This is a genomic window from Streptomyces filamentosus (genome assembly GCF_014654895.1).
In the GTDB taxonomy this organism is placed as follows: domain Bacteria; phylum Actinomycetota; class Actinomycetes; order Streptomycetales; family Streptomycetaceae; genus Streptomyces; species Streptomyces filamentosus.
In genome coordinates, this window is sequence record NZ_BNBE01000001.1 from 1,598,340 (window position 1) to 1,654,256 (window position 55,917).

The window sequence follows — 55,917 nt, forward strand, 5'->3', positions numbered from 1 at the left end:
CGCCGAGGTGCTGCGGGTGCCCGCGGGCGCCCCGATCGGCGTGGGCGGCGTGGACTTCGAGGCGGTCGAGCTGGACGCCCCGGCCGGTGCGACGCTGCTGCTGTACACGGACGGTCTGGTGGAGTCCCGGCTGCGGGACGTGTGGACCGGGATCGAGCAGCTGCGGGAGCGGCTCGCGGCGGCGGCCCAGCTGACCGGGCCGGACCACGCGCCGCCGCTGGAGGCGCTCTGCGACGACGTGCTCGACATGCTCGGCCCCGGCGACCGGGACGACGACATCGCGCTGCTCGCGGCCCGCTTCGACGGGATCGCGCCGAGCGACGTGGCGTACTGGTTCCTGGAACCGGAGGACGCGGCCCCGGGCCGGGCCCGCCGGCTGGCCCGGCGGGCGCTCGCCCGCTGGGACCTGGAGGAGCTGACCGACTCGGTGGAGCTGCTGATCAGCGAGGTCGTGACGAACGCGGTGCGGTACGCGGAGCGGCCGGTGACCCTGCGGCTGCTGCGGACGGACGTGCTGCGCTGCGAGGTCGGCGACGACTCGCCGCAGCTGCCCCGGCAGCGCCGGGCGCGCGAGACGGACGAGGGCGGGCGCGGCCTGTTCCTGGTGAACCGGCTGGCGCGGCGGTGGGGCGCGACCCGGCTGTCGGGCGGCAAGGTCGTCTGGTTCGAGCTGGCGACGCGTACCTGAGCGCGTCCTGGCCCCGGGCCGGTGCCGGAAGTGCGGCGAAGGCCGGTCCCCTCCGCGGGGGCCGGCCTTCGTCGTGTTTCCGTGCGCCCGGGGTCAGCGGGGCTGCTGGGTGCCGCGGGTCGCGGGCAGGCCGTTCTGGCTGCCGCCGGTGTTCTCGGGGTCGGGGACCTCGGTGTCGGGCGGCTGGACCGTCGCCGTGGTGGTCGGCTCCTGCGTCGGCTCCTCGGTGACCGGCGGCGGGGTGGTGGCGGTCTCGGTGGGCGGCGGGGGCGTGGTCGCCGTGGTGGGCGGGGTGGTGGGCGGCGCCGTGGTGGTGGCGGGCGGGGTGGTCGGCTCCCGCGTCGGCTCCTCGCTGGGCTCCTCGGAGGCGGTCGGGCTGCGGGTGCCGGTCGGCTCGGCGCCGCCGCCTCCGCCGCTGCCGCCCTCGGTCTCCAGGTCGAACTCGGCGTCCGAGCCGCCGTCCAGGGCGCGCTCGGTGTACGCGCCCCAGATCTTGGCGGGGACGCCGCCGCCGTTGGCGCGGCGGCCGGGGTCGACGGTGTCGGTGAGGGTGACCTGTTCGGCGATCTTGCCGGAGGTGTCCTCGCCGAAGAGGGCGACGGCGGTGACCAGTTCGGGGGTGTAGCCGACGAACCAGGCGGAGCGGTTGTTCTCGGAGGTGCCGGTCTTGCCGGCGGCCTGGTAGTCGCCGGCGGCCCGGAAGCCGGAGCCGTCCTGGACGACGCCCCGCATCGCCTGGGTGACGGTGTCGGCGGCCTTGCGGCTGACGGCCTGCTCGCCGGACTGCCGGACCGTGTCGACCTGGCGGTCGCGGTGCTCGGCGGCCTTGACGAGGGTCGGGGTGACCTTCTTGCCGTGGTTGTCGAGGGTGGCGTAGGCGCCGGCCATGTCGAGGGTGGAGGCGCCCATGGTGCCGAGCGACATGGCGGGGGTGGCGCCGAAGTCCTGGCCGTCCTTCATGCCGAGGGCGAGGGCGGTCTTCTTGGCCTTGGCGGGGCCGACGTCGACGATCATCTGGGCGTAGACCGAGTTGATCGAGCTGTTGGTGGCCCGCTGGACGGTGACGGGGCCGTAGGACCGGTCGTCCTCGTTCTCCGGGGCGAAGGGGATCTCGCTGCCGACGACGGGCCGCTTGCTGGTGCCGTCGTAGACGGTGTCCAGGCCGATCTCGCGGCCGTCCTGGGTCATCGCCATGTTGTCGACGGCGGAGGCGAGGACGATCGGCTTGAAGGTGGAGGCGGGCTGGTAGTCGCGGCGGGTGGCGTTGGACATCCAGTGCTCGGTGGCGCCGACGCCGCCGTACATCGCGACGACGCCGCCGGTCTTCGGGTCGACGGAGGTGGCGCCGGCCTGGACGGTGGCGTCCTTCTTGTCGCCCTTGCGGTCGAGCTTCTCCTCCATCTGCTCGTCGACGGCGGCGACGAGGTCCTTCTGCTTCTGCTCGTCTATGTTGAGCGTGATGGTCCAGCCGCCGGCCTTGATGTCCTCCTCGCTGACGCCCTGGCGCATCAGCTCCTGGTTGGCGGCCTCGACGATGTAGCCGGTCTGGCCCTCCATGCCGGGGAGCGGCTTGGGCGCCTTCGGGGCGGGGAACTTGAGGCCCGCGCGCTCGGCGGCGGGGAGCCAGCCCATCTCGACCATGTTGTCGAGGACGTAGTTCCAGCGCTCCTCGACGAGCCCCCGGCCGGTGGCGCTGGCGGAGGTCCAGTCGTACTGGTTGGGGGCCTGGAGCAGCGAGGCGAGGTAGGCGCCCTGGGCGGTGGTGAGCCGGGAGGCGTCGGTGCCGTAGTACGAGCGGGCGGCGGCCTGGATGCCGTAGGCGCTGCGGCCGTAGTAGCTGGTGTTGATGTAGCCGGCCAGGATCTCGGGCTTCGACATCTCCTGGTCGACCTTGACGGCGATGACCATTTCCTTGAGCTTGCGGGTCGCCGTCTGGTCCTGGCTCAGGAAGTAGTTCTTGACGTACTGCTGGGTGATCGTGGAACCGCCCTGCTTGGCCTTGCCGGTGAGGGTGTTCCAGGCGGCCCGGGTGGTGCCCTTGATGTCGACGCCGTGGTCCGTGTAGAAGGTCTTGTTCTCGGCGGCGACGAAGGCCTGCTGGACGGGGAGCGGGATCTTGTCGAGGCCCACGATCTCGCGGTTGATCTCGCCGGTGCGGGCGAGGATCTTGCCGTTGGAGTACTTGTAGATGTTGCTCTGCATGGTGGCCTCGGCGTTGGCCGTCGGCACGGGGACCATGAAGTAGACGGCGCAGAGGCCGCCGACGGCGAGCAGGCAGACCGTGAAGAAGGTGCCCAGGAGCTTCTTCCAGGTGAAGAGGCGGCGTATGCCCCGTTTCTTCGCCTGGGGCTTGTCCGTTCGGCCCATGGGTCGTGTCGCTCCGCTCGTCGTGTGTCCCGTCGTCCCCGGCCCGGCGAGGCGCCGGATCAGCTCAGCAAGCTAACACCGACAGTGCGGACAAAGGACAACCGATCACGTCTTTTCAGGACGTGAGAATCAGCACCCACGCCCAGGGGAACCGACGCTCACGGGGGCGTGATGGTTGCGTGAAGGACTGGTTCCGCTTTCGTGCGGGCCGGACGCCCCCCTGCCTCCCGGGCGGTCGCGGATGCCTTCCGGACAGCTATACAAGGTGCGTATACACGCCGTGTACAGTGACGCCATGTCCATCGGTCACACCCTTCTCGGCCTCCTCGAATCAGGCCCCCGCCACGGTTACGACCTCAAGCGGGCCTTCGACGAGCGGTTCGGCCACGACCGGCCCCTGCACTACGGCCAGGTCTACTCCACGATGTCCCGCCTCCTGAAGAACGGGCTGGTCGTCGTCGACGGCATCGAGCCCGGCGGCGGCCCCGAACGCAAGCGGTACGCCATCACCGACGCCGGCATCACCGACGTCGCCCAGTGGCTCGCGACCCCCGAGAAGCCGGAGCCGTACCTCCAGTCCACCCTCTACACCAAGGTCGTCCTGGCCCTGCTGACCGGCCGCGCCGCCGCCGAGCTCCTCGACACCCAGCGCGCCGAGCACCTGCGCCTGATGCGCGAGCTCACCCGCCGCAAGCGGGACGGCGACCTCGCCGACCAGCTCATCTGCGACCACGCCCTCTTCCACCTGGAGGCCGACCTGCGGTGGCTGGAACTCACCGCCGCCCGCCTCGACGCGCTCGCCGCGGAGGTGCGCCGATGACCCTCCTCCAGGCCCGGGGACTGACCAAGGCGTACGGCCCCACCCCCGCGCTCTCCGGCGCGGACTTCGCGCTGCGCGCGGGAGAGGTCGTCGCCGTCATGGGTCCCTCCGGCTCCGGCAAGTCCACCCTGCTGCACTGCCTCGCGGGCATCGTCCGCCCCGACGCCGGCACCCTCACCTACGACGGGCGCGACCTCACCGCCCTCTCCGACACGGCCCGCAGCGCCCTGCGCCGCACCGACTTCGGCTTCGTCTTCCAGTTCGGCCAGCTCGTACCCGAGCTGACCTGCGCGGAGAACGTGGCCCTGCCGCTCCGGCTGAACGGCGAGAAGCGGAAGGCCGCCGAGGCCCGCGCCGTCGAGTGGCTCGCCCGCCTGGAGGTCGACGGCACCGCGGGCAAGCGCCCCGGGGAGATATCGGGCGGCCAGGGCCAGCGCGTCGCCGTGGCCCGCGCCCTCGTCACCGCCCCGCGCGTGATCTTCGCCGACGAACCGACCGGCGCCCTCGACTCCCTCAACGGCGAACGGGTCATGCGCCTGCTCACCGAGGCGTCCCGGGACACCGGCGCCGCCGTCGTCCTCGTCACCCACGAGGCCCGTGTCGCCGCCTGGTCCGACCGCGAGGTCGTCGTCCGCGACGGCGCGGTCCGGGACCCGGAGCGGATCGCGTGACCCCCCGCACCTGGGGCCGCGACCTGGCCCTCGGCGCCCGCTTCGCCGCCACCGGCGGCCGCTCCGGGATCCTGCGCACCCTGCTCACCGCGGCCGGCGTCGGCTTCGGCGTGGCCCTGCTCCTCCTCGCCTCCTCGCTGCCGAGCATGCTCTTCCAGCGGGAGGTCCGGGAGGCGGCCCGCGCCGCCGACGCCTCCCACGAGGTCGCCGACCCCCGCCCCGACACCTTCCTCCACTACACGCAGTACAGCTCCTACCGGGGCACCGGCCTCAGCGGCCTGCTGCTCAAGCCGGAGGGCCCGAAGGCCCCGGTGCCGCCCGGGACGACGAGGATGCCCGCCGAGGGCGAGATGTTCGTCTCCCCCGCCCTCGCCGACCTGCTCGCCTCCCCCGACGGCGCCCTCCTGAGGGAACGGCTGCCCTACAAGGCCGTCGGGACGATCGGCGAGGCCGGACTCATCGGCCCGAACGAGCTGCGGTACGTGGCCCACGCCGGCTTCCTCACCCCCGACAGCTACGACGGGCGCGCCGAACGCTACGGCTGGTCGGTGCCCGAGGAGCCGACCAACTCCTTCCTGCTGCTGCTCGTCGTCATCGCGTACGTGGTGCTGCTGCTGCCGGTCCTCGTCTTCATCGCCACCGCCGCCCGCTTCGGCGGCGAACAGCGCGACCGCAGGCTCGCCGCGCTCCGCCTGGTCGGCGCGGACAACGCCACCACCCGGCGGATCGCGGCCGGCGAATCGCTCGCCGGGGCGCTGCTCGGCCTGGTCTTCGGCGCCGGACTCTTCCTGGTCGCCCGGCAGTTCGCCGGGACGGTGGAGATCTGGGACGTCAACGCCTTCCCGTCCGACGTCGTCCCGGAGACCGTCCTCGCGCTGCTCGTCCTCGCCGTGGTGCCGGTCGCCTCCGTCGCCGTCACCCTGCTCGCCCTGCGCGGGGTCGCGATCGAACCGCTGGGCGTGGTGCGCGCCGCGACCCCGCGCCGCCGCCGGCTGTGGTGGCGGCTGCTGATCCTCGCCGCCGGGGCCGCGCTCCTCGTGTCGGCCGTCGGCGGCGTCCGGATCGACGAGACCGAGATCGACGCCCTCCCCATCGGCGCCGGCACCGTCCTCGTCCTGATCGGCCTGACGGGGCTGCTGCCCTGGCTGGTGGAGGCGGCCGTGAAGCGGCTGCGCGGCGGCCCGGTCTCCTGGCAGCTCGCCGTGCGCCGGCTCCAGCTCTCCAGCGGCACCGCGGCCCGCGCGGTCAGCGGGATCGTGGTCGCCGCGGCCGGGGCCGTCGCGCTCCAGATGCTCTTCCAGGCGATGGAGCAGGACTTCACCTCCAGCACGGGCCACGACACCACCCGCGCCCAGCTCCAGACCTCGCTGGACGCCCGGGACGGCGGCGAGGCCCGGCGGGCCATCGCGCGGCTCTCCGCCGTCCTGGGGGTCACCGGCGCGATCGGCACCGTCGACGCGTACGTCCACCGGGCCGGCCCGCTGAAGCCGGGCGAGGAGTTCGCGCCGATCGCCCAGCTCTCCGTCGGCGACTGCGCCTCGCTGCGCGAGTACGCCGAGCTGCCCTCCTGCGCGGACGGCGACGTCTTCGTGGTGCTGCCGCCGAAGGGCGCCACCGACGCCCCCGACGCGGGCCGGGTCGGCGAGACCGCCCGCCCCGGTGCCCGGGTCGCCCTCCGCGACCCGCAGAAGCACGAGGCGGCCGTCCCGCTGTGGCGGATCCCGGAGGACGCGCGGACCGTGACGTCCCGCCGCGACCCGGCGGGCCTGCTCCGCTACGGCGTCTTCGCCACCCCGAAGAGCATCGACGCGAGCCGCCTGGACGACCCGAACGCCGTGGTGCTGGTGCGGCTCGACCCGGCCGTCGCGGACGCGCCCGAGCTGGTGCGGAACGCGGCCCTGGCGATCGACCCGACCGCCACCGTCAACGGCCTGAGCGACACCGAGCAGAGCTCCCGCTTCCTCAGCGTGCGCACCGGCATCCTCGTCGGCTCGACCCTGACGATGCTGCTGGTCGCGGCCTCGCTGCTGGTCGCGACCCTGGAGCAGCTGCGGGACCGCAAGCGGCTGCTGTCCTCGCTGGTCGCCTTCGGCACCCGCCGCACCACCCTCTGCTGTTCGGTGCTGTGGCAGACGGCGGTGCCGATCGCGGTCGGCCTCGCCCTCGCGGTCGCCGGCGGCCTCGGCCTCGGCTCGGTGCTGCTGGCGATGACCGGCCAGCAGGTGCGGGACTGGTGGGTCTTCCTGCCGGTCGTCGGCGTCGGCGCCGGGCTGATCGCGGCGGTGACCCTGCTGAGCCTGCCGCTGCTGTGGCGGCTGATGCGCGCGGACGGGCTGCGCACCGAGTAACCCTCCGACCGTACGTACGAGACGGGGTGCGCGGAGCGGGCGCGGGTTCCTGATGCCGGGGGGTTTCGGGAGCCCGCGCCCCGGCGCGTCAGGAAGCCGCGTCCAGCACCCGTACGGGAAGGGCGGTCAGTTCCTCGCGCAGGGCCCCGGCCAGCTCCTCGAACTCGGCCTGGCGGGCCGCACCCGCGCGCATGGCGAGGGCGACCCGGCGGGTGGGCGCGGGGTGGGCGAAGGCCCCGGTCCACAGGGCGGTGTTGCGGGCCGTCTCGACGGTGACGGCGGTGCGCGGCAGCAGCGTCACGCCGAGGCCGCCGGCCACCAGCTGCACGAGGGTGGCGAGTCCGGCGGCGGTGGTGGTGACCTCGGGCCCGTCGGCGCGGCCCGCCTCCCGGCAGATGTCGAGGGCCTGGTCGCGCAGGCAGTGCCCCTCGTCGAGGAGGAGCAGCCGCTGCTCCTTCAGCGCCTCGCGCGGGATGCCGTCCCGGCCCGCCAGCGGATGCCCCTGCGGGGCGACGAGCACGAAGTCCTCGTCGAAGAGCGGGAGTTCGGTGACACCGGGGACGCCCAGGGGGACGGCGAGGAGCAGCAGGTCGAGGCGGCCCGCGGCGAGTCCCTCCAGGAGGGAGGAGGTCTGCTCCTCGTGCACCTGGAGGTCGAGGTCGGGGTAGCGGCGGTGGACGAGCCGCAGCACGTCGGGGAGGAGGTAGGGGGCGACGGTGGGGATGACCCCGAGCCGCAGCACCCCGGTGAAGGGCGCCTGCGCCCCCTCGGCCTCGTCCATCAGCTCGGCGACGGCGTCGAGGACGGCCCGCGCCCGGACGGCGAGCCGCTCCCCCGCGGGCGAGAGCAGCACCTTGCGGGTGGTCCGCTCCAGGAGCTGGACACCGAGTGCCTCTTCGAGTGCCGAAACCGCGCCCGAGAGCGCGGGCTGGCTCATCCCGATGGCCGCCGCCGCGTCCCGGAAGTGGAGGTGCTCGGCGACCGCAGCGAAGGCCCTGAGCTGGGAGAGGCTGGGCTGTTTGGCGCGATGGGGAGCGTGCGGGGGGCCGTACGGGGATGCCACTGATAACCACCTTCGATCAACACGACCCACTCTAGCTATTTCCCCGATCAATGCACTGCGTGCCATGCTGTGATCCGTCCAACCCCTCATGGAAGCCCCCAAAAGGGACCCTTCCGTCTTGCAAGGAGAGCGCGTGCTCACTGTCGGTGACCAGTTCCCCACCTACGACCTGACCGCCTGCGTGTCGCTGGAGAGCGGCAAGGAGTTCGAGCAGATCGACCACAAGTCCTACGAGGGCAAGTGGCGCGTGGTGTTCTTCTGGCCGAAGGACTTCACCTTCGTCTGCCCGACCGAGATCGCCGCGTTCGGCAAGCTGAACGACGAGTTCGCCGACCGCGACGCCCAGATCCTCGGCGTCTCCGGCGACTCCGAGTTCGTCCACCACGCCTGGCGCAAGGACCACGCCGACCTGCGTGACCTGCCCTTCCCGATGCTCGCCGACTCGAAGCACGAGCTCATGCGCGACTGCGGCGTCGAGGGCGAGGACGGCTTCGCCCAGCGCGCCGTCTTCATCGTGGACCCGAACAACGAGATCCAGTTCACCATGGTGACCGCCGGCTCCGTGGGCCGTAACCCCAAGGAGGTCCTGCGGGTCCTCGACGCCCTGCAGACCGACGAGCTCTGCCCCTGCAACTGGAACAAGGGCGAGTCCACCCTGGACGCCGGCGCGCTCCTGGCCGGTGAGTGAGCATGGCCCTCGATGAGCTGAAGGCCGCCATACCGGACTTCGCCAAGGACCTGAAGCTGAACCTCGGTTCGGTCATCGGCAACAGCGAGCTGCCGCAGCAGCAGCTGTGGGGCACGGTCCTCGCCTGCGCGATCGCCTCGCGCTCGCCGAAGGTGCTGAAGGAGCTGGAGCCGGAGGCCCGGGCGAACCTGAAGCCCGAGGCGTACCAGGCCGCCAAGTCCGCCGCCGCCATCATGGCGATGAACAACGTCTTCTACCGGACCCGGCACCTGCTGTCGGACCCCGAGTACGGGACGATGCGCGCCGGCCTGCGGATGAACGTCATCGGCAACCCGGGCGTCGAGAAGGTCGACTTCGAGCTCTGGTCGCTGGCCGTGTCCGCGATCAACGGCTGCGGCCAGTGCCTGGACTCGCACGAGCAGGTCCTGCGCAAGGCCGGGGTCGACCGCGAGACGGTCCAGGAGGCGTTCAAGATCGCCGCGGTGATCCAGGCGGTCGCCGTCACCCTGGACGCGGAGGCCGTCCTCGCCGAGTAGGCAGGACTCGGTACGTACGGGAAGGGCCCCGGAGCATCGCGCTCCGGGGCCCTTCCCGTACCCCTGCCGCTTCCCCTGCCCCCGCTACTTCCTGAGCTCCGCGAGCAGCGCGAGGGCGTCCTGCGTCAGGGGGACGTCGATGCCGGAGAGGTCGGGCGCGCCGCGCTCGACGACCTCGCCGTTCATCCCGCCGAGGTAGGTGCGGTAGACCTGGAGCTCCAGGACCACCGGCCCGTCGAGGACCCGCAGGCTTCCGCCCTCCTCGCCCAGGTCGCCGAAGAAGGCCTGCTCGCCGACGCCGCCGACCGGCTCCATCATGTCCTGGTGCTTCGCGAGGGCCTCGAACTCGGGCTGCGGGTCGGTCTGCCGGTGCAGGGTGTAGCTGATGTTGACGCTCTGCTCGCGCTCGCCCGGGCCGAAGTTGACCGTGCAGGAGCTCTGGGCCAGCGCCGGCTCGTCCAGGCTCGGTCCCGAACCCTCCGAGGAACGCTCGCCCAGGACCCCTTCGAGGCCCTTCAGCGAGGCCCGCCCGCACAGCTCCCCGACCGCCTCGTACCCCCGCAGGTCCACCCCCTCCGGCTGCCGCTGCCCGCCGCCGTACGCGTACAGTCCGGCGCCCCAGAGCACCGAGGCGGCCAGGGCGCCGCCGAGCGCCCAGAGCCAGGGGCGGCGGTCCCGGGGCGGCCGGGGCGGCCGCTCCCCGGTCAGCGTCTCGGAGGTCTCGAAGGGGAGGCCGCCCTCCAGTTCGGGTTCGGATATCACGCCCGGTCCTTCCCTTCCGGGGAGCCCGGGGCCGGGGTCGGCGCCACCTGGTAGGCGGTCGCGCCGCGCGGCTCCGGCGTGCTCAGGAGCGCCGGTTCCTGGCTGTACGCCTTCAGGTAGCCGACGACGGTGTTGGTGACCGCGACCAGCGGGACGGCGACGACGGCACCGCCGATGCCGGCGGTCAGACCGCCCGCGGCGACCGCGAGGACCACGGCGAGCGGATGGACCCGCACGGCCCGGCCGAGGATGAACGGCTGGAGGACGTGGCCCTCGATCTGCTGCACGGCGAGCACCACCACGAGCACCATCAGCGCGGTGAACACGCCGTTGGTGACGAGGGCGACCAGGCAGGCGAGGGCGCCGGAGATGACGGCGCCGACGAGCGGGATGAAGGCGAAGAGGAAGATGAAGACGGCGAGCGGGACCGCCATCGGCACGTCGAGGAAGTAGAGGCCGAGGCCGATGAAGACGGCGTCGATGAGGGCGACGAGGACGGTGCCGCGGACATAGGCGGTGAGGGTCCGCCAGGCGCGCGGTCCGGCGCCCGCGACGCCGGGCCGGGCCTGGGCCGGGACCAGCTTGAGCGTCCACTCCCAGACCTTCCTGCCGTCGTGGAGCAGGAAGAGGGTGGAGAACATCGCGAGCAGTATGCCCGTCATGGTCTCGACGATGACGGTGACGCCCTGGAGGCCGGCGGAGGTGATCTGCTCGGCGTTGGAGCCGATGGTGTCGCTGAGGTTCTTGGCGATGTCGTTGATCTGCCGCTCGGTCACGTGGAAGGGGCTGTCGAGGAGCCAGCGCTTCAGCTCCTCGATGCCGTCCCTGACCCGGTCGGTGAGGTTGTCGATGTTGTCCATCACCTGCCACACCACGAACCAGCCGACCAGGCCCATGACGACGAAGCCGGAGATGGCGGTGAGGGCGGTGGCGAGTCCGCGCGGCACGCCCTTGGCCCGCAGCCAGGCGACCGTGGGCTGGAGCAGGGCGGTGACCAGGAGCGCGGCGACGAAGGCGAGGACGACGAGCTCGACGGAGCTGATGACCCGCATCAGCACCCAGACCGTGCCGGCCAGGACGAGCAGCCGCCAGCCGGCCTCGGCGGCGACCCGCATGCCCCAGGGGATGGCGGAGACCGGGTCGGGCCGGGCGGGGACGTCGGGGGCGTAGGCCGGCGGGGCGGGGACGGTGGTGGGGCCTTCGGCGGCCTCGGCCCCGGCCGGGGGCGCGGTCTCGGGCGGCCCGTACGGCGGTCCGGCCGCTTCGTCCCGCTCGGCCTCGGCCCGCCGGGCCTCCAGCTCCGTCCCGATCCGGCTGAGGCCCTGGCCCAGCCGGCTCACCCACCCTGGCACTCTCGACATCTCGCCCTTCTTCCCCCGCTCGGTCCCTGGCAACCTACACGCAGGAAGCCCCGCACCGTAGGACGGTGCGGGGCTTCCCGGGGTTGAGCGGGCGCCGGTCTAGTACCAGCGGTTGGCCTGCCAGAACGACCAGGCGCCGCAGGGGCTGCCGTAGCGGCCGTTCATGTAGCTGAGGCCCCACTTGATCTGGGTGGCCGGGTTGGTCTGCCAGTCGGCGCCGGCCGAGGCCATCTTGGAGCCGGGCAGCGCCTGGACGAGGCCGTAGGCGCCGGAGGAAGGGTTCTGCGCCCGATAGTTCCAGGTGGACTCGTGGTCCACGATGTTGCTGAAGCACTGGAACTGCGAGGCCGGGATCATCTGCCGGGCCATCGCCTTGACCTCGGAGACCGTGTAGGAGCCCTGGGCGGAGAAGCTCGACGCGTCGCGCACGGCGTCGCGGCTGGCGCGCTCGGCCTCCGCCTTCTCGCGGGCCTCCCGCTCCGCGCGCTCCTTCTCCTTCTTCTCCTGCTCGGCCTTCTCGTCAGCGGCCTTCTTCTTGGCCTCCGCGTCCTCGGCGGCCTTGAAGCGGGCCTGCTCCTCGGCGGCCTTGCGCACGGTGGCGTCCGCGGCGGCGGCCTGGACGTCGGCCTGCTCCGCGAGGGAGGCGACCTGTACCTGGGCCTGCGCGCCCGCGGGGATGTCCGCGAGCAGCGTGCTGTCGGCCGCGGCGGCCTCGAAATTGTCGTCAGAGGTGGCCTGTGCGGCGTTGCCCGTGGCAACTCCGACGACGGCGCCGACGGTGGTGACCGCAGTGGCAGACGCCACCGCGAATCCCCGGACCGAGATCCGGCTCACACGGTTTCCTTCCAGCATCGCCCGCAGCGGTGACCACGCGGGCGAAATCGTGCCCCTGGCGCTGGTCTTCGTCGTACCGGGTCACAGAAGACACGGGCCCGTGGTGCAGTGGGCGGCATACGGCGTCGATTGTGGAGTTGTGCGGTGCTGCGGTGTGACTCCGGTGAACGGAGGTGCACGGGTGCCGTATGCGGGGCCTGACGGAAGCAAGACTTTGCCGGACGCGGACGCCGCAAGGCAATTCCATGTTGCGTGTGAAAGCTCACACCCCGGTGGAGGCAGGTGTTTTGACGGATGTTGCGGACATGGGGACGCCGCCCGGCTAAGCTCCTGCGCTTCGCCGGGCGGCGCCAACTCCCGTACGGGAGCGAAAGGGTACAAAAACCCCGGACGGCCCTACAGGTGGTTGTCCTCCAGCATCTCGGTGACCAGCGCCGCGATCGGGGACCGCTCGGAGCGGGTCAGCGTGACGTGGGCGAAGAGCGGATGCCCCTTCAGCTTCTCGACCACGGCGACGACTCCGTCGTAGCGCCCCACCCGCAGGTTGTCCCGCTGGGCCACGTCATGGGTGAGCACCACCCGCGAATTCGCCCCGATACGGGACAGAACGGTCAGCAGGACGTTCCGTTCCAGCGACTGGGCCTCGTCGACGATGACGAAGGCGTCGTGGAGGGAGCGGCCCCGGATGTGGGTGAGGGGCAGGACCTCCAGCATCCCCCGGGACAGCACCTCCTCGATCACCTCGCGGCCGGCGACCGACGAGAGCGTGTCGAAGACCGCCTGCGCCCACGGGCTCATCTTCTCGGACTCGCTGCCCGGCAGATAGCCGAGGTCCTGGCCGCCGACCGCGTACAGCGGCCGGAAGACCATCACCTTCTGGTGCTGCCGGCGCTCCAGGACCGCCTCCAGGCCCGCGCAGAGCGCGAGCGCCGACTTGCCGGTGCCGGCCCGGCCGCCCATCGAGAGGATCCCGACCTCCGGGTCGAGCAGCAGGTCGAGCGCGATCCGCTGCTCGGCGCTGCGGCCCCGGAGGCCGAACGCCTCCCGGTCGCCTCGGACCAGGCGCACGTTCCCGTCCGCGCCGACCCGGCCGAGCGCCTTGCCGCGCTCCGACTGGAGCACCAGGCCGGTGTGCACGGGCAGCTCGGACGCCTCGGGGACGTACAGCCGCTCCTGGTCGTAGAGCAGGTCGACCTGCTCGGCGGAGAGGGCCAGCTCGGACATCCCGGTCCAGCCGTTGGCGTCCGTGATGGCCAGTTCGGCCCGGTACTCCTCGGCCAGCAGGCCCACCGAGGACGCCTTGATGCGCAGCGGCAGGTCCTTGGAGACCACCGTCACGTCGTAGCCCTCCGCCTGGAGGTTGCGCGCGACCGCGAGGATCCGGGAGTCGTTGTCCCCCAGCCGGTAGCCCGCCGGCAGGACGGAGGGGTCGGAGTGGTTGAGCTCGACCCGCAGCGTGCCGCCGAGGTCCCCGATGGGCAGGGGGGCGTCCAGGCGTCCGTACCGGATCCGGAAGTCGTCCAGCAGGCGCAGCGCCTGCCGGGCGAAGTACCCGAGTTCGGGGTGGTGCCTCTTCGCCTCCAGCTCGGTCACCACCACGATGGGGAGCACGACCTCGTGCTCCTCGAAGCGGGACATCGCCTTGGGGTCGGCGAGCAGGACGCTGGTGTCGAGAACATAGGTGCGCCGGTCGGAAAGACGGCGCTTCGTGCTGGTCACCACGGAAGGACAGACCCCCTCAGAAGACCCGTATGAGGCCGGGGTGCGACGGTGGAACCCTTGTCGCGGCGGAATGGGACCGGGATCGGACCGCCCAGCGCGGGCCGAACACCGGCCCTCCGCTTCTCCCGTACGTCACCCGCACGGTCGTCCTGGTGCAAGGGGCCTCCCGGGTGGCGGTCTCCGTGCCGCTCACTTCACCAGGCTTATGCCCTCGAAAACTCCTCGCCATGCCACGGCGGGCGACGGCGTGTTCATGAACGTCCGGTGACTTCCCCGGGACCTGAGGGGGGCTCGGCTCAGGAGCCGTAGCGCCGGTGCCGGGCGGCGTAGTCGCGCAGCGCCCGGAGGAAGTCGACCTTGCGGAAGGCCGGCCAGTGGACCTCGCAGAAGTAGTACTCGGAGTGCGCGCTCTGCCAGAGCATGAACCCCGACAGGCGCTGCTCGCCGCTGGTGCGGATGACCAGGTCCGGGTCGGGCTGCCCGCGCGTGTACAGGTGCTCCTGGATGAGGTCGATGGAGACGGTCTCGGCCAGCTCCTCGAAGCTGGTGCCGCGCTCGGCGTGGTCGAGGAGGAGCGAGCGGACCGCGTCCGCGATCTCCTGCCGGCCGCCGTAGCCCACGGCGACGTTGACCAGTATCCCGGCGTTGGTGCGGGTGGCCTCCTCGGCCTCCTTGAGGACCGTCTGGGTGCGGGCCGGAAGCAGGTCCATGGTGCCGACGTGGTGGACCCGCCAGCGGCCGTCGGCGGCCAGCGCGCGCACGGCGTTCTCGATGATCCCGAGCAGCGGCACGAGCTGCTCCTCGGGGCGGTTCAGGTTGTCCGTGGAGAGCATCCAGAGCGTGACGACCTCGACGTCGGTCTCGGCGCACCAGCCGAGCAGCTCCTGGATCTTGTCCGCGCCGGCCTTGTGCCCCTGCTCGGGCGTCCCGCCGGACGCCTTGGCCCACCGACGGTTCCCGTCGAGGATGACGCCGATGTGCTTGGGCACCTGATCGTGGTCGAGTCGGCCTTCCACCCGGCGTGCGTAGAGCCCGTACACCAGGTCGCGCAGGTTCACTGTTCTTTACCCTCCATGGGCGGGCGGTTCGCAAGCCGCCACACTACTGCGCACGGATGAAGGGTCCCACTCCGGGCGTGTCACAACTCCGTACGGGACTGTCACAAGTCCGTGATAAGCAGAGATACGTGACTGATTCCCCTCTCTACCGCGCCGCAGCGGAGCGCTACGACTCCATGGAGTACCGGCGCTCGGGCCGCAGCGGGCTCAAGCTCCCGGCCGTCTCCCTCGGCCTCTGGCACAACTTCGGCGACGACCGCACGCTCGACTCCCAGCGGGCGATCCTGCGCCGCGCCTTCGACCTCGGCGTCACCCACTTCGACCTGGCGAACAACTACGGCCCGCCGCCCGGCTCCGCCGAGCTGAACTTCGGCAAGATCTTCGCCCAGGACTTCGCGCCCTACCGGGACGAGCTGATCGTCTCGACCAAGGCCGGCTACGAGATGCACCCGGGCCCCTACGGCGAGTGGGGCTCCCGCAAGTACCTGCTGTCCTCGCTCGACGCCTCCCTGAAGCGGATGGGCCTCGACCACGTCGACATCTTCTACTCGCACCGCTTCGACCCGGAGACCCCGCTGGAGGAGACCATGGGGGCGCTCGCCTCCGCGGTCCAGCAGGGCAAGGCGCTGTACGTCGGCGTCTCCTCGTACAACGCGGAGCAGACCGCCGAGGCGGCGCGGCTCCTGAAGGAGATGGGCGTCCCGGCCCTGATCCACCAGCCCTCGTACTCGATGATCAACCGCTGGATCGAGGACGACGGCCTGCTCGACGCCCTGGAGACGGCCGGCATGGGCTGCATCGCCTTCGTGCCGCTGGCGCAGGGCCTGCTCACCAACAAGTACCTGAAGGGCATCCCGGAGGGCTCCCGGGCCACCCAGGGCAAGTCCCTCGACCCGAACCTGCTCTCCGACGAGGTGCTGCGGCGGCTGCGCGGCCTCGCGGACATCGCGGAGCGGCGCGGGCAGTCGCTGGCCCAGCTGGCGCTGTCGTGGGTGCTGCGGGACCCGCGGATGACCTCGGCCCTGATCGGCGCGTCGAGCGTGGCGCAGCTGGAGGAGAACGTGGCGGCGCTGGCCTCCGCCCCGCTCACCGACGAGGAGCTGAAGGAGATCGACTCCTTCGCCGTCGACACCGAGGGCACCAACATCTGGGCCCGCCGGGGCTGACGCCCGGGAGGTCGACGCCGGAAGGTCTACGCCGGAAGGCCGACACACCGGAAGGCCGACACCGGGAGGAGAAGAAAAACGGGCCGGTCCGTGGGGGGGATACGGACCGGCCCGAGGGGGGGGTTCCACCATAACCCTTCGCCAGTCGCGCCGCGTGCCACGCGCGGCCGATAAAGGGGGTGGTTTTCGCCGGACCCCAAGCGCCACAAGGGCTCCGAGCCCTTGTGGCGGTTTTGTGCCCGGCGTGGCGGCGGACTTCCGTCCCTCCCACGGGGGAACCTCCGGCGCCGCTCCCCCGTTGACGTCGGCCCGGCGTCCGCACCGTCCGGCGGGGGTCAGGGCACGGCGGTGAAGGCGCCGAGGGCGAGCCCCAGCAGCGCGCCGGCCAGCATGAAGGGGCCGAAGGGGATCGCGGAGGAGCGGGCCGCGCGGCGCAGCAGGACGCGCCCGAAGCCGTAGAGCGCGCCGAGGAGGAAGCCCAGGAAGGCGCCGGTGAAGAGGACGCCCCAGCCGTACCAGCCGAGGGCGGCGCCCAGCGGCAGGGCCAGTTTCACGTCGCCGAAGCCCAGCCCCTGCGGGCTGATCAGGTGCAGGGCGAGATAGCCGCCGCCGAGGGCGAGCGCCCCGAGCAGCGCGTGGCGCCAGGAACCGGCGTCGTACGGGAGGAGCTCGGCCGCGCCGAGCAGCAGCGGCACGGCGGCCGCGAGCGGCAGCGTCAGCCCGTCCGGGAGCCGCTGCACCCGGACGTCCACGCAGGCCAGCAGCGTCCCGAAGGGCGCGGCCAGCAGCCACACCGCGAGCTCCGGGCGCGGCCCGCCGGTCGCGGCGGCCAGCAGGGCGCAGACGGCGGCGGTGAGCAGCGGCGCGGCGAGCGGGGCGGTGGTCGTCGCGCATCCGGCCCGGCCGGGCCCGCCGAGCCAGCCGCCCGCCGGACCGGCGAGGACGTGCCCGGCCGGACAGAGCTCCCGCCAGGGCTCCTCGGGCGGCACGGCGAGCCGGTACGCGGCGCGCGGGACGAGCAGTCCGGCGGCGGTTCCCCAGAGGGCGGCGAGGACGATCAGCGAGGCGTGCACGGGGCGACCTTAGGTCTAAGGTCGGACGCATGGGGCGGAGTCTGCGGGGTCTGCGGGACGGGACGGGGACGCTGACGGTGGCGGGGGCCGGGGGGCCGGTGGTCGCGCTGGAGGTGGCCGCGTCCTACCGGGCGCGGCGGCGCGGGCTGCTCGGCCGCGACGGGATCGCGGGGGCGCTGCTCCTCACCCCGGCGAACAGCGTGCACACCTTCGGCATGCGCTTCCCGATCGACGTGGCCCACCTGGACCGGTCGTTCACGGTGCTGTCCGTGGTCACCATGCGGCCGGGCCGGCTCGGCGCGCTCCGGCCGCGCTCCCGGCACGTCCTGGAGGCGGAGGCGGGCGCCATGGCCGGCTGGGGGCTGCGGCCCGGGACGCGGCTGACGGTCACGGCGGACCCGAGCCCAGCAGGGTGAAGGCGCCGTACGCCGCGGAGGCCGTCGCGAGACCGGCCAGCACGGGCGCGGCGGCCCGGGCGCGCAGCCGGGCGAGCGCGGCGGCGGGCGGCAGCAGCAGCCCGAAGGCGGGCATCATCAGGCGCGGCCGGGAGCCGAAGTACGCGGCGCCGACCAGCGAGAGCAGGACGACGCCGACCGTGTACACGAGCAGCGGCAGCGGCTGCCGCTGCCGCACGCAGAGGGCGACGAGCCACGCCAGGAGCGCGAGCGCCGCGCCCAGGCCGAGGCCGGCCGGCCGGGGCAGCCCCAGGACGAAGCGGGCGAGGGCGACGCCGCCGTCGATCGAGTTGCCCCAGGCCGCCTGCACGTCGAAGTAGGCGGACCACCTCCCCTCGCGGACCCCGACGTACGTGACGTACCCGAGCCAGCCGAGGGGCGCGAGCAGCACTCCGGCGACCGTCCGCGCGGGCAGCCGCCGCTCCCGTACGAGGGTCACGGCGGCGGTGATCCCGAGGGCCGCGATCAGCGCGGCGGCGGTGGGCCGGGTGAGCCCCGCGAGCGCGCAGAGCAGCCCGGCGAGGACCCAGCGCCCGCGCAGCACCGCGTACAGCGACCAGGCGGCCGAGGCCGTGAACAGGGTCTCCGTGTACGCCATCGACTGCACGAACGCCGTCGGGTACGCCCCCCACAGCACCGCCAGCACGACCCCGGCGCGCGCCGAGACGACGTGTTCGCCGCAGCGGAAGATCCCCCAGGCGGCGGCGAGCGAGGCCGCCCAGGAGACCAGCAGCCCGGCGCCGGCCGCGTCGAGCGGCGAGACGGCGGACAGGGCCCGCTCCAGGGCGGGAAGGAGCGGGAAGAACGCCAGGTCGGAGTGGACGTCCCCGTTCGGGAGCGTGACCTGGTAGCCGTACCCGTGCTCGGCGATCCGCGCGTACCAGACCGAGTCCCAGCGCCCGCTCAGCCGGTGGAAGCCGTCCTTGCCGCTCGCGGCGGCCGCGGCGGCGAGGACGAGCAGCCCGAGCAGCCGGGTGGCGGCGTAACCGCCGAGGGCGAGGAGGAGGGGGGACGGCCGGGTGGAAGGGGCGGGGAGGGAGGAGAGGGGGGAGAGGGAGAGGGGGGAGGGGGTGGTCGGCGGGGGCATGCGGCGATTATCCCGAGGGGCCGCGCTCGCCTCTCCTCCCGGTTGTGGCTGCCCGCCCCCGGCCCCGGCGATGGCTGCCGGACCGTGGCTGTGACTGCCGGCCCCCGGCTGCCGGCCCCCGGGCCGTGGCTAGGTGAGGAGGACGGCGGCCGTGGCGAGGAGGGCGAGGAGGAGGAGCGCGGCGGCGTACTGGCGCTTGCGGCGCGGGGAGCGGCGGGACAGGACGCGCGGGCCGTCGGGCCCGGCGATCACGTAGTACACCCGGTGGGGGTGGTCGGCGTGCGTGACGCGGGCCAGCGTCAGGTGGCGGAGGCTGACGCGGCGGCCCACCTCCCCGGCGTGCGGCTGGAGCCGGGGCTCCAGCCAGGCGACGAGGTCGGCGTCGTCGCCGGGGACGGCGGCCGGGCCCTCCGCCTCGACGCGGGTCCAGTCGCCGGGCCGGTCGGCCCAGCCGAAGCTCCGGTCCGGCAGGGAGGAGGACTCCCTGATCGCGTCCACGAGCGGTTTCCGGGCTATGACGCCCTCGGTCCACCGCACGTACCGGCCGGTGCCGCCGCAGTGGTCGTGCGGGACGGTGCCCGTCTCTCCGCAGTCGGGGCAGGACCGGGAGCCGGACCCGCCGCACTCCGCGCACCGCTCCCGGCCGCTCCCCCGGCACCCGGCGCAGGCCGCCCCCGCCGCCCCGCACTTCCGGCAGGTGACGCGCTCCGCGGTCTCCTCGTCCGGCTTCGGCCGGTCGGCCTTGCGGGCGCGGCGGCCGGTGCCCTCGCAGTCCAGGCAGCTGTCGAGCCCCCGGCAGCGCTCGCAGGGGACGTACTTCCGGCAGGCCAGGTCGCCGGCGCCGTGGCAGCGCTCGCAGCGCACCCGGCCGTTGCCGCAGGTGCACAGCCTCGCGTCGACCGAACCGCGCCGCACCAGCTTCAGGGTCGAGGCGACCGCCGGGTCCCGGGGAGCGGGCAAGGGGTGCCGGGCCAGGTCCTCGTACTCGGGCCGGCCGGACAGGTCGACGGAACCCTGGCGGAAGCGGGGCGCCTCCTCGCGGGTCTCCACGCAGCGGACGATCTCGCCCTCGACGAGGAGGTGCCGGGTGACCCGGGCGCCCTGGGCGGGGAAGGCAGCGCCGGAGGCACCGGCCTCCTTGAGGTCGCGCCGCACGGCCGCCAGGACGTCGTCATCGCTCAGCACCCCAGGACGATACCCAACTGCCCGCGGACGAAGCGCCGTTCAGCCACCCGGCCTTATCCGGAGGAACTTGGCGGACATCACCGGTCCGAGCTGCCGGACGATCCCGTGGCCGGGCTCCTGCGGGGACGGCAGGTCGCCGAGGAAGGACGTCACGATGACCTCGTCGACGTCGCTGTCGCCGCGGCTGCTCCGCTCCTCCAGGAAGTCGAGGGTCCGGCGCCAGTCGGGCGCCGCGTCGTCCGCGAGGAAGGAGCGGACGGTCCCCTGGACGACGTCCCAGAAGAAGACGTGCGGCAGGACCCCGCCCTGCCGGAAGACGTGGCTCTCGTAGGCGCCCCGGAAGGCGGGGACGTGGAGGAGGAGGTCGTGGACGAGCTGAACGCCGGGCGGATCGGCGGGGGTGAGGGGGGTGGCGGAGGGGGCGGAGGTGGCGGGGACGGTGGAGGTGGCGGGGATGGTGGGGGTGTTGGTCGGAGGACTGGTGTGCTGCATCGGCGGCCCTGCCCCGGAGCGTGGTGGTGGCGTGGTGTCGTGTCGTTTCGATCCAGAATGCTCCTCCCCCGGGATCCTGTCCCGACACTTTTGCGCTTTCCTGGGGACAACTTTCAGCGGGTTTTCCACAAGGGGTGCGAAGTGTCGCCCTTCCGTGGATCGTTGCGCATATGTACGAATCGACGGTGTACGGGTCGGCGAGGGGCGACGCGGCCGGAGGCGAGCCGACGGCCCTCGCCCGGGGCGGGGTGCTGCTCACCGGCTGGGCGCTCGCGGCGGGACGGCTGGCAGCGGATCTGCCGGGGCGCGTGGGCGGCGCCGGGCAAGGAGACGGCCTGGCGGGTCCGGGAGACCGCGCTCCAACTGCTGAGCCCGCGGCGGGTGTGCGGCCACGCCGCGGCGGCGCGCCTGCACCGGATCGAGCTCCTGGCGCCCGGACCGCCGCGGACGGCCGCGTCCCGGGCGTCCCTCCCGCCCGAGGACGTCTGTCTGCGGTGGGGCCTGCGGACGACGGCCGCGCGGACGGCCGCCGACCTGATACGGGCCGCCGGAAGCCGGGAGGAGGCGGTGACCGTGGCGGACTCGGCGCTCTCCCGCAGGGTCGTGGAGAGCGTACGGAGGGAACCGCCGGTCCGGTACGAGGAACTGGCCGCGCAACTGGCGGCCCGGGGCGCCGCGCGCCCGGACCTGGCTCCGGCTGGCGGACCCGGCCGCGGGCTCGCCGGCCGAGACCGTCGCCCGGCTGCGGATGGCCGACGCGGCCCTCGCCCCCGAGTGCCGGCCGCCGCTGCGGACGCCCCGGGGACAGGTCCTCCGCCCGGACTTCCTCTTCCGGCGGCCGGACCTGACGGTGGAGATCGAGGGCTACGCGTACCACGGCAGCCGCGCGGCCCACGAACGGGACATCGCCCGCTACGACGCGCTCCAGTCCTGCCCCGAGGTGCGGCGGGTCCTCCGCTTCACGGCCCGCGAGGTCTTCACCCGCCCCGACCGCGTGACGGCGACGATCCGCACGGCCCTGGCGGAACGGGCGGCCGCACCCGCCTGAACCCCTTCTCGGCCCCGGCCCTCAGCCCTTCAGCGCGCCCCCGCCCGTACGGGGAAAGGAGATCTCCACCCGGCGGTTCTTCTTCCGGCCCTCCTCGGTGCGGTTGTCGGCGATCGGATAGTCCTCGCTGTAGCCCCGGATGTCGTACGCGGTCCCCGGGTCCAGCTCGCGCGCCAGCACCTGCTGCACGGCGACCGCCCGCTCCTTGGAGAGCTTGAGCCCGTGCTCGTACGTCCCCAGGTTGTCCGTGAACCCGAACACCCTCACCCGCCCCGAACCCTGCGTCCGCACCTCGCTCGCGATGGCCCTGATCCGGGCGGTCGCGGCGGGACCGAGCTTCGCGCTGTTCTTCGCGAACAGCACCTCCGCCTGGAGCGCGAACGTCACGTCGACGTTCGTGTCCTCCCGCCGCTGCTCCCCGCCCTCCTCCTCCACGATCTGCTTGATGTCCAGCACCTTCGCGGGCGCGAGCGTCGCACCGTCCGGCAGCATCAGGTTCGGGGAGTTCGCGTCGATGGCGGGCGGCGGGGAGGAAGAGGTGCTGCCCGGCGGATCGTCCGCGAACGCGCTTCCCGACCCGACCGGCCCCACCGGACCCACCAAGATCACCACCACCGCGAGAGCGGCCAGTCTGTGTCGTCGTCCTGCTGTCGTCGTCGTCATCACGTCGCCTCAGGAGAGCTTGAGCGTGGCGGGTTCGAAGGTGGGCAGCTGGAACGAGACCTCGGTGGTGGAGGCGGGGGGTGCGGGGAACTGGAGGAAGACGGCGGTGGACTTGCCGGGGCCGAGACTGTCGAGCCCCGTGGTCGTCAGGGGGCGGCCGTCGGTGTCACGGAGGACGTAGTAGCGCTTCTTTCCTGCGGAGTCGACGAGGGTGGCACCGCCGAGGGACAGGCCGTGCTTCACGACCTCCGTCTCGTTGCCCCTCATTTCGCCCGGCAGGACGACCGACTCACCGGAGGGGTTCGAAAGCCGCCCCTTGATCGTAAGGAAGCCGCCCGCGTCGCGCTCCGCAGATTCGATCACCACCTCCACTCCCTTCCGGCCCTTGACGATGACCAGAGGCTCCACCGGATCTTCTGTCGGTGCCTCGGTGCTCTGCTCGGCCAGGGTCGGGGTGGGCTGCTGAGAAGACTGGGTCGCCCCGGCAGGCTTCTGCGATGCCTTGGGGCCTTCGTCGGCACCACAACCTGCGACGAACAAAGAGGCCGAGACCACGAGGGCGATGAACCCCCCTCTCATATGCGAGACGTTCATGAAGTGCGCTTCCTTTACTCGTCGTCGCCGGTCAGTCGAACGCGGAAGAGGTCATCCGCCCCGGGAAGTACAGGGGATTCCAGGTCGATCTCCCATTCCTCACCGTCACAAATGAGGGTCGAGATCGGTGTGGAATCCTCTTTCTCAGGTTCTTCGGACGGCGTGCCGGAAGGGTCCGGTCCAGAAGGTGGTGGGGTGCTCAGATCGATAGTCGGTTCAGAGGTTGACTCGGATGGGTCGAACTTGCACAGCGGCTCGATCACCGCCGTGGCCGTGGCCGTGGCGTGCTGCCCGTCCGTTCCTGGGACGATCGACTCTCCAACCGTCCCCCTGGTTTGCACGGTCACCGTGAAGCCTGAGTCCACTCTTATGCACTCTCCGGGCCGGAGCTCGGCATCGTTGAGGGCCGCGAGCGCAGCGGCTCTCTGACAGGCCCGTCCCTCGAAGTACCCCTCTTGATCACCTCGGACGAACCGCTGCCACAGGGCGGGATCATCTATCACTTCGAGCCAACCCTCCAGGAGTTGGTCACGGGCGTCCTGAGCCGCTCCGAGAGCCGCTGCGTCGGCAGCGGTCTGAACTCCGTTGCGAAGCATTGATGCCTGCCCGACAGCAAAGTAGACGAAAGCCAGGAACAGGATCCCCGCGACTACCACCACATAAGCGGGGAAAGCTTGGCCCTCGTCCCCCGAGGCACGCCTTACGTGCCGCCACCGCCTGTGATGTCGCTGATCTTCTCCCGGATCGCGTTCAGGATCGAAGTCCCGATGTCCGTACCGGTGATCGCGATCACGATCGCCACCACCACCACGATGATCCCCAGATACTCCACCGCCGTCTGCCCCCGGTCGTCCCGGGGTCTGTCAATCGAACGGTGTAACGAGGGTGGTTGGGGTTACTGTCGGACTGCGGAGAGCCGGCCGTCGAAGGTGATGTCGAAGGCGTTCAGAGCGGTCTTCCAGCGCAGGGTCCAGCGGGTCTGCCCCCTGCCGGTCGGGTCGAGCGACATGATCGCCATGTAGATGCATTTCAGGGCGGCGGTCTCGTTGGGGAAGTGTCCGCGGGCCTTGACCGCCCGCCGGATCCTGGCGTTCACCGACTCGATCGCGTTCGTGGTGCAGACGATGCGGCGGATCTCGGTGTCGAAGCGGAGGAACGGCGTGAACTCCTCCCACGCGTTCTCCCAGAGCCGGACGATCGCCGGATACTTCCTTCCCCACGTGTCGGCGAACTCGGCGAACCGTTCGAGCGCGGCCTCCTCGGTCGCGGCGGTGTAGACGGGCTTGAGGAGTTTGGCGATCTTGTCCCAGTCCTGGCGGGCTGCATAGCGGAAGGAGTTCCGCAGCAGGTGGACCACGCAGGTCTGCACGACCGTCCTCGGCCAGACGGTCTCGACCGCGTCGGGCAGGCCCTTCAGCCCGTCGCAGACAAGCATGAGGACGTCGTTCACGCCGCGGTTCTTGATCTCGGTCAGGATGTGCATCCAGTGCTTGGCGCCCTCACCGCCGTCCCCGGCCCACAAGCCCAGAATCTCGCGCCGGCCCTCCCCAGTGACGGCCAGAGCCACATAGATCGGCCGGTTGGCGACGGCTCCGTCGCGGATCTTCACGTGGATCGCGTCGATGAACACCACCGGATAGACCGGGTCGAGGGGCCGGTTCTGCCACTCGGCCATCCCGTCGAGGACCTTGTCGGTGATCGTGGAGATCGTCTGGCGCGAGACATCGGCGCCATAGACCTCGGCGAGATGGGCCTGCACCTCACCGGTGGTCAGGCCCTTCGCAGACAGCGAGATGACCATCTCGTCCACCCCGGTCAGGCGCTTCTGCCGCTTCTTGACGATCTTCGGCTCGAACGAGCCGTCCCGGTCACGGGGCACGGATATCTCCACCGGCCCGACATCGGTCAGCACGGTCTTCGACCGGGTGCCGTTGCGGGAGTTGCCGCCGTTCTTCCCGGCCGGATCGTGCTTGTCATAGCCGAGATGGTCGGTGATCTCACCCTCCAGGGCGGACTCCAGCAGCCGCTTCGTCAGCTGCTGCAGCAGCCCGCCCTCGCCGGTCAGCTGCACTCCCTCGGCCTGGGCCCGGGACACCAGCTCGTCGATCAGCCGGTCGTCCACCGCCTTCGCCGGCTGAGGCCCGTCTGCCTCGCTGATCTCGGTCTCGGCCACGTTCTCACTGGTCATCGGTGCATCCTCCATGATCGGGAGTTACACCGAACGATTTACAGTCCCTCGTCCCGGGACGACCAGTGGAGCCGGGCCTTGGTCAGGGCCTTCAGCAGCGCGTCGTTCATCGTGGTCCCCTCCGCGGTCTGACGCTTGCGCAGTCGCACGGTATGCCCGTGGTCCCTGTGGTGCACAGGGTCCCTGGAGTGGTTCGTCAGATCGGGTCTTGGGCGGGACCTTGTACTCCGGCAGGGTAGGGCCTGGGGTGGCGGGCCCGTGGGGAGTTGGGGGAAGTTTCATCGTCGGTGGCCTCATTCGCCCGCGATGGAGCCCAGGTCCGTGCCCGTGCCGAGGAAGAGGCCCGCGCCGAGGAGGATCATGGTGGCGGGGACCATGAGCGTGGTGATGACCATGGTCGCCTTGGGCACCGCCTTGGCCGCCTTGCGGCGGGCGTTCTGCGCGTCGGTGCGGCGCATGTCCTCCGCGATCTGGATGAGCGTGTCGACGATGGGCGCGCCCAGCTCCTCGCCCTGCTGGAGCGCGGTGACGAACTGGGCGACCTGTTCGGAGTCGTTGCGGCGGCGGAGTTCGTCGAAGGCCTGCCGGCGGGTGACGCCCATGTCCATCTGGCGCAGGGTGATGCGGAGTTCGTCGGACCAGGGGCCTTCGTACTTCTCCGCGACCCGTTCCAGTGCCTGGCGGAAGCCGAGGCCGGCGGAGACGACGACGGCCAGGACGTCGAGGAAGTCGGGGAGGGTGCGTTCGATCTGGTCCTTGCGGATGCGGACGGCGGACCAGATGCCGACCTCGGTCCAGAAGGCGCCGAAGGCGAAGAGGAGGGCCGCGGTGACGTAGGAGCCCTTCGTCAGCATGAGCAGGCCGCCGAGGCCGCCGAGGAAGCCGTAGACGGCCCGCCGCGCCCCGTAGCGGTCGATGGTCAGGCCGCCGGGGTTGCCCGCGAGGTCGATGCGGCGGCGGACGGCGGCGACCCGTTTGGGGCCCATCCCGCGCAGGACCGCCGGGGACCAGCGCATGCCGAGGCGGTCGACGGCGGAGTCGACCGCGCCGGTGCGGGTGGCGCCGACCTCCAGGGCGAGGCGGAGGTCGTCGGGGAGGCGGGCGTCGGCGCGGTACAGGCGGAGCCCGTACGCGAAGCCGGCCACCGAGAGGCCCGCGAGGAGGGCGAGGGCGAGTTCCAGCATCGGTGCACCGACCCCCTACACGTCGATCTTCGAGAAGCGGCGGATGACGGCGAAGCCGAGGACGTAGAGCGCGCAGGCCACGATCACCGCGCCCTGGCCGAGCGGCGAGCCGGTCATCCGGTCCAGGGCGCCCGGCTGCATGTTGTCGATGAGCAGGAGCGAGCCGAGGCCGATCACGGGGACCGCGTACGCCGTCATGCTGACCTGGGAGAGCTGGGTGCGGACCTCGCGCCGGGTCTCCTTGCGCTGCTCCAGCGTCTCGGTGAGGTTGCGGAGGGAGGAGACGACGGTGCCGCCGGCCCGGTTCGCGAGGACCAGGGTGGTGACGAGGACGACGAGTTCGCGGGAGGGGAGGCGTTCGGCCAGTTCGGCGAGGGCGTCGTCCAGCGGGGTGCCGACCGCCAACTGCTGTGCCACCTTCTCCAGTTCGTCGCCCGCCGGGGCTTCCATCTCGTCGGCCGCCAGGCTGATCGCCATCCGCAGGGCGAGACCGGCCTGGGTCGCGTTGGCCAGGATGCGGGAGAGTTCCGGGAGTTGGTTGATGAACTTCTCGATCCGCTTCTGCCGCTGCCAGTTGAGGTAACCGAGGCCCGCCCACAGCCCCATCAGTCCGCAGATCGGGCCGAAGAACGGCGACAGCGCCGCCTGCCCGACGATCCAGAGGACCGTCACCGACACCGCCAGGGCGACCGTGAACTCGCCCGGTGTCACGTCGAGTCCGGTCGCGGAGATCCGCCGTTCCAGGTTGCGGCCGAGCGCCGTGGCCCTGACCCGCCGGTCCAGGCCGCGGAAGCGGCGCCTGCGGCGGCCGGTGGCCTCGGGCGGCGCGGTGTCGTCGAGGCGGGCGACGAGCGCCGCGTGGCGCCGTGCCCCGTTCGCGTACGCCTGCACGCCGACGACGCCGAGGACGCAGGCGAGCAGCGCCGCTCCGGCGGTCAGCCAGAAGGGGTCGGTCAGCGGGCCCGCCGCGACCGCCACCAGGGCCTTCGGCACGGTCAGGGGCCCTCCCGGGTCGTCCATCAAGGGCCTCCTAGGTCGCTTCTCGGGTGGCGAGGTGGGTGTCGTCGGTGGCCACGCCGAAGGCCGGCGGTATCGGCTGGCCCGCCATGTAGAGGCGTTCGGCGACGCGCCTCGGCAGCGGGTGGTGGACGAAGCGCCCGTACACCCGCCCGTCGGCGGCGAGCGGTTCGGCCTGGAAGCGGCAGATCGTGGCGAGCAGGAACCGCTCCCGGCCGTGCGAGGCGAGGATCGCGATCTCGGTGACGCGGCGGGTGCCGTCGGGGTGGCGGGTGAGCTGCACGAGGACGTCGACGGCGCTGTTGATCTGGTCGCGCAGCGCCTCGAAGGGGACCTTCACCTCGGACATGGAGGCGAGGGTCTGGAGCCGCATCAGGGCGTCCTCGGCCGAGTTGGCGTGGACGGTGGCGAGGGAGCCGTCGTGGCCGGTGGACATGGCCTGGAGCATGTCGAGGGTCTCGCCGCCGCGGACCTCGCCGACGATGATCCGGTCGGGGCGCATCCGGAGGGAGTTGCGGACGAGGTCGCGGATGGTGACCTGGCCGCGGCCCTCGATGTTCGGCGGGCGGGCTTCGAGGCGGATGACGTGGGACTGCTGGAGCTGGAGCTCGGCCGAGTCCTCGATGGTGATGATCCGCTCGCCCTCCGGGACCAGCCCGGAGAGGGCGTTGAGGAGGGTCGTCTTCCCGGTGCCGGTGGCGCCGGAGACGATGACGTTGAACTTCGCCTGGACCAGGCCGGAGAGGAGCAGCAGCATCTGCTCGTCGAGCGAGCCGAGGCCGATCATCTCGTGGAGCGTGTAGGCGCGGGGGAAGCGGCGGATGGTGAGCGTGGCGCCGGTGAGGGAGAGCGGCGGGATGATGACGTTGACGCGTTCCCCGGAGGGGAGGCGGGCGTCGACCATCGGATTCGACTCGTCCACGCGGCGGTTGACGGTGGAGACGATCCGCTCGATGGTCTGCATCAGCTGCTCGTGGGAGGCGAAGCGGAGCGGGAGGAGTTCCACCCGGCCGGCGCGCTCGATGTAGATCTGGTCGGGGCCGTTGACCATGATCTCGGTGACGGAGGCATCTTCGAGGAGCGGTTCGAGGACGCCGAGGCCGAGGGCCTCGTCGACGACCCGGCGGATCAGCTGGGAGCGTTCGGCTGTGGAGAGGACCGGGCCCTCGCGGCTGATGATGTGCCCGAGGACGCGTTCGAGCCGGGCCCGGCGCTCGGCCGCGGCGAGCGCCGACATCTCGGTGAGGTCGATCTCCTCCAGGAGCTTGGCGCGGAAGGACGCGACCAGATGGCCGTCCTCCCGCCCCCCGCCCGCCCCGAGGGCGCCGTGCGGGTCTTGACCGGCCTGGTGGATGCGGGAGCGCAGGCTCACGGCCCCTCCTCGGGCGTCGCGGGCAGGGGCATGGTGGCGGTCCTTCTGACCGGGTCGAAGGACCAGAAGGGGACGACCTGGGGGATGTCGACGGTGACGGTGACGCTGACCTGTCCGTCACTCGACTCGGGGTCCCCAGGAGTGACGTCGAGCCAGCCGCTCGTCGCCGCCCGCGCCGCCGCCCCGCCGCTGGTCGCCTCGTCGTCGTCGGACTCCGCCCGCGCCGCCGCCCGCGCCGCCGTCCCCGCCTGCTGCGCCGCGTACGAGGCCAGCCCGAGCTGGAGCCCGGCGAGCCCGACGAGCAGCAGGACGGGCAGGAAGCCGAGGTATTCGAGGGCGACCTGGCCCCGGTCCCGGCGTCCGGACCGAGCGGGGGTACGGCTCCGAGGGGCGTCGCCCCGGAGGCCCGTGCCGCCCGGCCGGGCACGGCCCGGCCACACCCTCGTAAGCTTCACGGCCGCTCCCCCGTCCCCTCGGACACCTCGTAGACGGCTCCCGCCGTCGCCCGCGCGTCCGCGAAGCCCGCGGTGCCGGGGAAGAGGACGGGGATCCGGACGGTGGCGACGGCCGTGACCATGCCGCCGGAGACGGCGCCGCAGCCGGCGTCGCCCTCCCAGGCGCCGCCGAGGTGACGCGTGCCCGCCGCCTCGCCGTCCTCGCCGACCGCGCACGCCCGGACCGCCTCGTCCGCCGCGTTGGCCGCCAGGGTGTACGCGTACCCGACGAGGACGACCTGCCAGAGCAGGGCGAGGGTGAGGAGGATCAGCGGGACCATGCCGGTGAACTCCAGCGCCACCTGGCCCCGGTCGCCGCGCCCTCTCACCCGTGGTCGTCGCATGGCTCAGCGTCCTCCGCGCCGCCGCAGGCCCAGCGATCCCCGGTCGCCGGCGCGGGCGAGCTGCTTGCCGGGGGCGGCGGGGGTGCCGGTGAGGCCGAGTTCGCCGGCGAGGGACCAGAGGGCCTGCTTGACGGTGGAGCGGGCGTCGAGTTCGTGGAGGCGGCCGGCGTCGACGACGGCCTGGAGTTCCTTGTGGGCGTCGGGGACGGTGACGGCGGCGACGCGGGTGCCGGTGATCTTCTGGACGAGGGCGGGCTGGATCTCGGTGGCGCGGGAGTGGCGGTTGACGAGCGCGGTGGTCGTCTCGGCCTTGCGGACCTGGAGCCGTTCCCACATGCGTACGGTCCGCTTCGCGGCGCGGACGGCGATGACGTCGGGGGTGGTGACGAGGAGGGCGGTGTCGGCCATCTCCACGGCGGCGGCGCCGGCGCTGTCGAGGCGGGAGCCGCAGTCGACGACGACGACCTCGTGGCGGCCGCGCAGGGCGCTGACGATCTGGCGGGCGGCGCGGTCGGTGACCTCCTCGGCGCGTTCGCCCTCGGCGGGGGCGAGGAGGAGGGAGAGGCCGGTCTCGTGGACGTACACGGCGTCCTGGAGGACGCGGGGCGTGATGTCGGTGATGGCGGCGAGGTCGGCAGCGGAGCGGCGGAACTGGACGTCGAGGTACGAGGCGATGTCGCCGCTCTGGAGGTCGAGGTCGACGAGGGCGACGGTGCGGCCGGAGGCGCGGGCGGCGAGGGCGAGCTGGACGGCGGTGAGGGTGGTGCCGACGCCGCCCTTGGCGCCGCTGACGGTGACGACGGTGCCGCCGGGGCCGGCGAGGAGTTCGGCGGCGCCGCCGCCGAGGTGGCGGCGGAAGCCGGCGGACCACTGGGCGGCGGCCTGGACGCGGACGGCCAGCTCCTCGTAGCCGAGGGGGAGGGCGACGAGGCCGCGGGCGCCGGAGTCCATCGCGGCGGAGAGCAGGCCGGGGCCGGAGTCGGCGGTGATGAGGACGACGCCGACGGCGGGGAAGCGGAGGGCGACCTCGCGGACGAGGTCGAGGGCGGGGACGGGGCCGATCCGCTCGTGGACGAGGACGACCTCGGGGAGTGCGTCGAGGGATTCGGCGGCGAGCCGGGCGAGGGTGTCGACGAGCTGGGTGGAGTCGGGGACGGGCGGGGCGGGCTCGGCGTCGGGGAGCTGGGCGAGGAGGGTGGTGACGGCCCGGGCCGTGTCGGGGTCGGCGACGGCCGGCAGGATCCTGGTGGGCATGGCCGGGCCTCACTTGTCCTTGTCGAGCGTGTAGGTGCGGTCGCCGGGGGCGGGCTGGGCGGGGGCGCCGTCGGCGGAGGGGGCGACGAGGGCGAGGCGGACGCGCTCGGCGAAGGTGTCGGCGTAGGCGACGCGCTGGGTGTCCCGGGGGGAGAGCGCGAAGGTGATGGGGACGGCCTCGGTGGTGCGGTTGACGCGGGAGGACTTGGCGTCGATGGCGGTGAGGGTGCCGACGTCGATGACGCGGGCGCCGGCGACGAGCAGCCGGGACTGGCTGGAGTCGCCCTTCTTCTCGCCCTCGAAGGTGGCGTAGATGTTGACGGTGGCCCCGGGGTTGATCTTTCCGGCGACGCCGGTGGCGGCGTCGATCATGATGGCGATCTCCTGCTCGCCGGGGTTGAGCGCGGGACGCTGGACGATCATGTCCTTCTGGAGGAGCGAACCCCGCTTGAGGGTGGTGACGGCGATCTTCCCCTCGATCTGGGCGAGGTCGGTGACGGCGGTCTCGGAGAGCCAGCGCTCCGGCATCGAGATCTTCTCGAACTTGCTCGCGGTCAGCCGCACATAGGGCTTCACGTCGTCCTTGACCCGGTACGCGGTGGTCTCCGGTCCGACCTTCGCGTTCACGTCGCTGATGACCGCGAGGACGCCGGCGAAGGCGCCGAGGGCGCAGAGGACGGAGAGCAGCAGCAGGATGACGCCGCGGCGCTGGCGGGAGTTCATGGCTGTCGTTCCTCGGTCGGGGTCGGGGGCGGGTTCATCGGGTCGGGCCGGCCTGGACCGGGGTGCCGCCCGGGAGGGGGGCGGCGCAGAAGCCGCAGCGGTCGCCGATGAGTTCCATGCCGCACCAGTGGCAGGTCTCGCGGCGGACGGAGGCGACGAGCTGGTGGAGGACGGGGAGGTCGGAGAGGTACGCGGCGAACTCGACGAGCTTCGGGGTGCCCCACCAGGCGGGCGAGGAGGCGGGCAGGACGGTCTCCTCGGCGGGGCCCGCGACGGCCCAGCGGGGGGCGAGGGAGGCGGTGGGCCAGTCGGTGGCGAGCTGGCCGCGGGCGATCAGCAGCCGGGTGGTGAACTCGGGCCCGGCGAAGGCGGTCTCGTCGGCGCCGACGCGGACGATCCGGGGGGTGGGTCCGGCGAGGACGGCGAAGTGGGCGCCGGGGAGCCAGCTCTTGAGGTGGGAGCCGAGGGTGACGGGGACCCGGTCGAGGCGGGAGACGGAGCCGAGGACGGCGCCCGCGTAGATGTAGTGGGCGAGGAGCCGGGCGGCGGAGGCGAGGACGCCGGGGCTGAAGTCGCAGGCGGAGAGCTGGCGGAGCTGGCGGACGAGGACGGCGGCGCCGAGCGGCGGCAGATCGGTCCTGACCAGGGCGATCCGGTCGCTCTCCAGGAGCCCGCGGACGGTGTGCAGGCGGTGCGCCACGGCGGCCGGCGCGGAAGCCGGGCAGACGACGATCACGTGCCCGAACCGGTCGACGAGCCGCCGGAGTTCGGTCACGGAGTCGTCGAGCCCCCGGGCCGCGGGATCGGCGAGGACGGCGGCGTTGGGCGTCTGCGGATCGGTCGGCGGCAGCACCAGATCGGCACCGGTGACCGCGATCGCTGTCGGCACGTCGGACCCCCGTCTTCCCGTGCCCCCCTTCCCCTTGGGTCGCACGTCACGACTGCTGTGCACCCTATCCGCATCCGCAGGAGCCGGAGTGGTGAACACACAATCCCTGACCTCCTCACGGCCTCGGGGCCGTGGTGCCGTACGTCCGCGTGCGCGGGCCCCGGCGGGTTCCTGTTTCCTCACGCACCGCCCTGGCCGTGCAGGGTCTTACGCGCGCTCCGCAGGCGTTTCACTTCTCGGCGAGCCCCGCCGCGAAGATCCTGCGCCCTTCGGCGCGAAGGTTGGCTTCCGCGTTCTCGTCACGGTCGTGGACGGCTCCGCACGAGCAGGTCCAGCGCCGGACCGCCAGCCCTTCCGGTCCCTTCGGCCCCTCGACGGAGCCGCAGACGGAACACCGCTGCGTGCTGGGAAAGAACCGCCCCACTCTGACGAAACGGCGGCCGTACCGAAGGCACTTGGATTCCAGGACGCGGACGAACCTTCCGAGGCCCTGGTCGTGGACGGACTTGCCCCACCGGCCCCTGGCCATGCCCTTCACGTTCAGGTCCTCCACGTAGACCGCTTGGTTCTCGCGGACGACGCGGGTGGTCTCCTGCTCGATGAAGTCGCGGCGGCGGTCGGCGATCCTGGCATGGATCTTCGCGACGGCCAGTCCGGCCTTGCGCCGGTTGACGGACCCCTTCTCGCTGCGCGACAGCCTGCGCTGGACACGGCGGAGCTTCTTCTCCTGCCTCCGGAAGAATCTGGGCGAACCGATCTTCCGCCCCCGCAGGACCGCGTAGGAGGAGAGCCCCAGGTCGATGCCGGTCCCGGTCTCGTCCAGGTCCAGTTCCGGCAGGACCTCCTCCTCGGTCTCGACCACGAAGGAGGCGAAGTAGCGGCCCGCGGGGTCCTTGACGACGGTGACGCTGGACGGCTCGGAGGGCAGCGGGCGCGACCAGCGCACCCGGACGTCGCCGAGCTTGGCGAGGAACAGCGGGCCGTCGTCCCGGAGGCTGAAGCCGTTCCGGGTGAACCGGATCGACTGGCGGCCGGACTTCCTCTTCCTGCGCGGCGGGGCGATTTTCGGCCCCTTGCGCACGCCGTTCCTGGATGCGAAGAAGTTCCGGTACGCGACGTGCAGGTCCTGGAGCGACTGCACCAGCACCACGGAGGGGGCGTCGCGCAACCATTCCCGCTCCTCCGTGCGCTTCGCGGCTGTGATCACCTTCTTCTGCAGTGCGGTGTCGGAGACGTACGGCTCGCCGTTCCTCCACGCCGTCCTGCGCTCCCGCAGTCCGTCGTTGTAGACGACGCGGGCGCATCCGAAGAAGCGGGCCAGGTCCTGCCGCTGCCTGGCGGTCGGGTAGATCCGTTCGTTGTAGCGCAGCTTCATGACTCACCCCCTCGGGATGATCCGGACCGGTCCCGCGCACCATACGTCTCTTGCGCGATTCGATGTCAAATTAGCCTGAATTATTACCTTTTAGTCGTATTGAATCCGCCATCCGCTCCGGCGGCGGTCTTCGTCAGAGGTCTTGACAACCCAATTGGTCTGGACCAACTTGGTGCGACGACGGTGGTGGCCACCTCCCGATCCCCTGACCGCAGTTGCTTCGCGTTCCCCCCACGCGCTTCGGCGCGCTTTTCTCCGCAAGTCCCTCCGTACGACGACGTACGGCACCTCCCGATCCCCCCCGTAATCCCCACCGGAGGACGCACGTGGACCGCACCACCACCACCTCCCGGCCGGTCGGCCGGCGTCTGCTCGGCAGCGCGCTGGCGCTCGCCGTCGGGTCCGGGCTGGCGCTGGCCGGCGGCGCCGGCACCGCCTTCGCCGCCGACGTCAACAACGCCCGGAACGCCGGCTTCGAGAGCGGCCTCGCCAACTGGTCGTGTTCGGCCGGGACCGGCACCGCCGTCTCCACCCCGGTCCGCACCGGCACCGGCGCCCTGAAGGCCCTGCCCGCCGGTCTCGACAACGCCAAGTGCGTGCAGACCGTCACCGTGAAGCCCAACTCCACCTACACGCTGAGCGCCTGGGTCCAGGGCGGGTACGCCTACCTCGGCGCGAGCGGCACCGGGACCGGCACCGGAACGGTCTCCACCTGGACGCCGGACTCCCCGTCCTGGAAGCAGCTGACCACCACCTTCACCACGGGCGCCTCCACCACCTCGGTCGAGGTCTACACCCACGGGTGGTACGGCACCGCCGCCTACTACGTGGACGACGTCAGCGTCTTCGGCCCGGACGGCGGCGGCACGCCGGACCCCGACCCGGTCGTCCCCGCCACCCCGGCCGGCCTCGCCGCGGGCACCCCCACCACCAGCGCGGTGCCGCTGAGCTGGAACGCGGTCTCCGGCGCGACCAGCTACAAGGTCTACCGGGACGGCGCCCTCGCCGCCACCGTGAGCGGCACCTCCACCACGGTCACCGGCCTCGCCGCCGACACCGCGTACTCCTTCCAGGTCGCGGCCTCCAACGCGGCCGGCGAGTCCGCCAAGTCGGCCGCCGTCAGCGCCCGTACGGCCAAGAGCGGCGGCGGGGGCGGCGACAACCCGGCCGTCCCGAAGCACGCCGTCACCGGCTACTGGCAGAACTTCGACAACGGCGCGGCGAAGCAGAAGATCCGCGACGTCCAGGCCGCGTACGACATCATCGCGGTGTCCTTCGCGGATTCGACGACGACGCCCGGCCAGATCACCTTCAACCTCGACCCGGCCGTCGGCTACGCCTCGGTCGCCGACTTCAAGGCCGACATCGCGGCCAAGAAGGCGGCCGGCAAGTCCGTGATCATCTCGGTCGGCGGCGAGAAGGGCAACGTCACGATCAACAGTGACGCCAGCGCCACCGCCTTCGCGAACAGCGCCTACGCCCTGTTCCAGGAGTACGGCTTCAACGGGATCGACATCGACCTCGAGCACGGCATCAACTCCACCTACCTGACCAAGGCGCTGCGCCAGCTGTCCGCCCTGGCGGGCCCGAAGATGGTCCTGACGATGGCCCCGCAGACCATCGACATGCAGTCCACGGGCACGGAGTACTTCAAGACGGCGCTCGCCGTGAAGGACATCCTCACGGTCGTCAACACCCAGTACTACAACAGCGGTTCGATGCTGGGCTGCGACGGCAAGGTCTACAGCCAGGGCTCGGTGGACTTCCTCACCGCGCTCGCCTGCATCCAGATCCAGGGCGGCCTCGACCCGTCCCAGGTCGGCCTGGGCGTCCCCGCCTCCACCCGCGGCGCGGGCAGCGGCTACGTCTCCCCGGCGATCGTGAACAACGCGATCGACTGCCTCACCAAGCTGACGGGCTGCGGCACCTTCAAGCCCGCACAGGCGTGGCCGACCCTGCGGGGCGCCATGACCTGGTCCACCAACTGGGACGCGACGGCCGGAAACGCCTGGTCGAACGCGGTCGGCCCGCACGTCCACGCCCTGCCGTAACCCCTCCCGACCCCCCATCGCGGCGCCGCCGGTCCTCCGGCGGCGCCGTGCCGCGTTCCCGGGCCCCTCGCCCGACGTGGCGGCGATCATGGCCGAACTCCCCTCCTTGACCCGTCCATGACATGGCCGCACCATGTGCCCCGGACACCCGCACCTGTTGTCGCACTCCCCCACACTCCCGACCCAGGAGACACCATGCGACGTCCCCGACGCGGCAGAAGGTCCGCCACCCTCGCGGCCCTCGTGGCGCTCGCCCTCGCGGCGCCCCTCTCCGCCCTCTCCTCCTCGCCCGCCGGCGCCGACCCGGCGACCGCCCGCGCCGACCGGGAGGTGATCCGGCAGTACGAGGTCGCCGGACCCGCCACCCCCGCCGCCCGCACCGCGCTCGCCGCCACCGGAGTCTCGATCGACGAGGTCGACGCCCGCTCGGTCGTGGTCAGCGCCGACGGCCGGCAGCTCGCCCGCCTGAAGGACCTCGGCTACGAGGTCACCGCGCTGCCCGCGCCCCCCGACCGGGGCGGGGCCGCCCGCTCCGCCCTCGGCCCGCTCGACTTCCCCTCCGCCGACGCGAAGTACCACAACCACGCCGAGATGACCGCGGAGATCGACCAGCGGCTCGCCGCGTACCCGTCGATCATGAGCAAGCGGGTCATCGGCAAGACCTACCAGGGCCGCGACATCATCGCCGTCAAGGTCAGCGACAACGTCGGCACCGACGAGGACGAGCCCGAGGTCCTCTTCACCCACCACCAGCACGCCCGCGAGCACCTCACCGTCGAGATGGCGCTCTACCTGCTGCGCGAACTCGGCGCCGGATACGGCTCCGACCCCCGGATCACCAGCGCGGTGAACGGCCGCGAGATCTGGATCGTGCCCGACCTCAACCCGGACGGCGGCGAGTACGACATCGCCTCCGGCTCCTACCGCAGCTGGCGCAAGAACCGGCAGCCCAACACCGGCTCATCCGCCGTCGGCACCGACCTGAACCGCAACTGGGACTACAAGTGGGGCTGCTGCGGCGGCTCCTCCGGCACCAAGAGCTCCGAGACCTACCGGGGCACCGCCCCCGAGTCGGCCCCCGAGGTGAAGGTCGTCGCCGACTTCGTCCGCTCCCGCGTGGTGGGCGGCAAGCAGCAGATCAAGGCCGGCATCGACTTCCACACGTACAGCGAACTCGTCCTGTGGCCCTTCGGCTGGACCGGCGCGGACACCGCCCCCGGCATGACCCAGGACGACCGCGACGCCTTCGCCACCGTCGGCGGCAAGATGGCCGCCAGCAACGGCTACACGCCCGAGCAGTCCAGTGACCTGTACATCACGGACGGCTCGATCGACGACTACCTCTGGGGCGCCCACAAGATCTTCGGGTACACCTTCGAGATGTACCCGACCTCGTCCTGGAACGGCGGCTTCTACCCGCCCGACGAGGTCATCGAGCGCGAGACGAGCCGCAACCGGGACGCCGTCCTCCAGCTCCTGGAGAACGCCGACTGCATGTACCGCTCGATCGGCAAGCAGGCCCAGTACTGCGCGAGCTGACGTCCGGTCAGGACGCCTCGTCGAAGTAGGCGTCCAGGACCGCGTCCAGCTCCGTCTCCCAGACCGCGATGCCGCCCCTGTCCGGCGCGATGATCTCGATCGGGTACCAGCGCCGGTCAGGGGTGTGCACGGTGACGGTGAACCGCTTCCCGAACCGCCCCTTCTCGCTCTCGACGGCGGCGATCTCGTCCCACCGGAACTCGCACGCCTCCTCGTCGAAGCTCAGCCGCACGCCCTCGGCGTCGGCCACGATCCGCCCCCGCCGGTCGGCGGCCTCGAAGACGGGCCCGTCGGCCGGCGCGGACGCGTCCGCGGCCTCAGGGGCTTCCTCGGCGGCGTCCTCCGGGGCTCCGGTCTCCGGGGCCTCGTTCTCCGGGGCCCCGGAGACCTCCGGGGCCCCGGTCTCCGCCGGGTCCTCCCCGGGGGCGGGCGCGATCGTCGCTCCCGTGATCCCGGGGATGAACGCCGGGTCGGCCGAGGCGGCGTGCAAGGGCTGCTGTATGGGTCCGTTGCTCTGCTCCACGGCGGCAGTATGGCCGACGCCCCTGTGAGGGACCCATACAGGGGTCAGCCGAGGACCGCGAGCGCGTCGATCTCGATGAGGAGGCCCTTGGGGAGTCCGACGTAGACGGTGGTGCGGGCGGCGGGCGGGGCCTTCAGGTCCTGCTCCTCGAAGTACTGGTTGTAGAGCGCGTTCATCTCGGCGAAGTGGTCCACGTCCGTGAGGTAGACGCGCATCATCATCACGTCGTCCCAGCCCGCGCCGCCCTCCTCCAGGATCGCCTTGACGTTGGCGAAGGTCTGGAGGGTCTGCTCGCGCAGCGTCGGTCCCGCCGGGGTGGGGGCCCGGCCCTCGACCGCCGGGAGGAAGCCGACCTGGCCGGCGACCTGGAGGATGTTGCCCTTCCGCACGCCGTGCGAGAACTTCGCGGGCGGGGTGGTGTGGGTGGCGGGGGTGAGGGCGGTCTTCTCGGTCATGCGGGGGATTCCTCGGTTTCCTTCGGTGGGGTGGTGCCGGAGTAGTCGTGGCTGATCGCCTCCGCCGTGCGGCGCACCAGCGGCAGCAGGGCGAGCAGTTCCTCGGCGGTGACGACGACGTTGGGCGCCGAGACCGACATGGCGGCGACGACCCGGCCGTCGGCGCCGCGGATCGGGGCGGCGACGCAGTTGATGGACTCCTCGTGGCCACCGAGGTCGGTGGCCCAGCCCTGCTCGCGGACGGTGGCCAGCTCCTGGAGGAAGGCGGCGGCGTCGGGGGTCGAACGGGGCGTGTAGCGGGGGTAGTCGAGCTTGGCGGCGAGGGCGCGCCGCTCGGGCTCGGGCAGGTCGGCGAGGAGCAGTTTGGCGACGGCGGCGACGGTGATCGCGACGGGCTTGCCGATGCGCGAGTACATGCGGACCGGGTAGCGGCTCTCGACCTTGTCGATGTAGAGGACCTCGCCGTCCTCGTGCACGGCGAGGTGGACGGTGTGGCCGGTGCGGTCGTTGAGGGCGGCGAGGTGGGGGTGGGCGATCTCGCGGACGTCGAGGTTCTCGACGGCCTCCTGGGCGAGCGCGAAGAGCCGGGCGCCGAGGCGGTAGCGCTGGTCCTGCTGGCGGTAGACGAGGCCGTGCTCGTGGAGGGTGCGCAGCAGCCGCAGGGCGGTGGACTTGTGGACGCCGAGGCGGTCGGCGACCTGGCCCAGGTCGGCCGGGCCCTGCGCGAGCAGCGGCAGGATGCTGAGCGCGCGGTCGACGGTCTGGCTCATCGGGTACGTACCTCCTCGTCGGCCTCCGTGCCGGCGGACGTCCACCCGGGGCCGAGGTGCAGTCTCCCCCAGGCGTCGGCGCCGAGCGCGGCCAGGCGGTCGGCACGGGCGCGCCGGGGCGGCGCGGCGAGGTCGCCGGGGGCGGTGAGGGCGGCGGCGGCCATGAGGTGGCCGTGGCGGAGCCGGGCCCGCGCGTCGAGGCCGCGGAGGGTGCCGGAGAGGAAGCCGGCGGCGAAGGCGTCGCCCGCGCCGACGGCGGAGACGACCTCGACGCGGGGGGCGGGCACGACGGTGAGGGTGTCGGGGCCCGTGGCGCCCGAGGGGCCCGCGGCGCCTTCGGAGCCCTCGGGGCCCGGGGTGCCCCCGGTGTCTTCGGTGCCCGCGACGCCCGGGGGACCCGGCCGGGCGGCGGTCCGTTCGAGGACGAGGGCCGTGCGCGCGCCGTCCTTCACGACGAGGGCGGCCGGGCCGGGCAGGAGGGCGCGGAGGGCGGCGGGGTCGGCGGTGCCCCAGAGGCGTTCGGCCTCGTCGGTGCCGACGAGGACGAGGTCGGCGCGGTCCGCGAGCTCCCGCAGCACCTCGGGGGCGGTGCCGTCGCGCCAGAGCGCGGGCCGGTGGTTGACGTCGAAGGAGACGAGGGGGCGGCCGGGGCGGGGCGCGGTCAGCTCGTGCAGGAGGGCCCGGCAGTCGGCGGAGAGGGCGGCGGTGATGCCGGTGAGGTGGAGGATCCGGGCGCCGGCGACGGTGGCGTACGGGACGGTGGCCGGGGACATGGCGGAGGCGGCGGAACCGGCCCGGTAGTAGACGACCTCGTGGGCGTCGGTGGCGCGGTCGGCGTCGGTGCGGAAGTAGACGCCGGTGGGCCGGTGCGGGTCGCGGCGGACGGCGCCGGTGTCGACTCCGTACGCTGCGACGGTGTCGAGCAGGTGGTCGCCGAAGCCGTCGGTGCCGACCCGGCTCACCCAGCGGGCGCGGTGTCCGGCGGCGGCGAGGGTGCAGGCCACGTTGGACTCGGCGCCGCCGATGGCCCGGGTGAAGGCGGGGACGTCGGCGAGGGGGCCCGGCCGGGAGGGCAGGAAGGTCACCATGGACTCGCCGACGCAGACGACGTCCACGAGGGGTCCGGTCACGGTCACGCTCCTGCGGGGCTGCGGGTCTCGGTGCCGTGTCCATTGACCCGGCCTCGGCCCGGATGTTAGACAGCCGTGAGCGATATACGCAATGGGCGTTGCATGGAATGCAACACGGTGAAGGAGGGTCCATGCCGACCGATCTGGCGGACGAGCGCGTCGACCACCGCTTCAAGGGTCTGCCGCCGGACGCGGAGGGGCTGACCGTCGGCGAGCTGGCCGCCCAGCGCCGCTCCCTCTTCACCGGCGGCTTCACCACCCCGGTCCTCGCCCTCTCGGCCGAGTCGGTCGAGCACAACCTGCGCGCCCTGGAGGAGTACGCCGAGCGCCACGGCCTCGCCTTCGCCCCGCACGGCAAGACCTCGATGGCCCCGGTCCTCTTCCGCCGCCAGATCGAGCACGGCGCCTGGGGCATCACCGCCGCCGTCCCCCACCAGGTGCGGGTCTGCCGCGCCCACGGCGTCGACCGGGTCTTCCTCGCCAACGAGGTCGTCGACCCGGCGGCGCTGCGCTGGCTCTCCGCCGAGCTGGACGCCCACCCGGACTTCCGCCTGGTCTGCTACGCCGACTCGGTGCGCGGGGTCGAGCTGATGGACGAGGCGCTGCGCGCGGCCGGGGCCCGGCGCCCGCTGGACGTCGTCGTGGAGCTGGGCGCGGGCGAGGGGGCCCGTACCGGCGCCCGCACGGAGGCGGAGTGCACGGCCGTCGCCGACGCGATCGCGGCGACCGGCACCCTCCGGCTGGTCGGCGTCGCCGGTTACGAGGCCGAGGTCCCGGGCGCGGACGGGGAGTCGGTGCGCGCCTGGCTGCGCCGGCTGACCGCCCTGGCCGCCGCCTTCGACGGGGACGGCCGCTTCGCCCCGGAGCTGGCGGAGATCGTGGTGAGCGCGGGCGGCAGCGCCTGGTTCGACGCGGTCGCCGACGTCTTCGCGGAGATCCCCGAACTCTCCCTGCCCGTGCTGAAGTTGCTGCGCTCGGGCGCGTACGTCTCGCACGACGACGGCCAGTACCGCGAGAAGACCCCCTTCAACCGGGTCCCCGAGGAGGGCGCCCTCCGGCCGGCGTTCCGCCTCTGGTCGCAGGTGGTGTCCCGGCCGTCCGCCGGGCAGGCGTTCACCAACGCGGGCAAGCGGGACGCCGCGTACGACCTCCACCTGCCGGAGGCGCAGGTGGTGCGCTCCGCCCGGACCGGCGGGATCCGGCCCGCCGACGGGGTGACCGTGACCGCCCTGTCGGACCAGCACGCGTGGCTGCGCACCGAGGACGGGGCGGACGTGGAGGTCGGCGACTGGGTGGGGATGGGCCTGTCGCACCCGTGCACCTCCTTCGACAAGTGGCAGCTGATCCCGCTGGTCGAGGCGGACGGCACGGTCGTCGACTACGTCCGCACCTTCTTCTGAGCGGGGGCCGGGGAATGATGGATCTCGTCCTCCGCGACGCCGAGGTCGTCGACGGCTCCGGCGGCCCCTCCTACCGCGCCGACGTGGCGGTGGAGCGGGGCAGGATCGTCTCGATCGTGCAGGAGGCCGCGGCGGCCGGCTGCCAGCGGCCCACGGCCCGCCGGAGCGTCGACGCGGAGGGGCTGGTCCTCTCCCCCGGCTTCGTCGACATGCACGCCCACAGCGACCTCGCGCTGCTCCGCGACCCGGACCACAGTGCGAAGGCCGCGCAGGGCGTGACCCTCGAAGTGCTGGGCCAGGACGGCCTGTCGTACGCGCCGGTGGACGACCGCACCCGCGAGGAGGTCCGGCGGGCGATCACCGGCTGGAACGGCGACGGCTCCGACCTGGACCTGGACTGGCGGACGGTCGGCGAGTACCTGGACCGGCTCGACAGCGCGCACGGCGGCGAGGGCATCGCGGTGAACGCCGCCTACCTCGTCCCGCAGGGCACGGTCCGGATGCACGCGATGGGCTGGGCCGACCGGCCCGCGACCCCCGCCGAACTCGACCGGATGCGCCGCCTCGTCGCCGAGGGCCTGGAGCAGGGCGCGGTCGGCATGTCCTCCGGCCTGACCTACACCCCCGGCATGTACGCCCCCGACGCCGAACTCACCGAGCTGTGCCGGGTGGTGGCGGAGTACGGCGGCTACTACTGCCCGCACCACCGCAGTTACGGGGCGGGGGCGCTGCGCGCGTACGAGGAGATGATCGCGCTCACCCGGGAGGCGGGCTGCGCGCTCCACCTCGCCCACGCCACGCTGAACTTCGGGGAGAACGAGGGCCGGGCGCCGGAGCTCCTCGCCCTCCTGGACCGGGCGCTGGCCGCGGGCGGCGACATCAGCCTCGACACGTACCCCTACACCCCCGGCTGCACGACCCTGCTGGCGCTGCTGCCGTCGTGGGCGCAGGAGGGCGGCCCGGAGGCGGTCCTCGCGCGGCTCGCGGACGGGGCGGCGGCGGAGCGGATCCGGTACGACCTGGAGGTGACCGGCTCGGACGGCTGCCACGGGGTGCCGGCCGACTGGCGGACCGTGGAGGTGTCGGGCGTCGCGGACCCGTCGCTGGCGCCCTGGGTGGGCCGCCGGCTCTCCTCCTGGGCGCAGGTCCGCGAGCTGCTCCTCGCCGACCGGCTCGGGACGACGATCCTCCAGCACGTGGGCCACGAGGAGAACGTCCGGGCGATCATGCGGCACCGGGTCCACACCGGCGGCTCGGACGGCATCCTCCAGGGCGCCAAGCCGCACCCGCGCGCCTACGGCACCTTCCCCGAGTACCTCGGCCGGTACGTGCGCGAGGAGGGCGTCCTCTCCCTGGAGGAGTGCGTCGCCCACCTCACCTCGCGCCCGGCGGCCCGGCTGCGGCTGCCCGACCGGGGCCTGGTCAAGGAGGGGTACGTGGCGGACCTGGTGCTCTTCGACCCGGCGACGGTCGCGGCGGGAGCCACGTACGACGCGCCGCGCACCCTCCCCACCGGCATCCCGCACGTCCTGGTCGACGGCCGCTTCGTGATCGAGGACGGGCGCCGGACGGACGTCCTGGCGGGCCGGGCGATCCGGCGGACTCCGGTCCAGGCCGGGACTCCGGTCTAGGCGGGGACTCCGGTACGGGCTCCGCCGCCGGAGCCGGGTCCGGCGGCGGCTCCGGTGGCGGGGGGCCAGGGGTCCCGGCGGAGCCACAGCGCGCCCAGGGCGAGCACGAGGCCCGCGAGGACGAAGCCGTACCAGGGGGTGTGGCCGGAGGGCTGGGTCTCGTACACGAGCGCGGCCGAGAGGACCGCGAGGACCTGCCCGGCCCGGCTGTGCCAGGCGACGGCCGCGACGACGACCGTCCCCCACAGCAGGTACCAGGGCTGCACCATCGGCGAGAGCGCGACCAGGGCGACCAGGGAGTACCCGAGGCCGAGGACGGGGTCGATCCGGCCCCGGTAGGCGCGCCACGCCAGGACGGCGACGACCACGGCGGCGGCCAGCAGGCCGGCCCGCTGCACCACGGCCTTGACCGGCCCGGGGTCGTCGGCGACCAGCGAGCCCAGCGCGAGCCCGAGGTCGCTGGTGAGCGACAGGGGGGTGTGGATGGCCCCGGCGACGGACTGCGTCCCCAGCCAGCCGAAGCCGGTCCCGGCGAGGAGGCTCGCGCCCGCGGCGACGGCCCCGGCGATCGCCCCCGGCAGCACCAGGCCCTTCGCGACGCCCCGGGCGCCGCCGCCGGCCCGGCGGGCGACGAGCACCCCGATGAAGAGGAGCGCGACGGCCGCCGGCGACTTCACCATCACCGCGCACCCGACGAGGACGCTGCCCCACGCCCAGCGGCCCCGCACGGCCAGCAGCACGCCCGCGAGCATGAGCCCGGCCATCAGCCCGTCGTTGTGGACGCCGCCGACGACGTGGACGAGGAGGAGCGGGTTGAGCACGGCGAGCCAGAGCGCCCCGTCGCTCCCGTCGCCCCGGTCCTCGCCGAACCCGCGCACGGCCCACGCGATCAGCGCGACCGCCGCGACGGCGAGGAGCCGCAGCAGCAGCACGGCGGGCACGACGGAGCCGCCGGTCAGCCTCACGGCCGCCTCCGCGAGCAGCAGGAAGGCGGGGCCGTACGGGGCGGGGGTGTCGGTCCAGTTCCCGCCGACGCTCGCCGCCGCGTCCGCCCCCAGGTCCCCCGGCCCGAGCACCGACGGCCCGGCCCCGTACACGTCGTACCCCTCCAGGACCATGGCGCCCTGGGCGACGTAGCTGTACACGTCGGCGCTGTGCAGGGGCGGGGCGAGCAGCAGCGGCGCGCCCCACGCGGCGAGCGTCCCGGGCACCCCCCCGGCGGCGCCGCGCGCCAGCAGCACGCCGTACCGCCACCAGGCGGCGACGAGCACGGTGAGCCCGAGGAGCGCGAGCACGGCGCCGAGGACCTCGGTGCCGGAGGACCTCGGCCCCCACAGCGGTCCGCCGCCGAGCGCGGGCAGCGCCCCGGCGGCGTACCCGCCGACGGTCACGGCGAGCGCGCCGCCCGCCCCCAGCCACCGGCACCCGGAACCACTCACGACCCACATGACCAGCCAACCTACCTGCCGTCCCGGCGGTCACCGGCCCCGAGGAGGCCGCCTCAGCGCGGGCCCTTGCCGTTGCCGCGGCCCCGGCCGGGCTTGCCGGACGGGGAGTCGCCGGGTGCGGGCGCGGTGGTGGCCGCCGTCGCGGCCGGCGCGGCCTCGGCCGGGGCCGAGGGGGGCGCCGGGGCGGTGGTGGCCGTCGTCTTCCCGGTGGGGGCGGCGCCCGGGCCGCCGGGCGTGCGGGTGGCGGCGGGCCGGGCCGTGGTGGGGGTCGCCGCCGGGGTCGTGCCGTCGTCCCCCGGTTCCGCCTGGATGAGCGCGGGCGGGCCGCCGTCGTCCCCGCCGGCCGGCCGCCTCTCGCCGGTGCCGCCCCCGCCTCCCGCGAAGAGGGCCGCCGCGCCGAGCCCCAGCAGCGCGATCCCGCCGACGGCGGCCGGCCACACCGCCCCGCGCCCCCGCCGGGCGGAGGCGTGACGACGGCGCCCGCGCGCGGGTCTCTCAGGGTCCTCGAAGCTCATGGCCACGCATTCTAGGGATCACCGGGGACACCGGTTCCGGGGATCACCGGGGGCACCGGCGGGGGCGGCTCCCCGGCCGTCGCGCGGGTGACGTGTCCGAGAACACGAGGCGTCGTCCCCTCACCCGCCGTAAGCTCTCGTCATGCAGGTGATCCAGTCCACGAAGCTCGCCAACGTCTGTTACGAAATCCGGGGCCCGGTGCTCGAAGAGGCGATGCGGCTCGAAGCCGCGGGTCATCGCATCCTCAAGCTGAACACCGGAAACCCGGCCGCCTTCGGCTTCGAGTGCCCGCCCGCGATCCTGGAGGACGTCCTCCGGAACCTCTCCGAGGCGCACGGCTACGGCGACGCGAAGGGCCTGCTGTCGGCCCGCCGCGCGGTGATGAGCCACTACGAGACCAAGGGCATCCACCTGTCCGTCGAGGACGTCTACCTCGGCAACGGCGTCTCGGAACTGATCCAGATGTCGATGCAGGCGCTGCTGGACGACGGCGACGAGGTCCTCGTCCCGGCCCCGGACTACCCGCTGTGGACGGCCTCCGTCTCCCTCGCGGGCGGCACCGCGGTGCACTACCGGTGCGACGAGCAGTCCGACTGGATGCCGGACCTGGCCGACATCGAGCGGAAGATCACCGACCGCACCAAGGCGATCGTGATCATCAATCCGAACAACCCGACCGGCGCCGTCTACGACGACGAGATGCTCCGCTCGCTCACCGACATCGCCCGCCGCCACGACCTGGTGGTCTGTTCGGACGAGATCTACGACAAGATCCTCTACGACGGCGCCACGCACACCCCGACCGCGGCCATCGCCCCCGACCTGCTCTGCCTCACCTTCAACGGGATGAGCAAGAACTACCGGGTGGCCGGTTTCCGCTCGGGCTGGCTCGCGGTCTGCGGCCCGAAGCACCACGCGTCCTCGTACATCGAGGGCCTGACGATCCTCGCGAACATGCGCCTGTGCGCGAACATGCCGGCCCAGCACGCGGTGGCCGCCGCGCTCCAGGGGCGGCAGTCGATCGAGGAGCTGGTGCTGCCGGGCGGCCGGCTCCTGGAGCAGCGGAACACGGCGTACGAGCTGCTGACCTCGATCCCTGGCGTGACCTGCGTGAAGCCGAAGGGCGCGCTGTACCTCTTCCCGCGCCTCGACCCGAACGTCTACAAGGTCAAGGACGACCGGCAGATGGTCCTGGACCTGCTGCGGGCCGAGAAGATCATGGTGGTGCACGGGACGGGCTTCAACTGGCACGAGCCGGACCACTTCCGGATCGTGACGCTGCCGTCGGTCGCGGACCTCACGGACGCGGTGACGCGGATCGGCCGCTTCCTGGACGGCTACGGCCAGCCCTGACCCGCCGCCTCCGGCACGCCGCCCTCCACTTTTGACCCGCCCTTGAATCGGACGGGCATCAACTTTAGACAGAATCTAAGATAGGCTGGTCTCCGAGCAGTCAGGAGGCCGTCCCCATGTACGAACCGATCCGCACCAAGTCGGTCCACACGACGGCCGGCGACCCGGGCGCCTACCCGCACCGCTCCCGCGAGGAGGAGCTGGACATCCAGCTCGCCGGCCACCTCTCCGCCCTGCTCGCCGTGACCGACGAGCTCGGCGACGGCGAGGGCGGCGAGCTGATCGCCCGGCAGGTGGCACGCCTGCGCGGCGCGCCGCCCGCCCGCCACGCGGGGCTGAGCGGCGCCACCCCCGAGGCCCTGCACCGCAAGGCGCACGCCCTGGCCGGCCGGGCCCTGGTCGTCGCCGCCTCCCGCGCGGACACCGCCGCCGCGATCCTCGCGGCGGAGCGGATGGACGCGCACACCGCGGCACTGACCGGGGACCCCCTGGTCGCCGCCCCCTGACGGCCCCGGGCCGCGCGGCACGAACCGCGCGGCCCGGGAGCCATCCAACCGGCCCCGCTCAGGGGCCCTCCTCCCCCACCGCCAGGAAGCCGACGTCGTACACGTCGCACCGCGGCGCCGCCTTCTCCGCGGCCCCCTCGCCCCCGGACGCCGGCGCGGGCCCGGACACGACCGTCCGCCCGGTCGCCCCCACCGCGAGGTCCGCCACCTTCCCCACGCCCCGCCCCACGGGCTCCCCGCGCGCGTCGAGGAACTCCACCGTCACCGTGTAGGTGCCCGTGCGGGCCGCCCGGCTGGTGACCGACAGCTCCGCGACCGGCCGGCCCGAGGCCGGGTCGGGGGCGCACCTCGCCACCGTCACGTCCTCGGACGGGAACCGCAGCTCCTCGTGGTTCCTCCCGGACGCGTGGACGTACGCGACCACCCCTCCGACGGGCACCAGCACGCACAGCGCACCCGTCACCACCATCAGCACGATCGCCCAGCGGGGCATCCCCGCCTCCTCCCCCTCGTCGAGGAGGCACACGATACGAGGGGGTACACGGGAGCCGCCCCTCCGGTTCACTACCGGGATCGCCCCTTCACCTCCCGTCCACCCAACTCCCTCTGGAATGTGGGTTTCCGCGAGCACTCTGCCCGCGTGAGACGCATCCTGGGAATCGTCCTGGCCGTCCTGCTCCTCGGCGGCGTGGCCGCCGTCCTCGTGACGGGCGGCGAGAAGGACAAGGGCACGGCATCGAAGACCGTGCGAGGAGTGATCGGGTCGGAGAAGAGCGAGTTCTTCGCCGACCCCGACGTCGTGAAGGCCCTGGCCGCCAAGGGCCTCACCGTGAGCACCGAGACCTCCGGGTCCTGGGACATGGAGCAACTGCCCCTCCAGGGGTACGACTTCGCGTTCCCGTCCTCGAAGGGACCGGCCGACGAGCTGCGCGCCAAGGCCCCCGACAAGGCCGTCGCCGCGCCGCTGCGCCCGTTCTACTCGCCGCTGGTGGTGGTCGCGCACAGCAGCGCCGCCCGGGTCCTCGCCGGCAACGGCCTGGCGACCCTCGGCGCCCGCGGGACCAGCGGCATCCTGAGGATGGACGCCTACCTGGACGCCGTCCGCGCCGACCGGAGCTGGCAGCAGCTCAAGGGCGCGGACAAGCACGCCGAGCTGAGCGGCACCCTCTTCATCACCTCGACCGACCCGGTGGCCTCCAACTCGGGCGCGCTCTACCTCGCCGCCGCGAGCTACGTCGCCGACGGCGGCCGGGTCGCGGACGGCAAGGCGGCCGTGGGCCGCACCGCACCGCTGCTGCGCAAGCTCACCCAGGTGCAGGGCGCCCAGCAGACCGGCTCCGACGCCCCCTTCCGGGACTTCGTGAGCGGCGTCGGCAACCCGCTGGTCCTCGTCTACGAGTCGCAGGTCGCGTCCCAGCTGCTCGCCGGCCGGCCGATGGGCGACCTCGTCGTGCTCTACCCGGACACCACGGTCAACAGCGACCACACCCTCGTCCCGCTCACCGAGGACGGCAAGGAGCTGGGCCGGCTGCTCGCCGAGGACCCGGAGCTGCGCCGCCTCGCCGTCCGGCACGGTTTCCGGCCGCAGGGCGCCGCGCCCGAGTTCACCGAGGCCACCAACCAGTACGGCGAATACCTCAACCAGACACTCACCGGAGTCCGCCAGGCGCCCGTGCCCACCGGCACGGTGCTGCGCGACATGGCGCGGCGGGCCCGTGACCAGGGGGGCACGGCATGACCGAGAACACCAGCGCGCCGGGCGGCGCACGGCCCCGGAACCCGTACGCGGGACCGCCGGAGAGCACCTTCGTCCTCACCCCGCCCGAGCACGAGGCGCCGCTCGTCCTCACCCCGCCCGCCCCGGCCCCCGCGGTCCGCGCCGAGCAGGCGTCCGGCCTGGTGCCGCTGGACGCGGCGGTGCGCACGGAGATGTCCCGCCGGGCGGAGGAGTACGTGGGCTCGCTCGCCGGGCTCGACCCGCGCTCCCCCGAGTTCGCAGGCCGCATCGGCGAGATCGCGGCGCTCGGCTCCGGCGAGATGCGGGCCGCCGCCCAGCAGTCGAACCGGATGCTGGACCGCACGGTCCGCTCGCTCGGCCGGGGCGGCGGGGACGCCTCCGCCCGCGTCGGCTCCTCGCTCGTCGAACTCCGGCGCACGGTCGAGGATCTGGACCCCAGGGACGCTCCCGGCAAGGGCTTCAAGGGGCTCCTCGCCAAGCTGCCCGGCGGCAACAGGTTCCGTGACCACGTCGCCAAGTACGCCTCCTCGCAGGCCACGTTGAACCGGATCGTCGGCTCGCTGCGCGGCGGGCAGGACGAACTGCGGCGGGACAACGCGGCGTTGCAGACCGAGCGGGGCCGGCTGTGGGAGACCATGGGCAAGCTCCAGGAGTTCGCCGTCCTCACCGAGGCCCTCGACGCGGCGGTGGAGCAGCGGATCGCGGACACCGCCGACCCGGCCGAGGCGGACGCGCTCCGCTCCGACGTCCTCTTCCCGGTCCGCCAGAAGCACCAGGACCTGCTCACCCAGCTCGCCGTCTGCGCCCAGGGCTACCTGGCGATGGACGTGGTCCGGCGGAACAACGACGAGCTGATCAAGGGCGTGGACCGGGCCGCGACGACGACCCTGTCGGCGCTGCGGATCGCGGTCGTGCTGGCCTCCGCCCTGGAGAACCAGCGCAAGGTGACCGAGCAGGTCGAGGTGCTCCGTTCGACCACCGAGGACCTGATCCGGGGCAACGCCGAGATGCTGTCCACGCAGGCCGGCGAGATCCAGCGGATCGCCGCCGACCCGGCGGTGGGCGCCGAGACCCTGCGCACCGCCTTCCAGCAGATCTACCGCACGCTCGACGCCATCGACACGTACAAGGTCCGGGCGACCGAGGCGATGGCGGCGACCGTCTCCTCCCTCACGAGCGAACTCCAGGAGGCGAGCGCCCACCTGGACCGCAGCCGCCGCACGAGCGCACTGGAAGGCGGCCCCTCCGCATGAGCCCCCGCACGAGCCCCCGCACGAGCCCGCGCACGACCCCCCGCAGGAGCCCCCGCGCCCTCCCCCGCCTCCTGGCGGGCCTCGCGCTCGCCCTGGCCCTCACCGCCACCGCCGGCGCCTGCTCCACCGTCGACAACTCGGTCGGCGGCACCGGCGAGCAGTTCGACAGGACCGACACCCGGCCCGCCGAACCCGGCACCCTCCGCGTCCTCGCCTCCTCCGAACTCGCCGACATGGCACCGGTCCTGGAGGACGCCCGCCGGGCCACCGGCGTCACCGTCCGCGCCACCTACGCGGGCACCCTCGACGCCGTCGAGCAGATCGCCTCCGGGCGCGCCGAGAAGGAGTACGACGCCGTCTGGCTGTCCTCCAACGACTACCTGCGGCTGCGCCCCGACACCTCCGCCCGGATCACCAACGAGACGCCGGTGATGACCTCCCCGGTGGCGCTCGGCATCCGCCCGGCGGCCCTCGCCCGGCTCGGCTGGGACCCGGCGAAGGTCACCTGGCCGCAGCTCCACCGGGCGGTCGCGGCGGGCGAGCTGACGTACGGCATGACCGACCCGAAGCGCTCCAACTCCGGTTTCTCCGCGCTGGTGTCGGTCGCCTCCGGCCTCTCCGGGGCACAGTCGGCGCTCCGCGACGAGGACGTCCGCAAGGCCACGCCGAAGCTCCGCGAGTTCTTCACGGGCCAGAAGCTGACCTCCGGTTCCTCCGGCTGGCTCGCCACCGCCTACGGGCGCCGCACCGACGTCGACGCGCTGGTCAACTACGAGTCGGTGCTGCTCTCCACGCCCGGCGAGCTCACCGTCATCCGCCCCGCCGACGGCGTCGTCACCGCCGACTACCCCCTCACCCTGCTGACCGCCGCCCCCGCCGCGGCCAAGGACTCCGCGCAGCGGCTCACCACCTATCTGCGGACCCCCGAGGCCCAGCGGCGGATCACCGCGACCACCCTGCGCCGTCCGGTCGTCGCCGGCGTCGACCCGTCGCCCCGGCTCGACCGGGGCCTGCGGCGCGAACTGCCCTTCCCCGGAAGCCGGTCGGTCGCCGACGGGCTGCTCGACGCGTACGACAACACGCTGCGCAGGCCGTCGCGCACGGTCTACGTCCTGGACACCTCCGGGTCGATGGGCGGCGAGCGGCTCGACCGCCTGAAGGCGGCGCTCACCGAGCTGACCGCGGACTTCCGGGACCGCGAGGAGGTCACCCTGATGCCCTTCGGCTCCGCGGTGAAGACCGGCGAGGTGCGGACGTACACGGTGGACCCGGAGGACCCGGGGAAGGCGCGGGACGCGATCCGCGCCGACGCGGGGAAGCTCACCGCCTCCGGCGGCACCGCGATCTACTCCAGCGTCACCGAGGCGTACCGCAGTCTGGGCGCCTCCCCCCGCGACACCTTCACCTCGGTCGTGCTCATGACCGACGGGGAGAACACCGACGGGGCCGGGGCCCCGGACTTCGACGCCTTCTTCCGCGCCCTGCCCGCCGAGCAGCAGCGCACCCCGGTCTTCCCGATCCTCTTCGGCGACTCCGACCGGACCGAGCTGGCCCACATCGCCGACCTGACCGGCGGCAAGCTCTTCGACGCGACGAAGGGCTCCCTGAACGGCGCCTTCGAGGAGATCCGTGGCTACCAGTAACCCCGTGCTCCGCTACGCGGAGTCCCGCAAGAACCTGACCGGCTGCCTGTGCGGCCTGGCCGGTCTCGCCATCGGCCTCACCGGCGCGGCCGGCGGCCTGTGGCCGCTGGTGGTGCTCGGCCTGTACGGCGCGGGCGCGCTGATCGCCCCGCCGGAGCGGCCGGACGCCCCGGCCTTCCCGAGCGCCGACGAGCAGCTGGAGTCGCTGCGCGCGGACCACGCCACGCTGCGGGAGTACCTGGCGGAGGTGGAGCTGCCCGAGGGGGCCCGCGAGGGGCTCGACGAGCTGGACGCGCTCTTCGGGGCGCTCCTCGAACCGGGCTGGGTCAGCGACCCGGAGCACCTGCACGTGCTGGCCCGGGCGGTGCGGCAGGACGTGCCGGAGGCGGTCGACGCCTTCGTGCGGACCCGCTGGTGGTCGCGGGTGACGCCGGGCTCCGAGCCTCCCGAGCGGCATCTGGAGCGGCAGCTGGCCGCCCTGCGCGAGGAGGCCGGTCTGATCGCCTCGGCCCTCCAGGAGGCGGAGGAACTCCGTCAGCGGGCGCACACCCGCTACCTGGAGGACCGGGGGGCCTGATCCCCGCGGGGGGATGTGCGCCGGCCCCGGAGCCTGAGGGGGCTCCGGGGCCGGATGCGTCGTGGTGAACCGTCGTGACCCCACTGGTCAGGGCGGTGTTTCGGGGCAGCCCACCACGAGTCTCGGAGGGACTAGCCGAGGCGCTCCACGAGCGCGTTGTACTCGTCCCACAGCTCCTTCGGCGTGTGGCTGCCGAAGGTCTCCAGGTGCGCGGGGACCAGGGCGGCCTCCTCGCGCCAGACGTCCTTGTCGACGGTGAGCAGGAAGTCCAGGTCCGCCTCGGCCAGGTCCAGGCCGTCGGTGTCCAGGGCCTCCTTCGTCGGCAGGACGCCGATGGGGGTCTCCACGCCCTCGGCCTTGCCGTCGAGGCGCTCGACGATCCACTTGAGGACGCGGCTGTTCTCGCCGAAGCCGGGCCAGACGAACTTGCCGGCGTCGTTCTTGCGGAACCAGTTGACGTAGTAGATCTTCGGCAGCTTCGCCGCGTCGGCGGTGGCACCGACCTTGACCCAGTGGGCCATGTAGTCGCCCATGTTGTAGCCGCAGAACGGCAGCATGGCGAAGGGGTCGCGGCGCAGCTCGCCGACCTTGCCCTCGGCGGCGGCGGTCTTCTCGGAGGCCACGTTGGCGCCGAGGAAGACGCCGTGGTTCCAGTCGAAGGACTCGGTGACCAGCGGGACGGCGGAGGCGCGGCGGCCGCCGAAGAGGATCGCCGAGATCGGCACGCCCTTCGGGTCCTCCCACTCCGGCGCGATGATCGGGCACTGCCCGGCCGGCACGGTGAAGCGGGCGTTCGGGTGGGCGGCCGGGGTCTCGGACGCGGGCGTCCAGTCGTTGCCCTTCCAGTCCGTGAGGTGCGCGGGCGCCGTCTCGGTCATGCCCTCCCACCACACGTCGCCGTCGTCCGTGAGGGCGACGTTGGTGAAGACGGAGTTGCCCCACATGGTCTTCATGGCGTTGGCGTTGGTGTGCTCGCCGGTGCCGGGGGCGACGCCGAAGAAGCCGGCCTCGGGGTTGATGGCGTAGAGGCGGCCGTCCTCGCCGAAGCGCATCCAGGCGATGTCGTCGCCGATGGTCTCCACGGTCCAGCCGGGGATGGTCGGCTCCAGCATGGCGAGGTTGGTCTTGCCGCAGGCCGACGGGAAGGCGGCGGCGACGTACTTCGCCTCGCCCTGCGGCGGGGTCAGCTTGAGGATGAGCATGTGCTCGGCGAGCCAGCCCTCGTCGCGGGCCATGACGGAGGCGATGCGCAGGGCGTAGCACTTCTTGCCGAGGAGCGCGTTGCCGCCGTAGCCGGAGCCGTACGACCAGATCTCGCGGGTCTCCGGGAAGTGCGAGATGTACTTGGTGGAGTTGCACGGCCACGGCACGTCCTCCTGGCCCTCCGCGAGGGGGGCGCCGAGGGTGTGGACGGCCTTCACGAAGAAGCCGTCGGTGCCGAGCTCGTCGAGGACGGCCTGGCCCATGCGGGTCATGGTGCGCATGGAGACGGCGACGTAGGCGGAGTCGGTGATCTCGACGCCGATGGCGGAGAGCGGCGAGCCGACGGGGCCCATGCAGAAGGGGACCACGTACATGGTGCGGCCCTTCATGGAGCCGCGGAAGATGCCGTCGGAGCCCGCGAAGAGCTCCTTCATCTCGGCCGGGGCCTTCCAGTGGTTGGTCGGGCCGGCGTCCTCCTCCTTCTCGGAGCAGATGAAGGTCCGGTCCTCGACGCGGGCGACGTCGGTCGGGTCGGAGGCGGCGTAGTACGAGTTCGGGCGCTTCACCGGGTCGAGCTTCGTGAACGTGCCCTTGGCGACGAGCTCCTCGCACAGGCGCTCGTACTCGGCCTCGGAACCGTCGCACCAGACGATGCTGTCCGGCTGCGTGATCTCGGCGATCTCGTTCACCCAGGAGACGAGCTCCTGGTGCTGGGTGGGAAGGGGAGCCGCGTTGTCGCGCGCCACGATTGCTCCTTGTTGAGGGGTGTATTCCGCTGTATGCCCCGTGGGGGCTGCGACCCGGATGCGTCGTAGCTGCTCATCCGGTGCCGACCGCACTCATTTGATCATCCGACGGAAACGCCCATATGTCCAGGGGGGTGCACACGTGAGCATCGCCACTCTCACCCGGGACCTACGGGGGCGTAGGTACGATGCTTTGTCATGACTGCCGCCCTGCCGGAAGTGCCTCCGGTCGCGACCGAATCGACCGTCCCGGACCCGTCGCTCCCGCTCAAGCCCCGGCTCAGGGGCTGGCTGCACGCGGGCATGTTCCCCGCCGTGATCGTCGCGGGGCTCGCCCTGGTCGCGCTCTCCGAGACCCCCCGCGCCCGCGTCGCCTGCGGGATCTACGTCCTCACGGCCTGTCTGCTCTTCGGCGTCAGCGCGCTCTACCACCGGGGCGACTGGGGCCCGCGCGGCGAGGCCGTGCTCCGCCGCCTCGACCACGCCAACATCTTCCTGATCATCGCGGGCACCTACACCCCGCTCACCCTGCTGCTGCTCCCGGACTCCACCGCGAAGCCGCTCATGTGGGCGGTCTGGGCCGCCGCGGCCGCCGGCATCGCCTTCCGCGTCTTCTGGGTCGGCGCCCCCCGCTGGCTCTACACCCCCTGCTACATCGCGATGGGCTGGGCCGCCGTCTTCTTCCTCCCCGACTTCATGCGGGCCGGCGGCATCGCCGTCCTGGTCCTCGTCGTCGTCGGCGGACTCCTCTACAGCGCCGGCGGGATCATCTACGGCATCAAGCGCCCGAACCCCTCGCCCCGCTGGTTCGGCTTCCACGAGGTCTTCCACTCCCTCACCCTCGCCGCGTTCATCGTCCACTACGTCGGCATCTCCCTGGTCGCCTATCAGGCCTGACCAGGCAGAATGACGGCATGGCGACGAAGACGACGACCAGCGTCGGACTGCGGGAGCGCAAGAAGCAGAAGACCCGCACGGCGATCCGCGAGGCCGCCCGGCGGCTGGCCGCCGCCCACGGCTGGGAGGCGGTCACCATCGAGCGGATCGCCGCCGAGGCCGACGTCTCCCCCTCCACCGTCGTCCGCTACTTCCCCGTCCGCGAGGACATCGTCCTCACCGCCGAGGACGACGACCGGCTCGAGGCCCTGCTGCGCGCCCGTCCAGCGGACGAGGAGCCCCTGGAGTCCCTCCGCGCGGTCCTCGTCGAGGCCGTGGGCTCCGCCCTGGTGGCCGCCCCCGACGACATCCGGCTGCGCGCCCGCCTGATGGCCGGCGCGCCCGCGGTCCGCGCCCGGCTCGCCGACACCACCGCCGAGACCGGCCGCCGGCTCGCCCGCGCGCTGGCCGACCGCACCGGCCGGGCCCCGGACGACCTGGAGTTCCGGGTCTTCACCGCGGCCGTCCTCGGCGCCCTGCGCGAGGCCACCCTGCACTGGGCGGAGCACGGCCTCGCCGAGGACCTGACGGTCCTGCTGCACCGCGCCGTCGACACCCTCAGGGCCGGCCCGGCGCGCCCAGCGCGCCCCTGACCACCTCGGCCGAGCGCGGATTGTCCGCGCATCCCCACACCCCGTGCGGGCAGTAGTCGGTCACCGTCTGGTAGACCGGCCGGTGGGCGGCGAACCAGTCGAGCATCCCCCGCACGTACGCCGGGTTGTCCCCGTTCCTGAAGAGCCCCCACTCCGGGTACGAGACGGGCTTGCCGTGCGCCTTCGCGAAGGCCACGTGGTGCGCGAGCCCGTACTCCTCGGTCACCTGCCCCTCGAAGGAGAGCCCCTCGGGCTGGTCGTAGGCGTCGAGGCCGATGATGTCGACGACGTCGTCGCCGGGGTAGCACTCCGGCCAGGGCACCGCGTCCCGGCCCCGGCTCGGCGTGAAGTCGAAGCGGAACCGCTGCCCCGCCACCCCGCGCAG

At 72.9% G+C, this 55,917-nt stretch carries 54 protein-coding genes and 1 pseudogene (2 of these 55 running past the window's edge); 21 read left to right on the forward strand and 34 right to left on the reverse strand.

Annotated features, from left to right (window positions below):
* A protein-coding gene (locus IE326_RS06890) for a SpoIIE family protein phosphatase (RefSeq protein WP_190041069.1) crosses the window boundary here: on the forward strand, positions 1-688 show its 3' portion. 1,235 nt of this gene lie to the left of the window's left edge; 688 of the gene's 1,923 nt are visible here — the last part of the coding sequence; the start codon falls outside the window, past its left edge; its stop codon occupies positions 686-688.
* A gap of 93 nt (positions 689-781) precedes the next feature.
* On the opposite strand, the gene IE326_RS06895 is transcribed toward IE326_RS06890, so the two are convergent.
* Positions 782-3,055, reverse strand: a complete 2,274-nt coding sequence (locus IE326_RS06895) for a transglycosylase domain-containing protein (RefSeq protein ID WP_190041070.1) — start codon at positions 3,053-3,055, stop codon at positions 782-784.
* 295 nt (positions 3,056-3,350) lie between these two features.
* On the opposite strand from IE326_RS06895, the gene IE326_RS06900 reads away from it, so the two are divergent.
* From IE326_RS06900 to IE326_RS06910, 3 genes are read left to right on the forward strand one after another with little or no spacing between them, the layout of a single operon-like run.
* Positions 3,351-3,875: a PadR family transcriptional regulator gene (locus IE326_RS06900; RefSeq protein ID WP_190041071.1), complete on the forward strand. Its 525-nt coding sequence runs from the start codon at positions 3,351-3,353 to the stop codon at positions 3,873-3,875.
* Positions 3,872-4,546, forward strand: coding sequence for an ABC transporter ATP-binding protein (locus IE326_RS06905; RefSeq protein ID WP_150231262.1), 675 nt, complete (start codon positions 3,872-3,874; stop codon positions 4,544-4,546). Before IE326_RS06900 ends, IE326_RS06905 begins: the two co-directional genes overlap by 4 nt.
* On the forward strand, positions 4,543-6,894 hold the full coding sequence (locus IE326_RS06910) for an FtsX-like permease family protein (RefSeq protein ID WP_190041072.1): 2,352 nt from the start codon (positions 4,543-4,545) through the stop codon (positions 6,892-6,894). The genes IE326_RS06905 and IE326_RS06910 overlap by 4 nt, the downstream gene beginning before the upstream one ends.
* A gap of 88 nt (positions 6,895-6,982) precedes the next feature.
* Here the strand turns inward: IE326_RS06910 and IE326_RS06915 are convergent, their stop codons facing one another.
* Complete coding sequence (locus tag IE326_RS06915; protein ID WP_150231258.1) at positions 6,983-7,957, reverse strand: LysR substrate-binding domain-containing protein; 975 nt, start codon at positions 7,955-7,957, stop codon at positions 6,983-6,985.
* Between the two features lie 133 nt (positions 7,958-8,090).
* Between IE326_RS06915 and IE326_RS06920 the strand changes: the two genes are divergently transcribed.
* On the forward strand, positions 8,091-8,645 hold the full coding sequence (locus IE326_RS06920; RefSeq protein ID WP_030747068.1) for a peroxiredoxin: 555 nt from the start codon (positions 8,091-8,093) through the stop codon (positions 8,643-8,645).
* A 2-nt stretch (positions 8,646-8,647) separates the two neighbouring features.
* The gene (locus IE326_RS06925; RefSeq protein ID WP_150231256.1) at positions 8,648-9,181 is read left to right on the forward strand and encodes an alkyl hydroperoxide reductase; all 534 of its coding nucleotides are present in this window, start codon (positions 8,648-8,650) and stop codon (positions 9,179-9,181) included.
* A gap of 84 nt (positions 9,182-9,265) precedes the next feature.
* Here IE326_RS06925 and IE326_RS06930 read toward each other — a convergent pair whose 3' ends face one another.
* From IE326_RS06930 to IE326_RS06950, 5 genes are all read right to left on the reverse strand, one after another.
* Positions 9,266-9,943 carry a hypothetical protein gene (locus IE326_RS06930; RefSeq protein WP_190041073.1) on the reverse strand — a complete coding sequence of 226 codons (678 nt, stop codon included), beginning with the start codon at positions 9,941-9,943 and terminating at the stop codon, positions 9,266-9,268.
* Entirely contained in the window at positions 9,940-11,304 is a 1,365-nt protein-coding gene (locus tag IE326_RS06935; protein ID WP_150231253.1) for an AI-2E family transporter, read from the reverse strand. The genes IE326_RS06930 and IE326_RS06935 overlap by 4 nt, the downstream gene beginning before the upstream one ends.
* Positions 11,305-11,403: 99 nt before the next feature.
* Positions 11,404-12,138 (reverse strand): aggregation-promoting factor C-terminal-like domain-containing protein, encoded by a 735-nt coding sequence (locus IE326_RS06940; RefSeq protein WP_229915227.1) that lies wholly within the window; start codon positions 12,136-12,138, stop codon positions 11,404-11,406.
* A gap of 396 nt (positions 12,139-12,534) precedes the next feature.
* The gene (gene phoH2, locus IE326_RS06945; RefSeq protein ID WP_150231250.1) at positions 12,535-13,860 is read right to left on the reverse strand and encodes an RNA 5'-3' helicase PhoH2; all 1,326 of its coding nucleotides are present in this window, start codon (positions 13,858-13,860) and stop codon (positions 12,535-12,537) included.
* A gap of 296 nt (positions 13,861-14,156) precedes the next feature.
* A complete protein-coding gene (locus tag IE326_RS06950; protein ID WP_150231248.1) occupies positions 14,157-14,918 on the reverse strand; it encodes an isoprenyl transferase in 762 nt (253 codons plus the stop codon).
* A 128-nt stretch (positions 14,919-15,046) separates the two neighbouring features.
* Between IE326_RS06950 and mgrA the strand changes: the two genes are divergently transcribed.
* Positions 15,047-16,084 carry an L-glyceraldehyde 3-phosphate reductase gene (gene mgrA / locus IE326_RS06955; protein ID WP_150231246.1) on the forward strand — a complete coding sequence of 346 codons (1,038 nt, stop codon included), beginning with the start codon at positions 15,047-15,049 and terminating at the stop codon, positions 16,082-16,084.
* Positions 16,085-16,419: 335 nt separating this feature from the next.
* Here mgrA and IE326_RS06960 read toward each other — a convergent pair whose 3' ends face one another.
* Entirely contained in the window at positions 16,420-17,157 is a 738-nt protein-coding gene (locus tag IE326_RS06960; RefSeq protein ID WP_150231244.1) for a prepilin peptidase, read from the reverse strand.
* A gap of 29 nt (positions 17,158-17,186) precedes the next feature.
* Here IE326_RS06960 and IE326_RS06965 point away from each other — a divergent pair, with 29 nt between their 5' ends.
* The gene (locus IE326_RS06965) at positions 17,187-17,573 is read left to right on the forward strand and encodes a DUF192 domain-containing protein (RefSeq protein WP_150231242.1); all 387 of its coding nucleotides are present in this window, start codon (positions 17,187-17,189) and stop codon (positions 17,571-17,573) included.
* Here the strand turns inward: IE326_RS06965 and IE326_RS06970 are convergent.
* The 3 genes from IE326_RS06970 to IE326_RS06980 form a co-directional block, all read right to left on the reverse strand.
* Positions 17,545-18,699: a putative hexosyltransferase gene (locus tag IE326_RS06970; RefSeq protein ID WP_190041075.1), complete on the reverse strand. Its 1,155-nt coding sequence runs from the start codon at positions 18,697-18,699 to the stop codon at positions 17,545-17,547. The two genes, IE326_RS06965 and IE326_RS06970, sit on opposite strands and share 29 nt — an antisense overlap.
* 129 nt (positions 18,700-18,828) lie before the next feature.
* Complete coding sequence (locus IE326_RS06975) at positions 18,829-19,884, reverse strand: hypothetical protein (RefSeq protein WP_190041076.1); 1,056 nt, start codon at positions 19,882-19,884, stop codon at positions 18,829-18,831.
* 39 nt (positions 19,885-19,923) lie between these two features.
* On the reverse strand, positions 19,924-20,376 hold the full coding sequence (locus tag IE326_RS06980; RefSeq protein ID WP_229915228.1) for a DUF7674 family protein: 453 nt from the start codon (positions 20,374-20,376) through the stop codon (positions 19,924-19,926).
* Between the two features lie 748 nt (positions 20,377-21,124).
* Between IE326_RS06980 and IE326_RS40545 the strand changes: the two genes are divergently transcribed.
* A complete protein-coding gene (locus tag IE326_RS40545; protein WP_229915229.1) occupies positions 21,125-21,424 on the forward strand; it encodes a DUF559 domain-containing protein in 300 nt (99 codons plus the stop codon).
* Positions 21,425-21,445: 21 nt separating this feature from the next.
* On the opposite strand, the gene IE326_RS06990 is transcribed toward IE326_RS40545, so the two are convergent.
* The 14 genes and pseudogenes from IE326_RS06990 to IE326_RS07050 all read right to left on the reverse strand — a co-directional run bounded on the left by IE326_RS06990 (position 21,446) and on the right by IE326_RS07050 (position 33,521).
* Entirely contained in the window at positions 21,446-22,087 is a 642-nt protein-coding gene (locus IE326_RS06990) for an OmpA family protein (protein ID WP_150231236.1), read from the reverse strand.
* A gap of 9 nt (positions 22,088-22,096) precedes the next feature.
* A complete protein-coding gene (locus tag IE326_RS06995) occupies positions 22,097-22,495 on the reverse strand; it encodes a hypothetical protein (protein ID WP_308440301.1) in 399 nt (132 codons plus the stop codon).
* Between the two features lie 200 nt (positions 22,496-22,695).
* Positions 22,696-23,349: pseudogene (locus IE326_RS07000) on the reverse strand (pilus assembly protein TadG-related protein); the annotation flags it as partial.
* A gap of 32 nt (positions 23,350-23,381) precedes the next feature.
* Positions 23,382-23,549, reverse strand: a complete 168-nt coding sequence (locus IE326_RS40550) for a Flp family type IVb pilin (protein WP_229915426.1) — start codon at positions 23,547-23,549, stop codon at positions 23,382-23,384.
* 27 nt (positions 23,550-23,576) lie between these two features.
* Positions 23,577-24,869 (reverse strand): IS256 family transposase, encoded by a 1,293-nt coding sequence (locus IE326_RS07005; protein WP_229915230.1) that lies wholly within the window; start codon positions 24,867-24,869, stop codon positions 23,577-23,579.
* A 293-nt stretch (positions 24,870-25,162) separates the two neighbouring features.
* On the reverse strand, positions 25,163-26,050 hold the full coding sequence (locus tag IE326_RS07010; RefSeq protein WP_150233077.1) for a DUF5936 domain-containing protein: 888 nt from the start codon (positions 26,048-26,050) through the stop codon (positions 25,163-25,165).
* Positions 26,051-26,068: 18 nt separating this feature from the next.
* On the reverse strand, positions 26,069-27,073 hold the full coding sequence (locus IE326_RS07015; RefSeq protein ID WP_150231228.1) for a type II secretion system F family protein: 1,005 nt from the start codon (positions 27,071-27,073) through the stop codon (positions 26,069-26,071).
* A 10-nt stretch (positions 27,074-27,083) separates the two neighbouring features.
* The gene (locus tag IE326_RS07020; protein WP_150231226.1) at positions 27,084-28,442 is read right to left on the reverse strand and encodes a TadA family conjugal transfer-associated ATPase; all 1,359 of its coding nucleotides are present in this window, start codon (positions 28,440-28,442) and stop codon (positions 27,084-27,086) included.
* On the reverse strand, positions 28,439-28,897 hold the full coding sequence (locus IE326_RS07025; RefSeq protein WP_268982954.1) for a TadE/TadG family type IV pilus assembly protein: 459 nt from the start codon (positions 28,895-28,897) through the stop codon (positions 28,439-28,441). The genes IE326_RS07020 and IE326_RS07025 overlap by 4 nt, the downstream gene beginning before the upstream one ends.
* Positions 28,894-29,280, reverse strand: coding sequence for a TadE/TadG family type IV pilus assembly protein (locus tag IE326_RS07030; RefSeq protein ID WP_150231224.1), 387 nt, complete (start codon positions 29,278-29,280; stop codon positions 28,894-28,896). Before IE326_RS07030 ends, IE326_RS07025 begins: the two co-directional genes overlap by 4 nt.
* Positions 29,281-29,283: 3 nt before the next feature.
* Positions 29,284-30,534, reverse strand: a complete 1,251-nt coding sequence (locus tag IE326_RS07035; RefSeq protein WP_150231222.1) for a CpaE/TadZ family protein — start codon at positions 30,532-30,534, stop codon at positions 29,284-29,286.
* Positions 30,535-30,543: 9 nt separating this feature from the next.
* Positions 30,544-31,257 (reverse strand): Flp pilus assembly protein CpaB, encoded by a 714-nt coding sequence (gene cpaB, locus IE326_RS07040; protein ID WP_190041079.1) that lies wholly within the window; start codon positions 31,255-31,257, stop codon positions 30,544-30,546.
* 34 nt (positions 31,258-31,291) lie between these two features.
* A complete protein-coding gene (locus IE326_RS07045) occupies positions 31,292-32,146 on the reverse strand; it encodes a hypothetical protein (RefSeq protein ID WP_150231218.1) in 855 nt (284 codons plus the stop codon).
* Positions 32,147-32,375: 229 nt separating this feature from the next.
* Positions 32,376-33,521 (reverse strand): RNA-guided endonuclease InsQ/TnpB family protein, encoded by a 1,146-nt coding sequence (locus IE326_RS07050; protein WP_190041080.1) that lies wholly within the window; start codon positions 33,519-33,521, stop codon positions 32,376-32,378.
* Positions 33,522-33,847: 326 nt separating this feature from the next.
* On the opposite strand from IE326_RS07050, the gene IE326_RS07055 reads away from it, so the two are divergent.
* Together IE326_RS07055 and IE326_RS07060 are read left to right on the forward strand one after the other, a co-directional pair.
* The gene (locus IE326_RS07055; protein WP_150231214.1) at positions 33,848-35,572 is read left to right on the forward strand and encodes a chitinase; all 1,725 of its coding nucleotides are present in this window, start codon (positions 33,848-33,850) and stop codon (positions 35,570-35,572) included.
* Between the two features lie 195 nt (positions 35,573-35,767).
* Entirely contained in the window at positions 35,768-37,111 is a 1,344-nt protein-coding gene (locus IE326_RS07060; RefSeq protein WP_150231211.1) for a M14 family metallopeptidase, read from the forward strand.
* A 7-nt stretch (positions 37,112-37,118) separates the two neighbouring features.
* Here the strand turns inward: IE326_RS07060 and IE326_RS07065 are convergent, their stop codons facing one another.
* Genes IE326_RS07065 through IE326_RS07080 form a run of 4 tightly spaced genes read right to left on the reverse strand, consistent with a single transcriptional unit; the run spans position 37,119 to position 39,947 of the window.
* Positions 37,119-37,634, reverse strand: a complete 516-nt coding sequence (locus IE326_RS07065; RefSeq protein WP_190041081.1) for a hypothetical protein — start codon at positions 37,632-37,634, stop codon at positions 37,119-37,121.
* A 44-nt stretch (positions 37,635-37,678) separates the two neighbouring features.
* Positions 37,679-38,089, reverse strand: coding sequence for a RidA family protein (locus IE326_RS07070; protein WP_150231207.1), 411 nt, complete (start codon positions 38,087-38,089; stop codon positions 37,679-37,681).
* Entirely contained in the window at positions 38,086-38,859 is a 774-nt protein-coding gene (locus IE326_RS07075) for an IclR family transcriptional regulator (protein ID WP_150231205.1), read from the reverse strand. The genes IE326_RS07070 and IE326_RS07075 overlap by 4 nt, the downstream gene beginning before the upstream one ends.
* On the reverse strand, positions 38,856-39,947 hold the full coding sequence (locus IE326_RS07080) for a sugar kinase (protein WP_229915428.1): 1,092 nt from the start codon (positions 39,945-39,947) through the stop codon (positions 38,856-38,858). The genes IE326_RS07075 and IE326_RS07080 overlap by 4 nt, the downstream gene beginning before the upstream one ends.
* Before the next feature lie 149 nt (positions 39,948-40,096).
* Here IE326_RS07080 and IE326_RS07085 point away from each other — a divergent pair, with 149 nt between their 5' ends.
* Both IE326_RS07085 and IE326_RS07090 read left to right on the forward strand, forming a co-directional pair.
* A complete protein-coding gene (locus IE326_RS07085; RefSeq protein ID WP_308440302.1) occupies positions 40,097-41,389 on the forward strand; it encodes an amino acid deaminase in 1,293 nt (430 codons plus the stop codon).
* A gap of 14 nt (positions 41,390-41,403) precedes the next feature.
* On the forward strand, positions 41,404-43,020 hold the full coding sequence (locus tag IE326_RS07090) for an N-acyl-D-amino-acid deacylase family protein (protein ID WP_190041083.1): 1,617 nt from the start codon (positions 41,404-41,406) through the stop codon (positions 43,018-43,020).
* Here the strand turns inward: IE326_RS07090 and mptB are convergent.
* Together mptB and IE326_RS07100 are read right to left on the reverse strand one after the other, a co-directional pair.
* A complete protein-coding gene (gene mptB, locus IE326_RS07095; protein ID WP_190041084.1) occupies positions 43,017-44,468 on the reverse strand; it encodes a polyprenol phosphomannose-dependent alpha 1,6 mannosyltransferase MptB in 1,452 nt (483 codons plus the stop codon). The two genes, IE326_RS07090 and mptB, sit on opposite strands and share 4 nt — an antisense overlap.
* A 53-nt stretch (positions 44,469-44,521) precedes the next feature.
* Positions 44,522-44,983, reverse strand: a complete 462-nt coding sequence (locus IE326_RS07100; protein ID WP_190041085.1) for a hypothetical protein — start codon at positions 44,981-44,983, stop codon at positions 44,522-44,524.
* A 142-nt stretch (positions 44,984-45,125) separates the two neighbouring features.
* Here IE326_RS07100 and IE326_RS07105 point away from each other — a divergent pair, with 142 nt between their 5' ends.
* On the forward strand, positions 45,126-46,337 hold the full coding sequence (locus IE326_RS07105) for a pyridoxal phosphate-dependent aminotransferase (protein WP_150231196.1): 1,212 nt from the start codon (positions 45,126-45,128) through the stop codon (positions 46,335-46,337).
* Positions 46,338-46,453: 116 nt separating this feature from the next.
* Entirely contained in the window at positions 46,454-46,843 is a 390-nt protein-coding gene (locus IE326_RS07110) for an SCO4983 family protein (protein ID WP_150231194.1), read from the forward strand.
* A 58-nt stretch (positions 46,844-46,901) separates the two neighbouring features.
* On the opposite strand, the gene IE326_RS07115 is transcribed toward IE326_RS07110, so the two are convergent.
* Positions 46,902-47,336 carry a hypothetical protein gene (locus IE326_RS07115; protein ID WP_190041086.1) on the reverse strand — a complete coding sequence of 145 codons (435 nt, stop codon included), beginning with the start codon at positions 47,334-47,336 and terminating at the stop codon, positions 46,902-46,904.
* A gap of 120 nt (positions 47,337-47,456) precedes the next feature.
* On the opposite strand from IE326_RS07115, the gene IE326_RS07120 reads away from it, so the two are divergent.
* From IE326_RS07120 to IE326_RS07135, 4 genes are read left to right on the forward strand one after another with little or no spacing between them, the layout of a single operon-like run.
* Complete coding sequence (locus IE326_RS07120; protein ID WP_190041087.1) at positions 47,457-48,581, forward strand: hypothetical protein; 1,125 nt, start codon at positions 47,457-47,459, stop codon at positions 48,579-48,581.
* The gene (locus tag IE326_RS07125; RefSeq protein ID WP_190041088.1) at positions 48,578-49,834 is read left to right on the forward strand and encodes a toxic anion resistance protein; all 1,257 of its coding nucleotides are present in this window, start codon (positions 48,578-48,580) and stop codon (positions 49,832-49,834) included. Before IE326_RS07120 ends, IE326_RS07125 begins: the two co-directional genes overlap by 4 nt.
* Positions 49,831-51,477 carry a substrate-binding and vWA domain-containing protein gene (locus IE326_RS07130; protein WP_190041089.1) on the forward strand — a complete coding sequence of 549 codons (1,647 nt, stop codon included), beginning with the start codon at positions 49,831-49,833 and terminating at the stop codon, positions 51,475-51,477. The genes IE326_RS07125 and IE326_RS07130 overlap by 4 nt, the downstream gene beginning before the upstream one ends.
* Positions 51,464-52,054: a hypothetical protein gene (locus IE326_RS07135; protein ID WP_150231187.1), complete on the forward strand. Its 591-nt coding sequence runs from the start codon at positions 51,464-51,466 to the stop codon at positions 52,052-52,054. Before IE326_RS07130 ends, IE326_RS07135 begins: the two co-directional genes overlap by 14 nt.
* 131 nt (positions 52,055-52,185) lie before the next feature.
* Here the strand turns inward: IE326_RS07135 and IE326_RS07140 are convergent, their stop codons facing one another.
* Positions 52,186-54,003, reverse strand: coding sequence for a phosphoenolpyruvate carboxykinase (GTP) (locus IE326_RS07140; protein WP_150231185.1), 1,818 nt, complete (start codon positions 54,001-54,003; stop codon positions 52,186-52,188).
* A gap of 198 nt (positions 54,004-54,201) precedes the next feature.
* On the opposite strand from IE326_RS07140, the gene trhA reads away from it, so the two are divergent.
* Together trhA and IE326_RS07150 are read left to right on the forward strand one after the other, a co-directional pair.
* Positions 54,202-54,900 carry a PAQR family membrane homeostasis protein TrhA gene (gene trhA / locus IE326_RS07145; protein ID WP_150231183.1) on the forward strand — a complete coding sequence of 233 codons (699 nt, stop codon included), beginning with the start codon at positions 54,202-54,204 and terminating at the stop codon, positions 54,898-54,900.
* A gap of 17 nt (positions 54,901-54,917) precedes the next feature.
* Positions 54,918-55,532 carry an acyl-CoA-like ligand-binding transcription factor gene (locus tag IE326_RS07150; protein ID WP_190041090.1) on the forward strand — a complete coding sequence of 205 codons (615 nt, stop codon included), beginning with the start codon at positions 54,918-54,920 and terminating at the stop codon, positions 55,530-55,532.
* Here IE326_RS07150 and IE326_RS07155 read toward each other — a convergent pair.
* Positions 55,498-55,917, reverse strand: the final stretch of a protein-coding gene (locus tag IE326_RS07155) for a glycoside hydrolase family 26 protein (protein ID WP_190041091.1). The gene runs 597 nt beyond the window's last position; 420 of the gene's 1,017 nt are visible here — the last part of the coding sequence; its start codon lies off the right edge, out of view — the gene reads right to left on this strand; the stop codon is at positions 55,498-55,500. The genes IE326_RS07150 and IE326_RS07155 overlap by 35 nt on opposite strands.

What these genes read in the sequence shown, in the direction of transcription:
- IE326_RS06895 (WP_190041070.1), bottom strand. Translation starts at nt 3,055, where the DNA reads ATGGGCCGAACGGACAAGCCCCAGGCGAAGAAACGGGGCATACGCCGC.
- IE326_RS06900 (WP_190041071.1), top strand. Translation starts at nt 3,351, where the DNA reads ATGTCCATCGGTCACACCCTTCTCGGCCTCCTCGAATCAGGCCCCCGC.
- IE326_RS06905 (WP_150231262.1), top strand. Translation starts at nt 3,872, where the DNA reads ATGACCCTCCTCCAGGCCCGGGGACTGACCAAGGCGTACGGCCCCACC.
- IE326_RS06925 (WP_150231256.1), top strand. Translation starts at nt 8,648, where the DNA reads ATGGCCCTCGATGAGCTGAAGGCCGCCATACCGGACTTCGCCAAGGAC.
- IE326_RS06935 (WP_150231253.1), bottom strand. Translation starts at nt 11,304, where the DNA reads ATGTCGAGAGTGCCAGGGTGGGTGAGCCGGCTGGGCCAGGGCCTCAGC.
- IE326_RS06965 (WP_150231242.1), top strand. Translation starts at nt 17,187, where the DNA reads ATGGGGCGGAGTCTGCGGGGTCTGCGGGACGGGACGGGGACGCTGACG.
- IE326_RS06970 (WP_190041075.1), bottom strand. Translation starts at nt 18,699, where the DNA reads ATGCCCCCGCCGACCACCCCCTCCCCCCTCTCCCTCTCCCCCCTCTCC.
- IE326_RS06980 (WP_229915228.1), bottom strand. Translation starts at nt 20,376, where the DNA reads ATGCAGCACACCAGTCCTCCGACCAACACCCCCACCATCCCCGCCACC.
- IE326_RS40545 (WP_229915229.1), top strand. Translation starts at nt 21,125, where the DNA reads ATGGCCGACGCGGCCCTCGCCCCCGAGTGCCGGCCGCCGCTGCGGACG.
- IE326_RS06990 (WP_150231236.1), bottom strand. Translation starts at nt 22,087, where the DNA reads ATGACGACGACGACAGCAGGACGACGACACAGACTGGCCGCTCTCGCG.
- IE326_RS07005 (WP_229915230.1), bottom strand. Translation starts at nt 24,869, where the DNA reads ATGACCAGTGAGAACGTGGCCGAGACCGAGATCAGCGAGGCAGACGGG.
- IE326_RS07015 (WP_150231228.1), bottom strand. Translation starts at nt 27,073, where the DNA reads ATGGACGACCCGGGAGGGCCCCTGACCGTGCCGAAGGCCCTGGTGGCG.
- IE326_RS07030 (WP_150231224.1), bottom strand. Translation starts at nt 29,280, where the DNA reads ATGCGACGACCACGGGTGAGAGGGCGCGGCGACCGGGGCCAGGTGGCG.
- IE326_RS07035 (WP_150231222.1), bottom strand. Translation starts at nt 30,534, where the DNA reads ATGCCCACCAGGATCCTGCCGGCCGTCGCCGACCCCGACACGGCCCGG.
- cpaB (WP_190041079.1), bottom strand. Translation starts at nt 31,257, where the DNA reads ATGAACTCCCGCCAGCGCCGCGGCGTCATCCTGCTGCTGCTCTCCGTC.
- IE326_RS07050 (WP_190041080.1), bottom strand. Translation starts at nt 33,521, where the DNA reads ATGAAGCTGCGCTACAACGAACGGATCTACCCGACCGCCAGGCAGCGG.
- IE326_RS07060 (WP_150231211.1), top strand. Translation starts at nt 35,768, where the DNA reads ATGCGACGTCCCCGACGCGGCAGAAGGTCCGCCACCCTCGCGGCCCTC.
- IE326_RS07070 (WP_150231207.1), bottom strand. Translation starts at nt 38,089, where the DNA reads ATGACCGAGAAGACCGCCCTCACCCCCGCCACCCACACCACCCCGCCC.
- IE326_RS07075 (WP_150231205.1), bottom strand. Translation starts at nt 38,859, where the DNA reads ATGAGCCAGACCGTCGACCGCGCGCTCAGCATCCTGCCGCTGCTCGCG.
- IE326_RS07080 (WP_229915428.1), bottom strand. Translation starts at nt 39,947, where the DNA reads ATGGTGACCTTCCTGCCCTCCCGGCCGGGCCCCCTCGCCGACGTCCCC.
- IE326_RS07085 (WP_308440302.1), top strand. Translation starts at nt 40,097, where the DNA reads ATGCAACACGGTGAAGGAGGGTCCATGCCGACCGATCTGGCGGACGAG.
- IE326_RS07090 (WP_190041083.1), top strand. Translation starts at nt 41,404, where the DNA reads ATGATGGATCTCGTCCTCCGCGACGCCGAGGTCGTCGACGGCTCCGGC.
- mptB (WP_190041084.1), bottom strand. Translation starts at nt 44,468, where the DNA reads ATGTGGGTCGTGAGTGGTTCCGGGTGCCGGTGGCTGGGGGCGGGCGGC.
- IE326_RS07100 (WP_190041085.1), bottom strand. Translation starts at nt 44,983, where the DNA reads ATGAGCTTCGAGGACCCTGAGAGACCCGCGCGCGGGCGCCGTCGTCAC.
- IE326_RS07105 (WP_150231196.1), top strand. Translation starts at nt 45,126, where the DNA reads ATGCAGGTGATCCAGTCCACGAAGCTCGCCAACGTCTGTTACGAAATC.
- IE326_RS07110 (WP_150231194.1), top strand. Translation starts at nt 46,454, where the DNA reads ATGTACGAACCGATCCGCACCAAGTCGGTCCACACGACGGCCGGCGAC.
- IE326_RS07115 (WP_190041086.1), bottom strand. Translation starts at nt 47,336, where the DNA reads ATGCCCCGCTGGGCGATCGTGCTGATGGTGGTGACGGGTGCGCTGTGC.
- IE326_RS07125 (WP_190041088.1), top strand. Translation starts at nt 48,578, where the DNA reads ATGACCGAGAACACCAGCGCGCCGGGCGGCGCACGGCCCCGGAACCCG.
- IE326_RS07130 (WP_190041089.1), top strand. Translation starts at nt 49,831, where the DNA reads ATGAGCCCCCGCACGAGCCCCCGCACGAGCCCGCGCACGACCCCCCGC.
- trhA (WP_150231183.1), top strand. Translation starts at nt 54,202, where the DNA reads ATGACTGCCGCCCTGCCGGAAGTGCCTCCGGTCGCGACCGAATCGACC.
- IE326_RS07150 (WP_190041090.1), top strand. Translation starts at nt 54,918, where the DNA reads ATGGCGACGAAGACGACGACCAGCGTCGGACTGCGGGAGCGCAAGAAG.